Origin of the sequence: Gluconacetobacter liquefaciens, assembly GCF_003350405.1 — a bacterium.
GTDB classification, from domain to species: domain Bacteria; phylum Pseudomonadota; class Alphaproteobacteria; order Acetobacterales; family Acetobacteraceae; genus Gluconacetobacter; species Gluconacetobacter liquefaciens.
Genome location: NZ_QQAW01000015.1, coordinates 1 through 57,671 on the forward strand (window position 1 = coordinate 1; position 57,671 = coordinate 57,671).

50 protein-coding genes, 1 tRNA gene and 2 pseudogenes (1 of these 53 running past the window's edge) are annotated in these 57,671 nt (G+C 61.2%); 20 read left to right on the plus strand and 33 right to left on the minus strand.

The window, feature by feature from the left end:
* The 6 genes and pseudogenes from C7453_RS17060 to C7453_RS17085 all read right to left on the minus strand — a co-directional run.
* Positions 1-362 (minus strand): annotated as a pseudogene (locus C7453_RS17060) (tonB-system energizer ExbB); the annotation flags it as partial.
* Positions 359-595, minus strand: coding sequence for a hypothetical protein (locus C7453_RS17065; protein ID WP_114729248.1), 237 nt, complete (start codon positions 593-595; stop codon positions 359-361). The pseudogene C7453_RS17060 and the gene C7453_RS17065, both read right to left, overlap by 4 nt.
* Positions 592-1,836 (minus strand): PepSY-associated TM helix domain-containing protein, encoded by a 1,245-nt coding sequence (locus C7453_RS17070; RefSeq protein WP_114729250.1) that lies wholly within the window; start codon positions 1,834-1,836, stop codon positions 592-594. The genes C7453_RS17065 and C7453_RS17070 overlap by 4 nt, the downstream gene beginning before the upstream one ends.
* A gap of 352 nt (positions 1,837-2,188) precedes the next feature.
* Positions 2,189-4,828: a TonB-dependent siderophore receptor gene (locus C7453_RS17075; RefSeq protein ID WP_245949127.1), complete on the minus strand. Its 2,640-nt coding sequence runs from the start codon at positions 4,826-4,828 to the stop codon at positions 2,189-2,191.
* A 128-nt stretch (positions 4,829-4,956) separates the two neighbouring features.
* Positions 4,957-5,922, minus strand: a complete 966-nt coding sequence (locus C7453_RS17080) for a FecR family protein (RefSeq protein WP_114729252.1) — start codon at positions 5,920-5,922, stop codon at positions 4,957-4,959.
* Between the two features lie 126 nt (positions 5,923-6,048).
* On the minus strand, positions 6,049-6,558 hold the full coding sequence (locus tag C7453_RS17085) for an RNA polymerase sigma factor (RefSeq protein WP_170143269.1): 510 nt from the start codon (positions 6,556-6,558) through the stop codon (positions 6,049-6,051).
* Between the two features lie 342 nt (positions 6,559-6,900).
* On the opposite strand from C7453_RS17085, the gene C7453_RS17090 reads away from it, so the two are divergent.
* From C7453_RS17090 to C7453_RS17130, 9 genes are all read left to right on the plus strand, one after another.
* On the plus strand, positions 6,901-7,392 hold the full coding sequence (locus C7453_RS17090; protein WP_114729256.1) for an RNA polymerase sigma factor: 492 nt from the start codon (positions 6,901-6,903) through the stop codon (positions 7,390-7,392).
* 82 nt (positions 7,393-7,474) lie between these two features.
* A complete protein-coding gene (locus tag C7453_RS17095) occupies positions 7,475-8,431 on the plus strand; it encodes a FecR family protein (protein WP_114729258.1) in 957 nt (318 codons plus the stop codon).
* 182 nt (positions 8,432-8,613) lie between these two features.
* Positions 8,614-11,094, plus strand: a complete 2,481-nt coding sequence (locus tag C7453_RS17100) for a TonB-dependent siderophore receptor (protein WP_114729260.1) — start codon at positions 8,614-8,616, stop codon at positions 11,092-11,094.
* 190 nt (positions 11,095-11,284) lie between these two features.
* On the plus strand, positions 11,285-11,947 hold the full coding sequence (locus C7453_RS17105) for an NADPH-dependent F420 reductase (protein ID WP_114729262.1): 663 nt from the start codon (positions 11,285-11,287) through the stop codon (positions 11,945-11,947).
* Positions 11,944-12,375, plus strand: a complete 432-nt coding sequence (locus tag C7453_RS17110) for a DOPA 4,5-dioxygenase family protein (RefSeq protein ID WP_114729264.1) — start codon at positions 11,944-11,946, stop codon at positions 12,373-12,375. Before C7453_RS17105 ends, C7453_RS17110 begins: the two co-directional genes overlap by 4 nt.
* A gap of 159 nt (positions 12,376-12,534) precedes the next feature.
* The gene (locus tag C7453_RS17115; RefSeq protein WP_114729266.1) at positions 12,535-14,010 is read left to right on the plus strand and encodes a DUF3375 domain-containing protein; all 1,476 of its coding nucleotides are present in this window, start codon (positions 12,535-12,537) and stop codon (positions 14,008-14,010) included.
* On the plus strand, positions 14,007-14,765 hold the full coding sequence (locus tag C7453_RS17120; RefSeq protein ID WP_114729268.1) for a DUF4194 domain-containing protein: 759 nt from the start codon (positions 14,007-14,009) through the stop codon (positions 14,763-14,765). The genes C7453_RS17115 and C7453_RS17120 overlap by 4 nt, the downstream gene beginning before the upstream one ends.
* On the plus strand, positions 14,758-18,162 hold the full coding sequence (locus tag C7453_RS17125; protein WP_114729270.1) for an ATP-binding protein: 3,405 nt from the start codon (positions 14,758-14,760) through the stop codon (positions 18,160-18,162). The genes C7453_RS17120 and C7453_RS17125 overlap by 8 nt, the downstream gene beginning before the upstream one ends.
* Positions 18,159-19,340: a Wadjet anti-phage system protein JetD domain-containing protein gene (locus C7453_RS17130; RefSeq protein WP_114729272.1), complete on the plus strand. Its 1,182-nt coding sequence runs from the start codon at positions 18,159-18,161 to the stop codon at positions 19,338-19,340. The genes C7453_RS17125 and C7453_RS17130 overlap by 4 nt, the downstream gene beginning before the upstream one ends.
* 148 nt (positions 19,341-19,488) lie before the next feature.
* Here the strand turns inward: C7453_RS17130 and C7453_RS17135 are convergent.
* Positions 19,489-19,715: pseudogene (locus C7453_RS17135) on the minus strand (transposase); the annotation flags it as partial.
* A 274-nt stretch (positions 19,716-19,989) separates the two neighbouring features.
* Positions 19,990-20,064, minus strand: a tRNA-Gly gene (locus tag C7453_RS17140).
* 192 nt (positions 20,065-20,256) lie between these two features.
* Here C7453_RS17140 and C7453_RS17145 point away from each other — a divergent pair.
* The 3 genes from C7453_RS17145 to C7453_RS17155 all read left to right on the plus strand — a co-directional run bounded on the left by C7453_RS17145 (position 20,257) and on the right by C7453_RS17155 (position 22,289).
* Positions 20,257-21,273, plus strand: a complete 1,017-nt coding sequence (locus C7453_RS17145) for a tetratricopeptide repeat protein (protein WP_114729274.1) — start codon at positions 20,257-20,259, stop codon at positions 21,271-21,273.
* A 70-nt stretch (positions 21,274-21,343) separates the two neighbouring features.
* A complete protein-coding gene (locus C7453_RS17150; RefSeq protein WP_114729332.1) occupies positions 21,344-22,030 on the plus strand; it encodes an LON peptidase substrate-binding domain-containing protein in 687 nt (228 codons plus the stop codon).
* 67 nt (positions 22,031-22,097) lie between these two features.
* Positions 22,098-22,289, plus strand: coding sequence for a Trm112 family protein (locus C7453_RS17155; protein ID WP_114729276.1), 192 nt, complete (start codon positions 22,098-22,100; stop codon positions 22,287-22,289).
* 22 nt (positions 22,290-22,311) lie between these two features.
* Here the strand turns inward: C7453_RS17155 and panC are convergent, their stop codons facing one another.
* Entirely contained in the window at positions 22,312-23,193 is an 882-nt protein-coding gene (gene panC / locus C7453_RS17160) for a pantoate--beta-alanine ligase (protein ID WP_114729278.1), read from the minus strand.
* 232 nt (positions 23,194-23,425) lie between these two features.
* Between panC and C7453_RS17165 the strand changes: the two genes are divergently transcribed.
* Entirely contained in the window at positions 23,426-23,575 is a 150-nt protein-coding gene (locus C7453_RS17165; protein WP_245949128.1) for a hypothetical protein, read from the plus strand.
* A 7-nt stretch (positions 23,576-23,582) separates the two neighbouring features.
* Here C7453_RS17165 and C7453_RS17170 read toward each other — a convergent pair whose 3' ends face one another.
* The 10 genes from C7453_RS17170 to C7453_RS17215 form a co-directional block, all read right to left on the minus strand.
* On the minus strand, positions 23,583-24,488 hold the full coding sequence (locus C7453_RS17170; RefSeq protein ID WP_114729281.1) for a transglutaminase family protein: 906 nt from the start codon (positions 24,486-24,488) through the stop codon (positions 23,583-23,585).
* Complete coding sequence (locus C7453_RS17175; protein ID WP_245949129.1) at positions 24,485-26,977, minus strand: circularly permuted type 2 ATP-grasp protein; 2,493 nt, start codon at positions 26,975-26,977, stop codon at positions 24,485-24,487. Before C7453_RS17175 ends, C7453_RS17170 begins: the two co-directional genes overlap by 4 nt.
* 170 nt (positions 26,978-27,147) lie before the next feature.
* The gene (locus tag C7453_RS17180) at positions 27,148-28,218 is read right to left on the minus strand and encodes a zinc-binding metallopeptidase family protein (RefSeq protein WP_114729284.1); all 1,071 of its coding nucleotides are present in this window, start codon (positions 28,216-28,218) and stop codon (positions 27,148-27,150) included.
* 81 nt (positions 28,219-28,299) lie between these two features.
* Positions 28,300-28,866 (minus strand): thioredoxin domain-containing protein, encoded by a 567-nt coding sequence (locus C7453_RS17185; RefSeq protein WP_114729285.1) that lies wholly within the window; start codon positions 28,864-28,866, stop codon positions 28,300-28,302.
* Positions 28,863-29,402 carry a MauE/DoxX family redox-associated membrane protein gene (locus C7453_RS17190; protein ID WP_245949130.1) on the minus strand — a complete coding sequence of 180 codons (540 nt, stop codon included), beginning with the start codon at positions 29,400-29,402 and terminating at the stop codon, positions 28,863-28,865. Before C7453_RS17190 ends, C7453_RS17185 begins: the two co-directional genes overlap by 4 nt.
* Positions 29,403-29,460: 58 nt before the next feature.
* Positions 29,461-29,991: a cytochrome c family protein gene (locus C7453_RS17195; RefSeq protein WP_114729287.1), complete on the minus strand. Its 531-nt coding sequence runs from the start codon at positions 29,989-29,991 to the stop codon at positions 29,461-29,463.
* A 39-nt stretch (positions 29,992-30,030) separates the two neighbouring features.
* Positions 30,031-30,591 carry a methylamine dehydrogenase light chain gene (locus C7453_RS17200; RefSeq protein ID WP_114729288.1) on the minus strand — a complete coding sequence of 187 codons (561 nt, stop codon included), beginning with the start codon at positions 30,589-30,591 and terminating at the stop codon, positions 30,031-30,033.
* Between the two features lie 48 nt (positions 30,592-30,639).
* Positions 30,640-31,254, minus strand: coding sequence for a thioredoxin domain-containing protein (locus tag C7453_RS17205; protein WP_114729289.1), 615 nt, complete (start codon positions 31,252-31,254; stop codon positions 30,640-30,642).
* A complete protein-coding gene (locus tag C7453_RS17210) occupies positions 31,254-32,429 on the minus strand; it encodes an amine dehydrogenase large subunit (protein WP_114729290.1) in 1,176 nt (391 codons plus the stop codon). Before C7453_RS17210 ends, C7453_RS17205 begins: the two co-directional genes overlap by 1 nt.
* Before the next feature lie 67 nt (positions 32,430-32,496).
* A complete protein-coding gene (locus C7453_RS17215) occupies positions 32,497-35,085 on the minus strand; it encodes a TonB-dependent receptor (protein WP_245949131.1) in 2,589 nt (862 codons plus the stop codon).
* A gap of 297 nt (positions 35,086-35,382) precedes the next feature.
* On the opposite strand from C7453_RS17215, the gene C7453_RS17220 reads away from it, so the two are divergent.
* Positions 35,383-36,330, plus strand: coding sequence for a LysR substrate-binding domain-containing protein (locus C7453_RS17220; RefSeq protein WP_114729292.1), 948 nt, complete (start codon positions 35,383-35,385; stop codon positions 36,328-36,330).
* Positions 36,331-36,387: 57 nt separating this feature from the next.
* Here the strand turns inward: C7453_RS17220 and C7453_RS17225 are convergent, their stop codons facing one another.
* Positions 36,388-37,155 carry a sulfotransferase family 2 domain-containing protein gene (locus C7453_RS17225; RefSeq protein ID WP_245949132.1) on the minus strand — a complete coding sequence of 256 codons (768 nt, stop codon included), beginning with the start codon at positions 37,153-37,155 and terminating at the stop codon, positions 36,388-36,390.
* 306 nt (positions 37,156-37,461) lie between these two features.
* Between C7453_RS17225 and C7453_RS17230 the strand changes: the two genes are divergently transcribed.
* The 3 genes from C7453_RS17230 (at position 37,462) to C7453_RS17240 (ending at position 39,641) form a co-directional block, all read left to right on the plus strand.
* A complete protein-coding gene (locus C7453_RS17230) occupies positions 37,462-37,758 on the plus strand; it encodes a transposase (protein WP_114729293.1) in 297 nt (98 codons plus the stop codon).
* Between the two features lie 414 nt (positions 37,759-38,172).
* Positions 38,173-38,907 (plus strand): ABC transporter permease, encoded by a 735-nt coding sequence (locus tag C7453_RS17235; RefSeq protein WP_245949133.1) that lies wholly within the window; start codon positions 38,173-38,175, stop codon positions 38,905-38,907.
* Positions 38,904-39,641: an ABC transporter ATP-binding protein gene (locus C7453_RS17240; RefSeq protein ID WP_114729295.1), complete on the plus strand. Its 738-nt coding sequence runs from the start codon at positions 38,904-38,906 to the stop codon at positions 39,639-39,641. The genes C7453_RS17235 and C7453_RS17240 overlap by 4 nt, the downstream gene beginning before the upstream one ends.
* Positions 39,642-39,850: 209 nt before the next feature.
* Here C7453_RS17240 and C7453_RS17245 read toward each other — a convergent pair whose 3' ends face one another.
* The 12 genes from C7453_RS17245 to C7453_RS17300 all read right to left on the minus strand — a co-directional run bounded on the left by C7453_RS17245 (position 39,851) and on the right by C7453_RS17300 (position 53,421).
* Positions 39,851-40,789, minus strand: a complete 939-nt coding sequence (locus tag C7453_RS17245) for an aliphatic sulfonate ABC transporter substrate-binding protein (protein WP_114729296.1) — start codon at positions 40,787-40,789, stop codon at positions 39,851-39,853.
* Between the two features lie 189 nt (positions 40,790-40,978).
* Entirely contained in the window at positions 40,979-41,437 is a 459-nt protein-coding gene (locus tag C7453_RS17250; protein WP_170143270.1) for a c-type cytochrome, read from the minus strand.
* Positions 41,438-41,567: 130 nt separating this feature from the next.
* Complete coding sequence (soxC, locus tag C7453_RS17255) at positions 41,568-42,791, minus strand: sulfite dehydrogenase (RefSeq protein WP_114729300.1); 1,224 nt, start codon at positions 42,789-42,791, stop codon at positions 41,568-41,570.
* A gap of 96 nt (positions 42,792-42,887) precedes the next feature.
* The gene (locus C7453_RS17260) at positions 42,888-43,898 is read right to left on the minus strand and encodes an aldo/keto reductase (protein WP_114729338.1); all 1,011 of its coding nucleotides are present in this window, start codon (positions 43,896-43,898) and stop codon (positions 42,888-42,890) included.
* Between the two features lie 113 nt (positions 43,899-44,011).
* Positions 44,012-46,723, minus strand: coding sequence for a TonB-dependent receptor (locus tag C7453_RS17265; RefSeq protein WP_245949134.1), 2,712 nt, complete (start codon positions 46,721-46,723; stop codon positions 44,012-44,014).
* 380 nt (positions 46,724-47,103) lie between these two features.
* Complete coding sequence (locus C7453_RS17270; protein ID WP_114729302.1) at positions 47,104-47,553, minus strand: RrF2 family transcriptional regulator; 450 nt, start codon at positions 47,551-47,553, stop codon at positions 47,104-47,106.
* A 108-nt stretch (positions 47,554-47,661) separates the two neighbouring features.
* Positions 47,662-48,666: a TauD/TfdA dioxygenase family protein gene (locus C7453_RS17275; RefSeq protein ID WP_114729304.1), complete on the minus strand. Its 1,005-nt coding sequence runs from the start codon at positions 48,664-48,666 to the stop codon at positions 47,662-47,664.
* A gap of 39 nt (positions 48,667-48,705) precedes the next feature.
* Entirely contained in the window at positions 48,706-50,070 is a 1,365-nt protein-coding gene (locus C7453_RS17280; RefSeq protein ID WP_114729306.1) for an LLM class flavin-dependent oxidoreductase, read from the minus strand.
* Between the two features lie 167 nt (positions 50,071-50,237).
* A complete protein-coding gene (locus tag C7453_RS17285) occupies positions 50,238-50,624 on the minus strand; it encodes a rhodanese-like domain-containing protein (RefSeq protein WP_114729308.1) in 387 nt (128 codons plus the stop codon).
* An 81-nt stretch (positions 50,625-50,705) separates the two neighbouring features.
* The gene (locus tag C7453_RS17290; protein ID WP_114729310.1) at positions 50,706-51,410 is read right to left on the minus strand and encodes an ABC transporter ATP-binding protein; all 705 of its coding nucleotides are present in this window, start codon (positions 51,408-51,410) and stop codon (positions 50,706-50,708) included.
* Positions 51,407-52,189 carry an ABC transporter permease gene (locus C7453_RS17295; protein WP_245949135.1) on the minus strand — a complete coding sequence of 261 codons (783 nt, stop codon included), beginning with the start codon at positions 52,187-52,189 and terminating at the stop codon, positions 51,407-51,409. The genes C7453_RS17290 and C7453_RS17295 overlap by 4 nt, the downstream gene beginning before the upstream one ends.
* A 107-nt stretch (positions 52,190-52,296) precedes the next feature.
* A complete protein-coding gene (locus C7453_RS17300) occupies positions 52,297-53,421 on the minus strand; it encodes an ABC transporter substrate-binding protein (protein WP_220791274.1) in 1,125 nt (374 codons plus the stop codon).
* A 157-nt stretch (positions 53,422-53,578) separates the two neighbouring features.
* Here C7453_RS17300 and C7453_RS17305 point away from each other — a divergent pair, with 157 nt between their 5' ends.
* Together C7453_RS17305 and C7453_RS17310 are read left to right on the plus strand one after the other, a co-directional pair.
* Positions 53,579-54,640 carry an aldo/keto reductase gene (locus C7453_RS17305; protein ID WP_114729344.1) on the plus strand — a complete coding sequence of 354 codons (1,062 nt, stop codon included), beginning with the start codon at positions 53,579-53,581 and terminating at the stop codon, positions 54,638-54,640.
* 136 nt (positions 54,641-54,776) lie between these two features.
* On the plus strand, positions 54,777-55,850 hold the full coding sequence (locus tag C7453_RS17310) for an LLM class flavin-dependent oxidoreductase (protein WP_114729314.1): 1,074 nt from the start codon (positions 54,777-54,779) through the stop codon (positions 55,848-55,850).
* A gap of 80 nt (positions 55,851-55,930) precedes the next feature.
* Here C7453_RS17310 and C7453_RS17315 read toward each other — a convergent pair whose 3' ends face one another.
* On the minus strand, positions 55,931-56,800 hold the full coding sequence (locus tag C7453_RS17315) for an NADPH-dependent oxidoreductase (RefSeq protein ID WP_170143271.1): 870 nt from the start codon (positions 56,798-56,800) through the stop codon (positions 55,931-55,933).
* 417 nt (positions 56,801-57,217) lie between these two features.
* On the opposite strand from C7453_RS17315, the gene C7453_RS17320 reads away from it, so the two are divergent.
* Positions 57,218-57,671, plus strand: partial view of a TonB-dependent receptor gene (locus tag C7453_RS17320; protein WP_114729316.1) — the beginning only. It continues 2,144 nt past the right edge of the window; the window shows 454 of its 2,598 coding nt (coding positions 1-454); its start codon is at positions 57,218-57,220; its stop codon lies off the right edge, out of view.

Sequence of the window (57,671 nt, forward strand, 5' to 3'; positions counted from 1 at the left end):
ATCAACTTGCGGCCCTCGGCGGCTTCCAGCCGCTCCAGATGCAGGACGATCCGCTCCTTCAGCCCGTCATGGTCGTCGGGGATGTCGTGCGAGCGCTGGCGTTCGGTCTCGGCGGCCATGACCAGCGTGTGGGCGATACAGTTTTCGCGGGTGCCCTGCTCGCCGAGATCGAGCGTTCCCGCCGTCTCCAGCGTCTTTTCCGCCTTCGTCAGCGCCATGCGGGTGCGGAACAGTTCGACCGACTTGGCGATGAAGATGGTCCAGGTCAGCAGTGATGCCACCGCCAGCAGGGTCATCACGCAGCGGACCACCGGCCCGGCATTGAGGAACATCTCCCACGGGGAGAACGACAGGTCGATCATGAACGACCTCCTTTGTCAGATGGCCGGCTCCATGCCCGCACCAGGCAGATCACCGTCACGATGAGGGGAAGGGAAAGGACTGCCCACGACAGGGCCAGCCAGATGCCGTGCTGCCCCAGCAGGGCCGAGAGCAGGCCGAAGACGGTCAGCAGCCCCAGCGCGATCGGCCACGGCCAGACCGCGACCGACGGCCGGCGGCCGGAGAGGGCCTGTGCGGGCGGAAAGGCGTTCATCGCGCACCCTCCGCCAGCGCGGAAACGGGGGTGCCGTCTCCGTCATCGAGATCGTAGCCCAGGGCGCGCAGGCGGGCGTCGGTGGCGACCTTGCGCTTGCCTGCCCACAGCACCAGCCCGCTGACCAGGACGACGATGACCATCACATCCAGCAGCGCCCAGAGGATGCGCAGCGGCATGCCGCCATAATCGCCGAAATGCAGCGGACGCGAGATTTCGAGAAAACGCAGATACCACGGCATCGGATAGGCTCCCGTCAGGTTCCCGGTCCGGGCATCGATCAGGACCGGCGTGAACAGGCGGGCCCGCAGCGGCGTGGCCCCGCGCGTCCACAGGACGTAATGGACCGGACTGCCGAAGGAGGCGCCCGGAAAGGAAAGGCCCGTGACCTCGTTGCCGGGAGCGGCCTTGCGCGCCGTATCGAAGGCCGCCTGCACGGAGGACAGATGGTCCTGCGCCGGCACAGGCAGATGGGCATAGGGCTTGAGGATCTGCCGGACATCCGTCACGCGCCACAGGCCGAAGAGCGGGGTCTGGAGTTCGTTGACCAGTCCGGTGAAGCCGACCACCAGCGCCCAGACCAGGGTCGCCGCGCCCAGCAGGTTATGCAGGTCGAGCCAAGCCAGGCGCGCGGCACGATCGCGCCGGACGCTGCCGAAGGGTAGCCGCTTCATGAAACGGCCGTAGAGCACGGTCCCGGAGACCAGGGAGGCCACGAACACGCCGCCCATCGCGCCCATGAACAGGGCACCCGGCAGGCCGGCGAACAGGTTCATATGCAGGCGGGTGCAGGTGCCCAGGATGGCGGCCGTCCAGGTGCGCGGCGCCTTCGGCGCATCGGCCGGCCGGGATTGTTTCAGCACCTTCGCCGTGCGAGCGTCGAATTTGATCCAGTGACCGGAATGGCGGTCGGGAAACGTCTCGTCGTCCTTCAGGGCCTGCCACGAGGGGGCCATGGAGACGAGCACGGCGGGCTCGTCGTCGTCGGGCGCGACGTTGGTGACGATCTGCCCCGGATAGAGCGCGCGGGCCTTGCCCACGATCTCATCAAGGCCGGCATTGGGCGTTCCCGGTGGCAGGACCTCGTATGGCGGGTCGTCGTCGCCGATGAAGGCGTCCCAGATCTGTTCGGAGAACAGCATCGGCAGGCCGGTCACGCACACGATCAGCAGAAACAGCGTGCAGGCCAGGCTCGTCCATTTATGGACGACGAACCAGCGGCGCAGCGTGGCGGTCGTCATGCCTCAGGCCCTGTCCCTGGATGGCGCAGAAGATGCGTCTACGAATGAGTCGCAATGCCCAAATCCACGCATAGTCACGTCTCGCATCCTCTTTCATGCCGCAGGGGGAGCCCTCGCCGAGGGGCGGCTCCGCGGCCCCCATGGAACCGAAACAGGGGCCTCTATTGTCTAAGACGATTCAAACCGGCTTTTCGGTAACGGAAATTCCGAAAAAATCCGTCACCCGGACCGATGGCTGCTCTGCGCGATGCGCCGGAGGCATGGAATTCCGGCGCTTGCGGCGTGAACTCACGAATCCGTCAGGAATGCGCCTGGCACATTCGGCGCATGCGGAACGGCCGGGGCGGCCCGCCTACCAGCGATAGGAGAGGTTGCCGTACACGCGCCGGCCCTGGCCGAGATAGCAGGAATAGGTGCCGCCGCATGAGGTGACGTAATATTTGTTGGTCAGGTTGGAGACCGCCAACTGGCCGCGAAGCCCTTTCAGGAACGGTGCGGCCTGGGCGAAATCGTAATGCGCGCCGATATCGAACAGCACATAGGACGGGACCTTGAAGCTGTTCACGGCATCGGCATAGGTGAAGCCGACATAACGGACGCCGCCATTGAAACCGAAACCTTTCAGGACGCGAACCGGCGGGGTGTAGTCGAGAAAGGCGTTGGCGAGGTTGCGCGGCACGGATTGAATGTATTTTCCCCTCTCCGAGATGACCGCACCGGCGGTACCATCGGGAAAATCCTGCTCGTCGGAGAGATTGGTCTTGGCGTAGGTGGCCGAAATATAGCTGTAGGACGCCATGAAGCGCAGATCGCGGGTGATGTTGGCATGCGCCGAGACTTCGAAGCCTTCCGACCGCACCCGGCCGCCATCTGCCGAATAATTGGTGTGCACAGGATCGTTGACCAGATAATGGTCTTCGTTGATGCGGTAGGCCGCCGCCGTCACCATGACATTGTGGTCCGCTGTTTCATATTTCAGGCCCGCCTCCATCTGGCTACCGGTCAGAGGGGGGAACGGCTTGGCATTCCAGTCAGAGCCGCTTTGCGGGACGAAGGATGTCGAATAGCTGAAATAGGGCGACAGGCCGAAATCGAAATTATAGACGATGCCGGCGCGCCAGGTGAAAGCGTTCTGGGGCCGAGGGACCTGGCTATTGTCTGTATCGGTTATACTATGACTTGCGTTGCGATTGCTCGCGAGGCCACCATGGCCGTGGTAATTGATCCAGTCCTGACGACCACCGAGCGTGACGGAGAGTCTTTTATATTTTATCTGATCCTGGAAATAGACACCTTCCTGAAAATACTGATAGGTGCCGTGGGGATGGGTGACCATGCATGCACTCGACCTTATGTCGATGCAGGGAACGTAATTGCTCTGCGGGTTGTAGATATCCACGACGCTGTAGCCGTCTTCGCCGGGATAACCGTTATGTCCGGGTGTCCAGTCGATATAGTTGCTGGTTGAATATTCGTACTGCCGGAAATCGGAACCGACGATCCAGGTATTGCGGACCGGGCCGAGATTGAATTTTCCCCCTACCCTGCTGTCCAGCCCGATGGTCGTGCTTTCGGAATGCGTCTGCATCGGCATCCTCTCGAGCAGCGTCGGCGAAATCATGCCGCCACCGGTGTTCATGCTGCGGGTCCAGCTTGAGGACTGTTCCCATCGGAACGTCTGGCTGAAATTGATGGCATCGCCGAATTTATGCTGGAACATATATTCGAACATCGCGTCGCGGTTGCCGTCGACATTCCAGTTCGGGTCGCCAAAGAAGCGGCTGCGGGGGATGCGCCCGTTGGGATTGTCCAGCAGCACGGAGGGTGGAAGCTGTGTATTGTTCAGGCCGTTTCCGGGTGTGTAGAGATAGCTGCCCAGCAGGGTCAGCGAGGTCTTGCGGTCGATATCCCACGTGAGCGATGGCAGGACACCCACGCGGTTGTAATCGAGATTGTTCGTCTGGGTGCCCTGGGTCACGCCGATAGCGGCCACGCGGTAGCGCACATTGCCGGACCTCGTAACCTTGTCACTGAGATCGAGCGTGGCCTCGTAGCGGCCCCAATTGCCAAAACCGAGCGTGACTTCGTGCAGCGGCGTATCCGTCGGCTTTTTCAGGCTCATGTCGATCATGCCGCCGGGCGTGGTTTGGCCATACATGACGGAGGCCGGGCCATTGAGCGCTTCGACCCGTTCCAGAAACGCGGTCTCGCCAGCGCTGTAGGAGTAGGAACGGATGCCGTCGACGAACTGCGAGGTACCGAATCCGCGCTGCATGATGTTATTGCTGTTGGCGGCGCCGGACTGGTAGCCGCCCATCGTCTCGGCGTTGATCCCCGGTGTATAGCGCAATGCCTCCATGAGGTTCTGGGGCTGCTGGTCGATCATCTGCTGTTTCGTGATCACGTAAATCGAATTGGGGATTTCCCGCAGCGGTGTGTCGGTCTTGGTGCCCACCACCGTGTTTTCCGCCACGTAGCCGACACCGGGACCGGCTGGATTCTGATGCACGACCATGCCGCCGACACGCACCGGCCCCAGCGTGATGGTGGAGGAAGAGGCCTTGCCGAGCGTGACGCTGTTGGGACCCGTCAATCGATAGGCCAGGCCCGTGCCGGCGAGAATCCGCTCAAGCGCGGTGGACAGGGACATGTCACCGCTGATCGCCGTCGAACGCAGACCCTGGCTGAGTTGGCTGCTGTAGAAAAGCTGGACGCCGGTGACATTGGACAATGCCACCAGCGCCGACGACAGGGCCTGCGCGGGAATATCCAGATGATAGACCCTGGCGGACGCATCAGGGGACGCGCGCGTTGTCTCCGCCGCGCGGACAGGAGAGGAGTTGAGCAGGACCGTACCGACAAGGGTGGCGAAGCCGAGGGAACCTGTCAGGGAAAGAAGGCTGGGAGCGCAAGGATTTTCCCTGCCGTGCCTGTTTGAAGATTTTCGAAGGGGTATCCTGTAACCGACCCTGCCTGTCGCACGCATGTCCATCTTACCGTTCCGTTATCCATCGGCATGGCTCTCGTCCATGCAAATGAGAAAAAATCGCATCCATTAGTGAGGACGAACGGCGACGAGAATGATATGAGTGCCCGAAGCAATTTTTTTGCGAAGGCTGTTCAGCTTATGGGCGAGAGGGTGACCAGCCAGGGCGTGTAATGCCGCACGCGCAGGCGCAGCGACGCCGCGATGGTCGCGATCGCTGCATCGGGGTCCGTCACGCTGACGGCTGCCGTAACCGGCAAGGCCTTCAGGCGCGGGTCCATGATCAGGATACGACCTCGGCGATATCGGGACAGTTCGGTCACGAAATCGGCCAGCGGCATGCCATCCGCCACCAGCCGGTTATCCCGCCATGCAAGAACGAATGCCGGGTCGACGGTCGTCGGCCCGGCCGCGCTACCGTTCGCACAGCGGACCTGCTGGCTTGCGGCCAGCCTGATCCCTCCGACGGGAGGGGTGACCGTCACCTCGTCCCGAATGGCTGTGACCAGGGTACTGTCGGTCAGGTGATTCACGTCGAACAGGGCGGCATCCGTCCGCATGACTGCGCCCCCCGCCGTGACGAGAAACGGCCGATGCGGATCGTATCGGGCATCGAACAGGGCCTGGCCGGCATGAAGCGTCATGTGGCGCATGCGAGGTGACCAGGACACGGACAGGGCGGTGCTCCGTGCCAGTTCGACTGTGGAGCCGTCGGCGAGGGCAATCGTTCGCGACGTATCGATGCCAGTTCGGTAGTCCGCGAAGAACTCCGGATGGGTCGCCACATAGCCGCCGCCCGCCACAATGCCCGTTACGGCGGCCGCCGCAGTGCCCATCCATTGCCGCCGGCTCAAGCGGCGCGGGCCCGGATCATTGGCTATGGGGGGCGCGATGACGCCCGGCCCCCTCTCCGGTGCGAGGGCATCCAGCCGGGACCACAGCATGGTGGCATTAGCCCATGCGCGCTGTTGCGTTTCTCCCTGGGCAAGCCATGCCGCCCATGCCCGCCGGTCGTCTTCACTGGTATCGACATCGTTCAGGATTGCCAGCCAGTGAAGCGCCTCCTGCCGCGCGGGTGCCTGGTCGTCTTCATCCATCATCGTCTTCGCGCGTTGCAGGCGCGCTCCATCATGGCCCGCACGACACCATGGACGTCAACCGCGCGCGACGGATGCCCTCTTGCAGGACCGAGCGCATGAGGATGCGGAAAAAGAGAGAACAAAGTTCTATTTTTCCTGTGCCAGCGCCCGGTCGAGGGCCGCGAGTGCGGTGACCATGTGCGTCACGACCGTATTGCGGCTGATCCCGAGCCTATCCGCGACCCGCTGATAGGAAAGCCCTTCCAATTTCGCAAGAATGAAGACTTCGCGACAACGCGGGGGCAAGGTTTCCACAGCGGCACGCAATCGTTCAAGCTGGTCCCGCTGAATCGCGATCTCTTCGGGAGAGGCGTTGGGTGCGGCGATGGCGCCGGTCTGGCGCTCATCCGCCTGGATCTCGATCTGAAGAGTGTCTCTCCGCAGGTGGTCGAGCGCCAGATTCGATGCAATCCGGTACAGATATTTCGCGGGACTGTCCGGCATCTCGGGATGATGGCGGCGAGCAATACGGACCCACACATCGTGGGTCAGGTCTTCCGCAAGCGCGTGGTTGCCGACTTTCCGGAACAGAAACCGCAGCAGACCCGATCGTTGCTCAGAGAAGATTTCCGGCCAGCTCCGGGAACCGGCGTTCATCGTATCCAACCTCATCCTTGCGGCTCAGGCCATGCCCACGCGGATCACACCTCGGGCCGCGTCTTCCGATCCGGCCGCTGCCCGTCCGGCCTTCCGGCCCTCGGGCCGTTTTCCGCTGCGTCCCATCAGATGACCAGATTAAGAATTGCTGTCAACACCAGCGGTGCCTGCCCCGCTGCCGTCAGGATGGCAGCGGGAAGCGTACAATCCTTTGATAAAAAGACGATTGCGACATACCGGACCAGGTCCGATAACAAAAATACCTCCCATAATTGCGAATAATTATCAACAGTGCTAGGAGGCGGGAAGCGTCATGGAAGTCGGGCGGCATATTTCGTGGACATGAGACGGATCAGCGGGCTCTTTCTGCGCCATCGCCGGGAACTGGCCGATTATGTCAACCGGCGGCTGCATGACCGCGATCTGGCGACCGATTTCGTGCAGGAGACCTTCCTGCGCTTCATCGAGCATGGGGATGCGCTTCCGGCCGGTGCCTGCCGCTCTTTCCTGTACAGCACGGCGCGGAACCTGACGGTGGACCATGTGCGCGCCTTACGCAGACGGCGCACCGCGAGCGTCACGCATGACGACCTCGCCCACATCGCCGACGACCAGCCCTGGCCCGAGGAGGTGGCGGCGGCACGGCAGAAGATCCGCCAGCTTGCTGCCATCCTGGATGAGCTGCCTCGACTGACGCGCCGCATCTTCGTGCTCAACCGGGTTTCCGGCCTTAATTACCGGCAGGTTGCCGCCCGTCTCGATGTCTCGGAAAGCACGGTACAGAAGCACCTCGCGACCGCGCTGCGGCATCTGCTGCGTCGGCTCCCGGCCTGATTCATGCGGTCTTCGTTACTGCTTTCCTGATGCCGGAACGTCTTGACCATATACGCCCCATCACGATTCACGGGCAGGAGACATGACGGACACCGATGACGACCGGCAGGCGGCGACCGAAGCCCAGGCCGCCGACTGGATCATCCGCCTCGGCGGCACGCCGCTCGGGCCGGAGGACCAGCGGAGCCTGAGGGCGTGGCGGGCGGCTTCTCCCGCTCATGAGGCCGCCTTTCGGCGCGCATCCGCCTTATGGTCCGACCTCGACGTGGGCGGCTGGCAAAAAAAGACGCGGCGTCGGCGCCACGCGGCCGCTGCCGCGACGACCGGCGCACTGGGTTGTGCGCTTCTCTTTGCCGGCCTCAGCGCGGGCTGGATCGACGCACCGCACTGGTTCGCCGATTATGCGACCGCGCCTGGCGAAATCCGTACCGTGCGGCTTGCGGACGGCAGTATCGTGGATCTCGATAGCCGGAGCGCGCTTGCGATCCATTACAGTGCGACCGAACGGCGTGTCGCGCTGCTGGACGGTAGCGCCTATTTCAAGGTTGCCCCCATGATCGGCGACGAGCACCGGCCCTTCGTGGTCGCGGCCGCGCGCGGCACCGCGACGGCATTGGGGACACAGTTCATGGTCACCCGCGATGCCGGAGGGGTCGACACCACCGTGACGGAACACAGCGTCCGGGTGGCCACCAGAAATGCCGATAACCTCCCCCGTTCGGTGATCGTGCCCGAGGGGCAGCGTGCGCATTACGACCCCGACGGCACGTTGGGCATGGCGCAGGCCGCACCTGTCGCCGCCCTGACCGCCTGGCGCACGGGGCAGCTTGTGTTCGACGATGCGCCGCTCTCCCGCGTTGTCGCGCATCTCAATCGCTACCGGCGCGGCCGCATCCTGCTCATGGGCCGGGGGCTTGGCGAGCGTCGGGTGAGCGGTGTGTTCTCATGCGCCGATATCGACGGGGCCGTGACGACGATCACCCGCGAACTGGGCGTAAAGACGATCACCCTCACCCGCCTTGCCACCGTGATCTATTAGCGCTGTTTCCGGAACGGGGGAAAACACCTTCAACCAATTGATATTTCGTTTGAAAATAAAAATATTCACTTTTCAGGAATAAAATCTTACCGACTTTCCTCCCCTCGGACGTCCTACCCAATGACGCAAATGCATTGCATTCGCGATCATGAGACCAACCGGCTGGTAGGACAATTGAAGTCATGGATCGGAAGACGGCGCGAGGGTTCAAGAGGCGCGGATACAACAATACTCTGCTTTTTCGCCTGCTGATGTCGGGGAGCGCGCTGGCCTGCGGTGCCCTCGCCCTGTGCCCCGCGATTGCTCTGGCCCAGACGGCCGGCATCACCGCCGGGCAGCAGAAGCTTTCGGTGAATATTCCGGCCGGTGACCTGAACAGTTCCCTGCTTGCCCTCAGCCAGGCGGCGCATCTTCAGATTTTCTATGACATGGGCAAGGTGAAGGGCCTGAAGGCGCATGCCGTCTCGGGAACCATGACGGCGGACCAGGCCCTGGCGACCATCCTGAACGGCAGTGGCTATAGTTTTTCCAGATCGGCGGGGAACCGCGTATCGCTGGTGAAGACATCAGCCAGCACGATTGTGCTTGGCCCGGTCAAGGTGGGCGGCCATGTTTCCGAACCGAATGCGCAGGCCCCCTATGGCCCTGGCGAAGGGTTCGTCGCCACACGTTCGCTGTCCGCGACCAAGACCGACTCGCCGATCCTGACCACGCCCAAATCCATCTATGTCATCACCCGCCAGCAGATGGACGACCTTCAGCCCCTGACCATCGACGAGGCGCTGCGGTACGCTCCGGGCATATCGGACCCGATCGGCGGCAGCGGAACGCCGATGAACAATTCCCACGACATCTACCAGCGCGGCTTTCAGTCCGACACGTTCGTGGACGGGCTGATGACCGGCGTCTCGCCTTCGGTTGTCGAACCGTTCATGCTGGACCGGCTGGAAGCGCTCAGCGGGCCGGCTTCGGTCATGTATGGTCAGGCCGCACCCGGCGGCATCATCAATGTCAGCCTGAAGCGGCCGACCGAGAAGGCCCAGAATCAGGTCAATATCGGCTTCGGAAGCTACGGCCGCTATGAAGGGCAGTTCGACAGCAGCGGTCCGCTGACCAAAGACGGGAGCCTGCTGTATCGCATCGTCGCCATCGGCAACACGCAGGGTGACCAGACGCAATACAAGAAATACGAAAGGTTGGCGATCCAGCCCGCCCTGACCTGGAAAATCGACCGGAAGACGGAACTGACCTTTATCGGCCAATATAATTACACGCCCGCACTCATGTCCAACGCCGGCGGTCCGGCCATGGGGGCCATATTTCCGCAGAAATACCTGAAATACAGTCCGTACACTTTCACCAGCGACCCGGCGTTCCAGAACTCACACCAGAATAGTGGTTTTTTTGAATATATCTTCTCCCACATATTCAACAGCCATCTGAAATTCAGCCAGAATTTCCGCTACGAGCATGTGGACAGCTATTTTGCCCAGTTGTTCAGCCAGGGACTGGTCGCGGGCACTTCGAACATGAGGCGATACGCGCTCGTCAATAGCGACCAGGGTTATTCCGTCCTGCTGGACAACCACCTTCAGGGCGATTTCTCCACCGGCCCCGTCAAACATACCGTCCTGATCGGCGTGGATTACCGATTGCAGAAGGATGTCAATCGCTACGCTTTCGATTTCAGCACGGTCCCGACGCTCAACCTTCTGTCCCCGAGATACCATCAGTACACCTACGCCGATTTCATCAAGGGCAGCGGCAATGAATGGGACGCTGATCATAATTACCTCGAACAGGAAGGGATCTATTTTCAGGACCAGTTCCAGTGGAAGGGCCTGAACATCATGCTCGGCGGCCGGGAGGACTGGAACAACTGGTACGATCAGTTCCAGCGTGCCTTCACCTGGCACGCCGGCGCATCGTACGAACTGCCTTTCGGGCTCGCGCCATATTTCAGCTACGCGACCTCGTTCAACCCGCAATCCGGTGACATTTACGGTGCGGGACAGGCGTCTCCCCTGGTGGGAAAGCAGTGGGAAGTCGGGCTGAAATACCAGCCGCGTCATTCACAGATGCTCTTTACCGCCGCCGCCTATGATCTGCGCGAGAACAATGTTCTGATCAACGATCCGGACCACCAGAATTTCGATCTTCAGGTCGGACAGATCCGGGTGCGCGGCGTCGATCTGTCGGCGAATGCCAATCTTGCCCAGGGGCTGAATCTGAGCGCGACCTACAGCTACATGGAGCCGCAGAACAGCCGCACCAATCTGACGACCACCACCTATACGGGCGAGACCGTCTCCATGAAGGACAAGGCACCGTCGCAGCTTCCACGCCATACGGTCAGCCTGTTCGTGGATTACAAATTTCCCCGCGACATCGCGCCGGGCCTCTCGATCAATGCCGGATTGCGCTATGTCGGTTCGACTTACGGAGACAATGCCAACTCTTTCAAAGTCCCGGCCTATACCGTCTTCGACGGCGGCGCGACCTATGATTTCGGTGCGCTCATGCACAGCCTGAAAGGGCTGAACATGCGCGTCAGCCTGATCAACGCCTTCGACAAGCAATATGTCGTCAGTTGCTCCTCCGGCTCGTCCTGCGCCTGGGGTCAGCTCCGCAGGGTCTATGGTTCGGTCGGCTATCGCTGGTAGCGTGGATTCTTCCTTCGGTTTTGGAGAAAAGAGCCAAAAACGTCTGATCCGTTCGGGAACCTTGGGCCTGCGTGCCCGATGCTCCTGAACGGGAAAGACTTGCCGGCCACTCTTCCGGGGGGTCTTGTCCCGGTCGCCTGTCGTTCATAGCTCAACAGTTGCGAGAGATGCTCAGACACCGGAGACGCATATGAAAATCGGCATTATCGGCGCCGGCCACATTGGCAGTGCCCTGACCAGGCGCCTGACGGCACTGGGACATACCGTTCTGGTGGCCAACTCCCGCAATCCGGCGACCCTGAGCGACCTCGCGGCCGAAACAGGGGCGACTGCGGTCACACCGCAGGAGGCGGTAAAGGACGTCGATCTGATCGTGCTGACGATCCCGGAGAAGAACGTTCCCCATTTGCCCCACGATCTGTTCGCGGACGTTCCCCCAGCCTTGCCGGTCGTCGATACCGGGAACTACTACCCCCAGCAACGGGACGGCCGGATTGCGGCGATCGAGGACGGCCTGCCGGAAAGCCGCTGGGTCGAGCAGACAATCGGCCATCCGGTCATCAAGGTGTTCAACAACATATATTCCCTCCATTTGCAGGAAAACGGCAAACCGCAGGGAACGCACGGGCGCATTGCCCTGCCGGTCGCGGGTGACGACCCCACCGCGAAGGCGATCGTGCTGGATCTGGTGAATGATCTCGGCTTCGATCCGGTCGATGTCGGTGGGCTGGACGAATCCTGGCGGCAGCAGCCCGGCACACCAGTCTATGCGGCCGATCTGGACATGGCGGGCGTGAAAAAGGCACTGTCCGAGGCCCGGCCCGAACGGGCTGCACAATGGAAGGCCACATGACGCCGATGCCCGAACCGATCCGGCTGGTCGAGACGATCGCCAGCTACCACGCCCATGTGTATTTCGAAGGGCCGGACGAGCGGGCGGCCGCCGAATGCCTGCGCGCGGCCATCGCCGACCGCTTTGCCGTGCGCCTCGGCCGCTGGCATGAGGTGCCGGTCGGGCCGCACACCCTGCCCATGTATCAGGTCGCGTTCGACACCACGCTCTTCGCGACGCTCGTGCCCTGGCTGATGCTCAATCATCAGGGGCTCAGCATCCTGATCCATCCGAACACACGCTTCCCGCGCCGGGACCACATGCGCGACGGGGTGTGGCTGGGCCAACGCCGCGCGTTGCTGGCCGAGCGCGTGCCCGAGAGCGCGCCCGAGGCCGATGGCGCCGGCCTTCCGAATACCCGGCCGGGCAGTCAGGAAACCGCTGATTGAGGTTTCCTCCCGCCCACGTCCTGTCGATGAGGCAGCCTGTTCCGTTGCCTTCCTCCGGCACGCCAGACCGCTGAGAACCGCCTCCCTCGCCTCGCAGGGCTGCATCCTGTAACAAGGCCCCCTTGGCATCGGTGGTCGATCGGATATGGACTGGCGCGGATGAAGCTCGATTTCACGACTCTGAACAGCATGCGCCAGCATAATGCCGCCTGGCGCCTGTTATGCTCGGACCATGCGCCCCTTATTCTCAGCTTTCTGCATCAGGCGTTCATCCGCCCCAATGTGCGCAGCCTGGAAGCCGAGAGCATGGCGGAAGCGCTGGAAGACGTGCTGTATGCGCTCCGCCAGCAACTGGATGAGACCGCGTTTCCCAGAACGGCGCGGGAGTATCTGGAAGACTGGGCTTCTCCCGACAAAGGTTGGCTGAGAAAATTCTACCAGCATGGCACGGACAATGCCGTGTTCGACATGACCCCGGCCACCGAGAAAGTCCTGTCATGGCTGGAGCAACTGGCCGAACGCAGCTTTGTGGGCACGGAATCGCGCCTGCGGACGCTGTTCGACCTGCTGCGCCAGATGAATGAGGGCTCTCAGAGCGACCCGGACCAGCGCCTGGCGGACCTGCGCCGGCGTCGCGACGAGATCGACGCGGAAATCGCCCGAATCCAGAGCGGCGACCTCAGCCTGATGGATGATACCGGCATCAAGGAACGGTTCTCGCAATTCACACGCATGGCGCGCGACCTTCTCGCCGATTTTCGTGAGGTGGAGTATAATTTTCGCCGCCTGGACCGCGCCGTGCGAGAACGCGTTGCCTTGTGGGATGGCACCAAGGGCGCCCTGCTGGATGAAATCCTGACCCAGCACGACCTGATCAATGAGTCCGACCAGGGACGCAGTTTTCAGGCCTTCTGGAACTTCCTCATGTCCAATCGCAGGCAGGAGGAACTGTCGCAGCACCTGGAGCGCATTCTCTCCCTGCCGGTTATTGCGAACCTGCACCCGGACCCGCGGCTGCGCCGCATTCATTATGACTGGCTGGAAGCCGGCGAACACACGCAACGCACGGTCGCGCAGCTGTCTCATCGCCTGCGTCAGTTTCTCGATGACCAGAGCCGGCAGGAAAGCAGGCGCATCACGGAGATTCTGTACAACATCGAGGCGCACGCGCTCGCCATGCGTCCCTACCTGTCCGACTGCCCGCCCGACGAGGCCCTGATCGGGCTTGATGCCATGTCGGCCTCCCCAGACCTGCTCATGGAACGGCCGCTTTATACGCCTCCTCTCCCCACGATCCTGACCATCGACCCGCTTCCTGACGATGAAACGGACGATGCCGACCCGACGGCCCTGTACGAACAGGTTATGGTGGATCGGGTGCGCCTGGCCGAAAACATTCAGCAGGCTCTGGCAGAAGTCCCGCAGGTCAGCCTGGCAGCCCTGCTGCGCCGTTATCCCCTGGAACAGGGGTTGTCCGAACTGGTGGCCTATCTTCAACTCAGCAGTGAGCGCTTCGAGAGCCTCATTGATGAAAAGACAAACGACCATGTAAGCTGGGATATCATGACCGCTGACGGATCCATCATAACGCGCGACGCCACCCTTCAACGCGTGATTTTCGTGAGATCGGCATGAGCCAGACGGTCGACGCCCCGGATGACGGGCAGGCTCCGGCTCAATCCCCCGCGTCTCTCTCCACACTCGCCATCGCCCTGCTGAAGGGCGTGATCTACCGGGAGGACGATGAAGGTCAATGGGGGCACCTGCTCCATCTGCAAAATCAGATGCGGGATTATGTATCCGTGCTGGGGCTAGTCCTGATGATCGACCCCGCTGAAGGCTATGCCTATCTGCGCAGCATACCCGAGGCGGAGGAGGATGAGGGCGCAGCGCGCATGCCCCGCCTGGTCGCGCGGCGGCCGCTATCCTTTCATGTCAGTCTGCTTTTAGCCCTGCTCCGCCAGCAATTGGTGCGATTCGATGCCGTGGGGGGCGAAACACGGCTTATCCTCAGCCGGAACGATATCGCCTCCATGCTCCAGACGTTCCTGCCGGAGAGCAGCAATGAAGTCCGGCAGCTCGGGCAGATTGAAACCTACATCCGTCGCGTGACGGAACTCGGCTTTCTGCGCCCCATGGCGCCTGACAGTGCTGACGCAGCCAGCACGGCGCCCCGCTATGAGGTGCGCCGTATCCTCAAGGCCTATATTGATGCCGACTGGCTGGCCACGCTGGACGAACGGCTGGAAGCCTACCTGGCACATGCCCGCAGCCTGGAACAGACCGACGAGCCCCTGGCGGCCGCGCCCGCCACGTCCGAGCAGGCCGCCGAGCCCGACGCCCAGCTTTTTCCAGACTATGCCGATGCAGGACTGATCGACCGTGAGTGATACCCAGCAAGCCCCGCTAGACTTTGCCGTCGATGATCGTCTGGCCGGGTTCCGCCTGCATCGTCTGGAAGTGCTGAACTGGGGCACGTTTGACAAACGCGTCTGGCGCTTTGACCTCAACGGCCGGAACGCGCTGCTTACAGGGAATATCGGCTCTGGCAAATCCACCCTGGTGGATGCCATCACGACCCTGCTCGTGCCCGCACAGCGCATTGTCTATAACAAGGCCGCCGGGGCGGAAACGCGGGAACGCTCGCTCCGCTCATACGTCACCGGCCATTATAAGTCCGAACGCAACGACGCGACTGGCTCCACCAAGTCGGTCAGCCTACGCGATACGCAGAGCTATACGATTATTCTTGGTGTTTTCAAAAACGAAGGCTACCTGCAAACCGTAACGCTGGCGCAGGTTTTCTGGACCAAAAAGCAGCAGGTTCAGCCGGCACGGTTTTTTGTATCCGTAGAAAAAGAACTCTCCATTCAGGAGCATTTTACCGGTTTTGGCACCGACATCCTGCAACTGCGCAAGAATCTGCGCGCGCTGGGGGCGGAAGTCGAAGACAGCTTCAACCGGTATGCCGCATGGTTCCGCCGCCGCTTCGGGATTGAAAACGAGCAGGCACTGGATCTGTTCCTGCAAACCGTCTCCATGAAATCCGTCGACAACATCACGGACTTCGTACGGGAAAATATGCTGGCGCGGTTCGATGCCACTGACCGTATCCATGCCCTGATTTCTCATTTTGAAGATCTGAACGACTCCCATCAGGCTGTTCTGAAGGCCCAGAAACAGATCAGCCTGCTGACGCCCCTGGCCGAAGACCTTGCCACTCACAAAGACAGTGAAGCCCGCAGCGACACACTCAAGACGTTCCGACAGGCTCTGCCGGGCTATTTTGCCAGCCGGAAAGCCACGCTGCTCGAACAGCAGATCGCCAACGAGCAGGAGGTCTCCACAACCAATCAGCAACAATTGGCGGAACAGGATGCTACCCGCATAACCTGCCGGCAAAAGCTGGACGAGATCGGGCAGGCCATCTACGCCAATGGCGGCGACAGGCTGGAGCAACTGGCTTCCGCCATCCAGCAGGCGGAAAAGACCTGCGAGGAGCGTCGCAGGAATGCCGCGCACTACGCCACGCTTGTGGAACAGCTCAACGTCAGGCCAGCCGACTCCCCCGAAGGCTTTCAAGAGCTTACGCTTCACCTCAAAAAGCAGAAAGGCGAGTGGAAGAAGCAGGACACCTGGCTTGCAAAAGACCTGACCGAGCAAAGCATTCTTTTCCACGAGGAAAAGAATCAGCACGCCGAAATCGTCACCGAACTGGACAGCCTACGGAAACGTCAGAGCAATATTGACGAACGGCAGATCCGTATGCGCGCCATGCTCTGTGATGCCTTGGACGTTTCCGCCGAAGACTTACCCTTTGCCGGAGAGCTCATCCGTGTACGCGATGATGCACGAGAATGGGAAGGTGCGGCAGAGCGCCTGTTGCATGGCTTTGCGCTCTCCCTGCTTGTGCCGGATCATCTTTATGCGCAGGTCGTGGACTGGGTTGACCGCACGCACCTGAAAGGCCGCCTGGTCTATTACCATATCCAGCAACATCGCTCGGGCACGCATGCTACGCGCCAGTCGAATACGCTGGCCCAGAAACTGGAGGTCCATCCGGACTCACCCATACGGCTCTGGGTGGAAAACGAACTGGCTCACCGCTTCGGTTTTACATGCTGTGAAACACAGGACCATTTTCGCAATTCCAGCAAGGCCGTAACCCGGTCCGGACAGGTGAAGGAGGCGGGCGGGCGACATGAGAAAGACGATCGTCACCGGATCGATGACCGAAGCCGTTATGTTCTGGGGTGGAACAATGCCATCAAGATTGCGGCCCTGGAAGAGAAACAGCGTGAACAGGAAGCGCTGATACAGAAACATGCCGGTGAGATTGCGCAGGCCGAAAACACCCGCAAGATGCTACAGGAACGGTTTGAGACCCTGACCAGGCTGGAGCGCTATCCCGATTATAGCCAACTGGACTGGCATGGTGCTGCGCAGACAGCAGCCCAGCTCACAGCAGAACGGGAGGCACTGACAGCGACATCCGATGTTCTGCGTGAACTCAAGCAGCAGCAGGATCAGGCGGAACAGGCATGGCGGCAGGCTGAAGCGGATTATATGGTCCTGCTCAAAAAGCAGGCGCGGCTGGACCAGTCCATGGAAACGCTTCAGGCACGCTTGCAATATTGCCGGACAGTGCTGGACGATTATGCGCTCACACCGCAGCATGAGCAGGAACTCGACCAGCTTCAGCGACAGATGAATGGTGTTGAATTAACCAGCCCCGATGCCTGTGATGTTGCGCAAACGCAGCTTCGTGACCTGCTGGATACACAACTCGACCATCTTCAGCGCACGCTGGATAGCCTGCGTGACAGTATTTTGGGCGACATGCGTGAATTCCGGACGACTTACCCTTTAGAAACGCAGGACATCGACTGTCATCTGAAAGCAGGCCCTGAATATTGTGCATTGCTGGCACAACTCCAGAAGGATGACCTGCCCCGCTTTGTCAGTCGCTTCAAGAATCTCATGACTGTCAACACCATCAACGAAATTGCGAATTTCAACGCACATCTGGCGCAGGAACGGGAGATCATCAAGGAGCGCATTTCGGTCATCAACACCTCCCTCACCCAGATTGACTACAATCCGGACCGCTATATCCGCCTTGAAGCGCACCAGACATTGGACCCGGAAATTCGGGATTTTCAGACATCTCTTCGAGCCTGCACGGAAAATTCCGTTTCCGGAGATGATACCGAACAATATTCCGAACGGCGCTTTCATCGGGTCAAAGAGATTATCGAACGTTTCCGGGGGCGAGAGGGTCGGGCGGAACAGGATCTTCGGTGGACCAGAAAAGTGACCGATGTACGCAACTGGTTTTCCTTCGCTGCCAGCGAACGCTGGCGTGCGGATGAGACCGAATTTGACCATTATACAGATTCAGGCGGCAAATCCGGTGGCCAGAAAGAGAAGCTGGCCTACACCATTCTGGCAGCCAGCCTGGCCTATCAATTCGGGCTGGAATGGGGTGAAGTGCGCTCACGCTCATTCCGCTTCGTGGTGATCGACGAGGCTTTTGGCCGTGGGTCTGATGACTCGACCCAATATGGTCTGCGGCTGTTCCAGCAACTGAACATGCAGCTTCTTATCATTACGCCATTGCAGAAAATCCACATTATTGAACCGTTTGTTTCGAGTGTCGGCTTTGTCGACAATCGGGACGGGAATTACTCGCGCCTGCGCGTACTCAGTATCGAGGAGCATTTTACCAACAAGGCGTCTCTGCATGACTCAACGCCAGAACGGCCAAGGCATGAGAGCCTGGCGTGACCTGGACCACGCAGGCGGACCTCAGAGCACATCTTGAGCGCTTGTGGAAAAGGGGCATACTGCCAAATGCCCTTATCATCAGGACCAGCCTGTTTCCGATAGCCTTTCCCCTGCGCACGCCAGGCGCATCCGATATTACGCATCGCCTGCCTGCCGTCAGAGAGTGGGTGGACACACTCAAGTCCATACCGCATGTCAAGCTCATTGCGCACACGGTCAACAACCGGGCACAAGGCGCACAGACACTTCCGCAAACGATCGTTATTGAAACATTGGAAGATGCTCTGGCCATTCTGGGCAAAGAAGACATGGCCCGACAGATCATGGCTCTGCATGACCTTACGCTGCAACAGGCACCTTTCTTGCAGGACTGGCTCTCTCAAAATGCTCTGACGGCCCATCGTCACGCGGCAGAATGGCAGCGACTATTGACGCTGACTCTCTGGATGAAGGAAAACCCTTCTCCCAATATCTATCTGAGACAGGTCGACCTACCGGGAATTCATACCAAATTTATCGAACAACATAAGGCTATTCTTTCCAATCTTTTTCAGCATACCCTCCCCGCGCAAGCTGTTAATGCGTCATATTCAGGCACTGCCCAGTTTGAATCTTGCTACGGCTTTCGCACCAAACCTTTGCGTGTGCGTTTTCGGGTGTTGGATGCCGCACTGTCTCCGGTCCCCGCCTGCGCGCATCCGGACATCACCCTAGACTCTGAAAGCTTCGCAGCCCTCCCTCTTTCAGGCTGTCGCATTTTCATCGTAGAAAACGAAAATTGCTTTCTTGCATTTCCGCTGCTTGAAAATGCGCTGGTCATCTTCGGTGCGGGATACTGCTGGGGTTCCCTGAAGCGCGCCCACTGGCTGCGAGACTGCTCCGTTTATTATTGGGGAGATATCGACACGCACGGATTCGGCGTTCTTGACCAACTCCGGGACATTTTACCACATACCCGCTCTTTTCTAATGGATGAACAGACTTTTCAGACCTACCGCCAATTCTGGGATACGGAACCCACTCCCGTCCGGCGGACGCTTTCACGCCTGACACCATCGGAACAGACTATTTTTACCGCCCTTCAAAGCCATCGCTTCGGCCCCAACCTGCGCCTTGAGCAGGAACGGATTCATTTCTCCGATCTGCAACAGGTGCTGGATCAACTGACCGGCCCATAGCCCCCTTCCTTGCCCGCGACCTTCGGCCGATTTCCTACGGTCTGCTGCCAAAGGGCAGACCCAGAAACCGAGGCTTCAGCGCTGGTTTGACCCATCGGGCAGTACCATCAGCAATGGGCGCGCCTTTTACCCATTGCCGACCGTCATGCTTCGGAATCGCCAGTTCGACCGTGGCCGCCCGCGTGTCCCAACACCGGGCGCGCCAGCCATTACGCTGTGCAGTGCGGGGCGCCGAACGCGCGCCAGGCGACGCACCGGCCCCCCCCCTCCATGTCCCTCATCCGCCCGGCGGAAAATGCCAGCATCTCGCGCACAAAATCGCCATCGGAGGCTTGCTCCACAAGCTCCAGCGACGCCGATCTTCTCATCGGCCATCGTCAGGTCTTTCAGGGTCGTTGTCGCATTCGCACCCTATCAAAGACCGGCGGGGGCCACCTCAGCAGCCAATCCCGCTCCTATACCTCGCCATAGGGCACAACCTTGTATTCGTGTCATACGGAGATTCGCGCTGCGGATAGGGTCCGTGCGGCACACCCTTCCAATGTCTTGCTTCCCAATTCGGTGGTAGCCCGGCGGTAGCCACAGCCAGAAACGACGAAAGCCGCCTTGCGGCGGCCTTCACGTATCCGACTGATTTCTTGGAAAAATCTGGAGCGGGCGATGGGATTCGAACCCACGACCCCAACCTTGGCAAGGTTGTGCTCTACCCCTGAGCTACGCCCGCTCACCGCGTCGGTGAACGGGGGTTTAAGGGAAAGCGGATCGGCTGGCAAGAGGGGAAAATCATCTTCGGTGTTTTTTATGACAAGGGCGCATTGCCGCTTGTGAGACAGGGAGGCGATGACAATGTTAAGGTCAGCATGAGGCCGGGCCAGCCCGGCGGTAGAGCACGATAAAACAGGCAGGATCGGTTTTCATGGAGTACATCATCGGTCAGTCCCGCGCACCGCAACGGCCGGCAGGCGGTCTGGTCGACGCAGCAGGGGCCCCGGCAGTGGGAACCGCAGCCGCTGGCAATGCTGGTCACTCCGCCAATGGTGCGGGGATGATCATCGACGGCACCCAGGACACCTTCATGCAGGACGTGCTGGAAGCCAGTCGCACCATGCCGGTGCTGGTGGATTTCTGGGCCACATGGTGCGGGCCGTGCAAGCAACTGACACCGGTGCTGGAAAAGATCGTCCGTTCGGCGGGTGGTCGGGTCAAGCTGGTCAAGATCGATGTCGACGCCAACCGCGCGCTGGCCCAACAACTCACGCAGGTGGGGCTGCCGCTGCAGTCGATTCCGCTGGTTGCCGCCTTCTGGCAGGGACAGATCCTCGACCTGTTCCAGGGCGCGCAGCCGGAAAGCGAGATCAAGCGCTTCGTCGAGGGCCTGCTTCAGGCCGCAGGCGGGAGTGCCATGCCGGCCGCGGAGCTGATCGCCGCCGCCCGCGCCGCGCTGGATGCCGGCAGCGCCGAGGAGGCGGCGGGGCTGTATTCCCAGACTATCGAGATCGAGCCCGAGAACCCGGCCGCCTGGGGTGGCCTGGCACGCGCCCTGATCGTGATGGGCGACGAGGAAGCCGCCGAGGCCGCCCTGGCCGACGTGCCCGCCAAGATCGCCGATCATGCCGAAATTACCGGCGCCCGCGCGGCCCTGGACCTGAAGCGCGAAGGCCGCAAGGCCGCCGAGGAAGCCGAGGATCTGCGCAAGCGCCTGGCCGCCAACCCGGCCGACCATGAAGCACGCTATGAACTGGCGGCGGCGCTGAACGCGGCCGGCCTGCGGCAGGAAGCCGCTGACGAATTGCTGACCATCATGCGTCAGGATCGTGGCTGGAATGACGATGCCGCGCGGCTGCAATTAATCCGGCTGTTCGAAGCCTGGGGTCATGACGACCCGGCCACCTTGCAGGCGCGGCGCCGCATGTCCTCGCTGCTGTTCTCGTGACGTGCTCCCTCAGGGCTCGCGCGCATTGATCGACGACGACGTGCCGCGTGCCGTCCCGCGCCTGCGGGACATGACACTGGCGGACATGCCGGCCGAACTGGGGTTGTTCCCGCTGCGCGAGGTGTTGCTGTTGCCTCGGGGCAAGCTGCCGCTGAATGTCTTCGAGCCGCGCTATGTCGCGCTGCTGGAGGATGCGCTGGCGGAAAACCGGCTGATCGGGATGATTCAGCCGCGTGACGATGCCATGCAGGGCGAGGACAGCGACGGGGACGGGGACGGGGACGGCGAGAACCCGTTTCCGCCGCTGTACACGATCGGTGCGGTCGGCCGCATTGCCTCGCTGACCGAACGGGCTGATGGCACCTATGCCGTGACGCTGACCGGACTGGCGCGCTTTCGGCTACTGCGGGAGACCGGCCTGCATCGCGGGTATCGGCGGGCCCGGATCGACGTGTCATCCTTCGCCTGCGACCTGACCGACGGTGCCGACCTGTTCTTCGACCGGAGCCGCATGCTGACGGCGCTGCGGCGCTATTGCAGCCTGCGGGGCTTCGGCACGCGCTGGAACGTGATCGACCAGATGGATGATGAGACGCTGCTGATCACGCTGCCGATGATCTGCCCTTTTCCGGCCGCCGAAAAGCAGGCGCTGCTTGAATCCGCCTCGCTGAACGACCGGGCGCAGACATTGCAGACGCTGCTGGAACTGGCTGGACATGAGCCCGGCGACGATGCATCTGACCCATCATCGGCGTGAGGCGCCACCCACAACCACGCTTGATGCCCCGCCTCCGCAACCGGCCATGCGTACAGGAGACCAGCCGATGACCGAAACCGCCCAGCCCCCTCTGGACCCGCGCCTGCTGTCGATCCTGGTCTGTCCCGTGACCAAGGGGCCGCTGATCTATGACCGTGAGGCCGGGGAACTGATCAGCCGGCAAGCCGGCCTCGCCTTCCCGATCCGCGACGGCATTCCCATCATGCTGCCTGACGAAGCCCGCTCGCTCGACGCCTGATTTCCAGAACGTCCTGTTGTCGTTACGCGCCGGCGGCGGGAACCGGCACGTTATCAATCAGCCGGACCCCGGCCAGCCATGCGGCCGCCAGCAGCCGGGCGGGCTGGCCGTTGAAGCCTGCCATCGGTGCCAGATCGGCTTCGCGCCGTAATTCCAGATATTCGACATCGCTGAAACCGGCCGCCAGCAGATGTTCGCGCGTTGCCGCGAGGACCGGGCCGGCGGGCTGCCCCCCCGCAATGGCGCGGGCCGCCTCCGCCAAGGCCTGGGGCAAGGCGCGGGCACGATCGCGGTCACCGGGGCCGGTGAGGCGCCGGTTGCGGGACGACATCGCCAGCCCGTCGGCCTCGCGCCGGGTCGGGCAGGCTTCCACCCGAATGGGAATGTCCAGATCGGCGGCCATCCGGCGGACGACATGCACCTGCTGGAAATCCTTCTCGCCGAAAAAGGCCGCGTCGGCCTGGCTTTGCAGGAACAGCTTGCACACCACGGTCGCCACGCCGTCGAAATGGCCGGGGCGGTGGCCGCCACACAGGCCCTCGGACACGCCGCGCACCGAGATGGTGGTGGCGAAGCCGGCGGGATACATTTCGGCCACCGTGGGGGCGTACAGCACATGCGCACCGGCCTCCGCCAGCAGGCGCGTGTCCTCTTCCATGACGCGCGGATAGGTTTCGAGATCGGCCGGGTTATCGAACTGGGTCGGATTGACGAAGATTGAGACGATCACGCGGTCGGTCGCACGCAAGGCGGTACGAACCAGGCTGAGATGGCCATCATGCAGTGCCCCCATTGTCGGCACCAGCCCGACCGTCAGCCCGTTTCGCTTCCAGCCGCGCACCCTCTGCCGCAGGTCGGCAACGGCATGGAGCGTGCGCATGTCGGTGATAAGAGTGTCCAGCATGGTGCCCTGCTGCCCGTTCCGTGACGTGAAATCGTTGCGTCCGGTTATATCGGCCCGTTTCCCCGCCAAGGAAAGCCCGGCACCATCTCTTCCGCGTGAGCCGGGATGTCTGCTATGAACGGTTTCGGTCCCGGCCATGCCGCAATGCGTGGATGCGTTGCCTGATCGGCAGACGACCGGGACATTCTTTTATCCAGTCTCCGCGCGACGGATATCTGGCAGGAGGCCCCCTTTGTTCCAGACGATGCGGTTTATTGGCCTGGCGGCCCTCGTTCTCTCGGTTGCCGCCTGCGGCGGGGGCAAGCATCGCCCGAAAAACCAGAAGGAAGCCTGGCAGAGCATGGGCTTCGAAGCCGGCCTGAAGACGTCCGGAACCCACTGACCCGGCGTCAGGCGCGATCGGGCGGCGGGTCTTCCCACTCATCGGCCGGCACCAGGTCCACGCCGACCGTCAGGTCGTCATTGCCGCCGCCCAGGATCAGCCCGTGCACCGGGCTGATATCGGCGTAGTCGCGCCCCCAGCCCAGAACGACGTGCTCATCGCGCATCACGATGCCATTGGTGGGGTCGAGGCCGATCCAGCCATGGGCCGGGCCCAACCACGCGCCGACCCAGGCGTGGGACTGGTCGGAACCCAGGCGCCGGGCCTGCCCCGGCGGCGGGCGGGTGCGGATATAGCCGGACATGTAGCGCGCCGGGATGCCGATCCAGCGGAGCGCGCTGATCATGAGATGCGTGAAATCCTGGCAGACGCCCTCGCGCCGGGCCAGGACCTGCTCGACCGGCGTGGAAAGGGTGGTGACGCCGGCACGAAAGCGGAAATCGGTGTAGATGCGCGTGTTCAAATCCAGCAGGGCGGCCAGGATCGACCGGCCGGGGGGGAAGGACAGGGCCGCATAGTCACCCGCCGCCGCATTGGCCGCGCACATCGGGCTGTCGAACAGGAATTCCGCCACCTGCCATGCCGATGCACCACCGGCGCGTGCGAGGGCGACCAGTTCTTCCCACTTCAGGGTGGTTTCCTCGGGTGGCGGGGGGGCGAAGGCAACCTCGACCTCTGATTCCGCCAGCACGTCGAAGCTGCGATGCGGGGCTTCGTGATACAGCCACGCGATCAGGTTGCCGAAATAATCGGTGCCGTCGACGCGGCGCACCGGGGGCGGCGTAACGTCCAGCCGGGTCCAGTGTACGGCCTGCCCCGGCAGGTCACGCGGGGTGACATGTACGATATGGGCCGCCAGATCGACTGGGCTGCCATAGGCGTAATGGGTGAGATGACGCACGCGATAGATCATGATTCGTCCGTTGCCTCGCCCCGATCGACGGCACGCAGGCCGCCGACCGCGCGCGGCGAAGTCAGCACCACGAAATAACGCCGCGCGATCTGCTGCCCGACATCGCGCAGCGCGGCATGGATGTCGCGCAGCCGATCGGGCAGCGCCGCCGCCGCGACATCCTGCTGCGGGGCCGACAGAACGTCGGCCACCACCCCGCGCAGGCGCTCCATGATCAGGCCGGCAGCCCCGGCCAGGCCGGTTCCGTCGCTGGGGTCCAGATCGGCCAGGGCCTCGGCCACCACCGCCATCTGGCTGGCTACGCCGCGGGGATTACCGCCATCCAGCAGCAGCAGGTCCAGCACCGGAGCGGGCTGGAACACGGCGAAATAACGCGACCGGTAGGTGATGGCGCAATCGCTGAGTTCCAGCATCAGCCGGAGCGCGCCCTCCATCCGGCCACGCTGGGAGACGTCCTTCTGGCGCAGGATCAACGCCATCGACACCAGGATCGCGCCGGCCCGTTCGATCCGGCGGCCGAGTTCGAGAAACTGCCGGCCGCCACTGCGCACCATGTTCTCCGCCGTGAGGCCGGAAATGGTCGCGCCGTAGCGCAGCAGGCTGTCGGTGACGCGGCCGATCCGCTCCAGCGTGCGACCGGCATCGCCTGTGACCCGCGCCTCGCGCAACTGGGTGCGCAGCGTGTCGGTGCCGTGGACGATGGTCTCGAAGGTTTCGACCGTCATCCGGTCGCGCAATCCTGCCGATACCCTCGCGATTTCGGACAGCAGGCGCTGGGGCATGCCGGAATCGAGCGTGACGGCGGCCAGCGCCCGCACCTGCGTCGCGAAGCCCGATCCGGCCATACTTTCGTCCTGGAGCAGGCCGATCTGGACCGCGAGACGCAGCACGGTTTCCAGTTCCGCCCGCTCGCGGGGGGAGCCGTCGATCCGGCCGAGCCGGCGGGTCAGCACCCGCAGGACGCGCCCGGCTTCCTCCAACTGTTCCAGGTAGCGGCCCAGCCAGAAGAAATCGTCCGCCGCGCGGCTGGGCAGATCCCCCTGCCCGCGACGGATGGCCAGCACCGGCATGGGCGGGGCGGCGATACCGACCAGATTGCGGCTGTCCTCGACCGTGACCCAGACATCCTTCGTGATGCTGTGGCCACCGCGCGCACGATCCATCGGGCCGCCGGGCGGCAGGTCGGAATCCGGCAGCAGGCGCGCCATGCCGCCGGGCATGACCTGCCAGCCGCTGCCGTCGAACAGGGCGAACAGGCGCAGGACGACCGCGCCGGGCTCGATCCCGCCGGGCAGGATTGCCGGCATGACCGAAGGGGCCAATGCCTCGACCGCCACGAAGCGGTCCGGGGTGCGGCGAAGGGCGGCCAGCACGCTGTCCTTCGCCCGGTCCAGCCGGCAGGACGGGCCACGGGCGCTCGCGCTGTCAAGCAGCCACCAGTTTCTGCGGTCATCGGCCAGCAGGGCTTCGACCCCATATGCCGCAGGCCAGCGCACCGGGACGTCGGGCAACCGCAGGGCTTCGCCGATCAGGCGGCGGGCCAGGGCGGGCATGAAGGCGGCCAAACCCGGCGCTTCGACCAGGCCCGATGCCGGGTGGTTGACCAGATGGACCGCGCCACCCCGCGCCGCGTCCAGCAGGCCGGCGATGCCGGGGGGGCTGCCGCCCTCCAATTCCAGGGGATCGACGGTCCATCCGTCCTGACGCAGCAGCAGCACGTCCACCCGGCGCAGGCCGCGCACGGTCTTGAGCCACAGCGCGCCGTCGCGCACCGCCAGATCCCCGGCTTCGGCCAGGACGCAGCCCAGTTCCCGCGCCAGGATGACATGCTCGGCCCACAGCGTGCCACGTGGTCCCGGCGTGAGCAGCGCCAGCCCGGGATTGCGGTCCGGCAGGTTGGGCAGGCGGTGCAGGCTGTCCTGCCAGGCATCGAAGAAGGGCGAGAGGGGCTGGACCTCGCGGCCGGCAAACAGTTCCGGCAGGGTCCGGGTCATCTGGCGCCGGTTTTCCAGCGCCTGGCCGATGCCGTTGGCGCGCGCCACCCGGTCGGCCGCGACATGCCAGGCGCCATCCGGCCCGCGAATCAGGTCCATGGCGTAGAAATCGAGGAACGCGCCCGACACCGGGCCGCCCATGCGCAGGAAACCCGGCGCGGGATAGACCAGAGAGGGCGGCAATACGCCGTCCGCCAGCAGGGTGCGCGGGCCGTACAGGTCGCGCAGCGTCGCCTCCAGCACGCGGGCACGCTGCACCATTCCTTCGGACAGGCGGGCGAATTCCTGCGCCGTCAGCAGCAGTGGAACCGGATCGCAACCCGCGGCGGCACCCTCGGCGGGGCCGGTCTGGTCGTGCAGGGCACGCGCCATCTGCCTGCCGCGTTCGAGCAGTTCACGATGGCCGAGATCGCTGATCGCGCCAAGGAGACGGCGCCAGTGAGGCCGGACGCCACCGTGACCGTCAACCATCTCGTCAACAGGGATGGGCGCCATGTCCATAATGCATGGTTGTATGGGCGAAGCCGCGCCAACAGTAAACGGTCTTGCACGGGGGATGGCGGCGGCACGGTCGGCGCGCCTGCGCGAACACCGGAACGGAGCGGGCTTGATGCCCGCAAGCACCGAAGCGCGTAAAAGACCCGTCGGATCGCCCTGTCAGGCTCTCAGGCCGGCAGGGTGCCGTGAATCAGATTATGGACATAGGCCAGCTTTTCCAGCGCCGGGGGGGCGAGGACGAACGGGTAGAAATCGATCTGGCCCATCGAACGGTTCAGGCTGTTGATCGCATAGGTCAGCGGGAGCCACGCCTGGGCGATCCGCTCGAACCTGCCGGGGGCGTATGGGTTGAACGCGACCTCGGTCTGCATGGCCGGGTCGTCGGACACATGGATATCGACCGACAGGCCATAGGCCCGCGCGGTTTCCAGCGTGGAGACGATGTGCAGGTAATGCGCCCAGGTCTCGGCGAAATCTTCCCACGGGTGCATGGTCGCGTAGTCGCTGACGAAATTGTCCTGCCAGTTCGGGGGCGCGCCGACCTGATAGTGATGCTGCAACGCCGCCTGATAGTCGGCGCGCTCGTCCCCGAACATGGCGCGGAAATCGTCCAGGTGGCCACCGTCGCGCACCAGCACGTTCCAGTAATAATGGCCGACCTCGTGCCGGAAATGACCCAGCAGGGTGCGATATTGCTCGCCCATTTCCACCCGCATGGCCTCGCGCTGGGCGTCGTCGGCCTCGCGCAGTGCGATGGTGATCAGGCCATCCTGATGGCCGGTCAGCACCTTGCCGCCATCGGGCGGATCGCCCAGGAAATCGAAGGCCAGCCCGCCTTCCGGGTCTTCCTGGCGGGTCACGATCGGCAGGTTCAGGCGCATCAGCGTATAGACCAGCCGGTGCTTCGCCGTTTCCAGCTTCCGCCATTGGTCCAGATGCCGGTCCTCCGAGAGGTCCGGGATCGTGCGGTTCAGTTGGCAGGCCAGGCAGTAGGCATCGCCGCCGGCGGGGACCAGCCAGTTGCAGGCGTTCTGGGCGGCATTGGCGCAGAACCGGTAGGACGGTGCCGTTGCCGCCTTCGAGAGCGGCCGCCATGTGCCGTCCTCGCCTGCTATCTGCTCCAGCGCGCTGAGATCATTCTCCTCGGGCAGGTAGCCCAGGGTGTGACCGCATCGCTCACATGCCGTGTTCTCGAAGAACAGGACCTGATTGCAGGCCTGGCAGGCAAACAGCTTCATGAGAGCGGCTCCGGCAACATTTCATGTGCTTGCACAACGCTGTAACCGGTCGATTGTTCCACTTCGGCAGAACAGGGCCTTTCATGCGGCGGCGGAATGCCCGGTGACGGTGGGCAGCAGGGCCTCGACCTGGCGGCGTGTGTTCACCACGTCGCGGGCCAGAATGGTGCCGTTATCATCCAGTAGCACCAGGGTCGGCAGGCGACTGACCTGCAGGACCAGCCCGAGTTCGACACCCGTGACGAAGGGGACCTCGCCCAGCGCCAGACGGGCGCGCAGGGCCTCCAGTTCGGGCACCGCGCCATCGCCGACCAGAACGGGTTCCAGGCCGCGTTCGTGCGCCACGTCCAGCGCGATCGGCAGCACGCGCTTGCAGACAGGGCAGTCGGCGCCGACGAACGGCAGCATACGGATAGTGCCGGCCGCCAGACGCTCGCCCACCGGGAAGGGCGCGCCTTCGAGCGTGCGCATGGTAATGCGCGGAAGCGCCTGGCCGACTTCGAGCCCGCGCTGGGGCTGCTGCTGGCCGATCGGGGCGATGCGTTCGTGCAGGATGCCGATCTGGCGCGCCAGGGCGAGCACCACCAGCACCAGGGCGACGATGGCGGCGAACAGCAGCACCTGCGACACGATCAGGAGCGTCATCATGCGGATTGTTCCTCCGGGCCGCGCGCGGCCGATATCAGGTGCGACAGCGCCAGGATCAGCGCCAGCAGGCAGGCGCCGGCCGCCAGCGCCTGATAGCGCAGCAGCAGGGATGTGGGCAGGCCGGTCAGGACCGGCAGCAGCGCGGCCGGTGCCAGCAAGGTGCTGCGCGCGACGGCGCTCCAGGACAGGCGGGCGGATTCCATGCCGGGCAGGCAACCGCAGGAGAGATCGGCCCGCCCGCGCAGCAGGTTAATGGTCATCGCCAGCACGAACAGCACGAACAGCAGCGCCGCGCCGATACCGGCCCAGAGGGGGGCTACGCCCACCAGCAGCGCCGCGCCCACGCCGGTTTCCGCGATCGCCAGGGTCCAGGCGGCGGAGTCCAGCAGGAAATCGGGCACCAGCCGATAGGCGGACAGCGTGGTCAGAAACCCGTCATGATCGCGCAGTTTGGCGACGCCGGCGGCCAGCAGCAGCATGCCGATGCCCCCGGCCAGCAATGCACCGGCCAGGGGCAGGATGGCGGGGGCGATCACGCCCAGCCTCGGTGACGGAAAATCTCTGTCATGCTTTCTCCTTTTACCCCTTGCGCCCTCACTGCGCGACACGCGCCGCCTGCGCCACATCGTACCCATGCAACCCCGCCGCCGCCGGGCAGGCCTGGACGACCGCGCGCACCACCTGCTCGCGATAGCCATGCAGGTCGGCCATCCGCAGCGGCCGGGCCCGCAGGGCCGCGATCTCGGCCGTGCTATAGGGGCGGCTGTTGGCCGGCACGCTGGCGCCGCCGAAGGTGAAGACCACGAAATTCATCATGCGGGCCAGATCCTCCGACGACAGGTTGGCGAAGGCCACGTTCGGCAGGCGGACCAGATAATCCCGCCCCTCCGGCGTGCAGAGGAAATACCCTACCTGTCCCGCCAGATCGGGCACCACCTCGCGCCCCGAACGGCCCTGGATGCCATGGCAGCCGCCGCACCCCATCAGATAATGGCCCTGCACCGCCGGAATCACCGGCAGGGCACCGGCTGTAGGGGCCGCGCGAGCCAGGCCCAGCAGGGCGAGAACCGACAGGGCAAGGACCGGCAGGACGGCCAGGGAGAGGATCAGGGACCGATGGCGCATCGTCGTACGGCGCTCTCCTGCCGGCGGCGCCTCCACCCGTCAGCCAGCCTGACCGATGATCGCGGCGGTCGAGCAATGATAGGCCGTGGAGGCCGTGCCGAAACACCAGATGATGTCATTGCTGGCCTGCGGACGGTAGATCGGCATTTCACGATCGGCCGTGTTGCAGTCGCAGGATTTCGGGGCGGCACAGATATTGCGGCCGCAGCAGTCGCGATAGGCAATGACGTAGGAGCGGCCGTCGTCGGGGTTGCGGCAGGTGCCGATCCACGACACGGGCGATGGCTGGGTGCCGGGCGGGCAGGTATGGATGCCGCCGCCGCAGCAGCCGCACAGCACGCCGTCGATCGCACAATGGCGCCAGTAATTGCACTTGGTCGGGTCGGTGCTCTGCGCCCGCCGTTCGAAATCCGTCAGGGTCGCGATCGGGTTGGCGGCGGGGGCCGGCGCGGCCTCGGCGCGGCGCACCGGCAGCAGCGGGAAGGCAGGCGCCACCGCCATGGCAGCGCCCATCCGCCCCAGCACGCCGCGCCGCGAGGATCGGGCCGCCAGCCGGCGCGTCACGGCTTCGCCCAGCGTATCGAGGAAAGAAACCGGCATTGGCGCGTTACTCCTGAAGGTTGCACAGGCCGGGGCGAACCGGCGCGATCATGCCGCGCGAGGCCGCGCGTCCAGATAGGATTGGACCGAGACGTGGCCGGTTTCCCCAGCCACAACCAGGCTTTCGAGATGCTCACGATTATTGACCAAGCCCTTGGCCACGATCCTGCCCGACGCATCGAGCAGCAGGGCGAAGGGCAGCTTGTCGATGCCGAGCACGCGGCCGATCTCGGGGTCGTTGACGAAACGGGACGGCGAGAGGCCGAAGCGTGCCACCAGATCGCGCTGCATGGCATCGGTATCGTCGCCCAGGCACAGCAGGTCGATGGCCTCGCGGCGCACGAAATCCTGTGCGATCGGCAGCATCTTGCGCGAAATCGGGCAGGTGCCGGAGACGAACAGCAGCAGCGTGCGCGTGCCCTCGGGCTGCGCCCCGCCTACGGTAAGCGCCGTGCCGTCCAACGCGCGCAGGGGGTGTGCTGCCAGCATCTGGCCGGGGGCCGGGCCACCGGACGTCATCAACGCGCCCACCGGTGCCACCTTGGTAAACAGATGCCGCATCCGGCGGAACAGCAGCACCAGCACCGGCGCCAGCGCCAGCAGCAGCAGCCAGTCCAGCGCCTGGGCCCAGGCCAGGACGGTCATCGACGAAGCGGAGTCCATTATCCGTTATGACCCGGCAGGAGATCCGGCGCCATGATCATGGCTTCCGAATGGGCATCGACGGTGCGGCGGACGGTGCCGGTCCGCGCGTCGATCACCGCCATGTTGCCGTCGGCCGAAGTGGCATAGAGCAGGGGGGCGGCGTCACCGCTGACGGCGATGCCGCGTGCGGGCTGCGGCAGGTCGATGCGCCGGACCAGCGTGTGGTGGGCGGGATCGAACTCCCACACCTCGGTGCCGTCGGTCTTGTGCGTCCAGTGCGGGCCGACATGCATCAGCACGAACAGGTGCCCGCTGGCGCGGTTCCACGCGAAAGGCTGCTTCCCGCCGGGGCGCCAGGCCTGCTCCTGCACGCCGGTGCCGGCCACGGGCTGGCCGGCGGCCACCTGGATCGACCAGGGCGCGGCGATCTGGGGCTTCGCGCCCAGCATCACGTCATAGACCTTGCCGGTATAGGAGACGAACAGCGCGTGGCCGGTCGCGCGATCGACCAGCCCCTGCTCGAAGATCGGGTCGTTATTGGCATCGAAGAACGGGGCCGTGTGGGTCACGGTCGGCTTGTCGCCCGCATAGCCCACATTGGTCAGCGACCCGTCGCCGCACAGGCTGGAAAATCCGTCCTGCTTCCAGGGAAAGACAAGGGCGCAGCCGGGGATATCGACCGTGCGCGCCACCGCGCCCTTCGCCAGATCAACGATCGTGACCGAGGTTGCCGGGCTCATGTCGAAGACGTAGCCCCATCTGCCATCGGGGCTGACATCGAAATCCTGCCCCTTGTAGACCGCCAGCGCCCGCGGCGGCAGCGTGATCTCGCGCCGCAGGGCCAGGGTGTGGGCATCATATTCCTGGATCAGGTCCTGCCGCGTGCCGTGATCGACGCGCGACCAGATCGTGTCTGCGACATAGAAGGTCCGCCGGTCGGGTGAGAGTGCGATATTGCCCAGAATGCTGGCCGGCACGGTGCCGAGGATCTTGCCGGCATCGGCATCATAGATCGTGTAGGAGTCCCGGTCGGTCGCGGGCAGGACCCAGTGCGCGCCGACCGGCGGCAGGGTCGCGACATCGCTCTGCTCGGCTTGCAGGACCGGCGACGCGGCCAGGGCGGCGCCGGCCGGGGCGGCCAGCAAGGCGGCCAGCGCCGCGCGGTACGCGGTCTTCATGTTCCAACCCACCATCGCGGCTTTCCTGCCCCCTGTTGAACGTGAGGTGTCCGGGCGATATGGCTCGGACACGTGCCCTTGATCAGTATTCGGCGCTGATCGTGCCGAAATATTCGCGCACCGCGCCACGCTCCAGCGACTGGTAGTCGCCGCCATCGCCGGACTGACCACCGATCGGGAAGCCGTTTTCACCCATCATCGCGACATATTTCTGGTTGAAGAGGTTATAGACCTCGAACGCCAGGGTGACGTTCTTCAGCACGCTGAGATTGCCGAAGCGGTATTTGGCGCCCAGATTGGCCATCCAGTACGGCGCGATGTGTGTGTCGTTCATATACGAGAAATAGCGCTTGCCGTAATAGTTTACGTCGAAATGCGCGGATGCGCCCTTGTACTCATACGACAGGCTGGTCTTGTACATCACCTGCGGATAGGCGAGCATCTTGGTGCCCTTGATGTCGCAATCGCCCTGGAGCGGGCAGATATTGACGTGATCGGCATAGGTAAAATGGTTGTAGCTGATCGAGTTGGTCCAGGCGAGGCCGCGTGCCAGCCCTTCGAAGGGTTGCAGGGTCAGCGCGGCGTCCATGCCCCACATGACCGCGTGCTTCGAATTGACCACCGAGGTGATCGGGTTGTTCAGCGAACCGACCGATGCCGAGATCAGGCGATTGTAGACATCGGAATGATAGCCGTCGATCGACGCCTGGATCTTGCGCGAAGTGTAGCGGTAGCCGACAACGTAGGTGAAATCGCGCTCGTTGGGCAGATTATGCTGAAGGTCCTTGAACGCATCCTGCGAGGACACCGCCCAGGGAGATACCGACCCGCCCGATGGCGCCACCATGAACGGACGCATGTTCTCGGCGAAATCGAAATAGACCTCGTGGCCACGTCCGAAATGATAATCGAGATTGACGGCCGGCAGGAACGCGGCCGCCGAGGTCATGGAGCCGCTGGGCAGACCCGAATCCACCCCGACACCCGTGCCGTAACCGGCATCGACGTTGCCGTAGTCAGCGCCGCCCGCAGTCGTCTGCAACATGGAACGGAAACCATACGTTACTGTCAGGCCCTCAACCGGGCGCCAGGCATCCATGACGTGGAACTGGAAGGTGTTGGTGTTCCATGTGAATCCGTACCCCTGCTGGAACGCGGGGCCATAGGTGGTGTAGGGGCCGACCGTCTTCAGCGGGGCGCCCTGGCCGTAGACCGGCTCGTTGTACCAGAACAAGCCCGAACGCTGGGAATTATTCTCGTACCAGCCACCGACATTGATGGTGTGATGCCCGACATGCCAGGTAAAGGCACTGGTAAAGCCGAAGCGGCGATAAGAATTTTTCCACACTTCTTCCGACAGAGGCGCACCGGTACCCAGCGACTGGGTCCAGGGATCACCATAGGTGGCGTTACCGTCGAACGCGCCGGCATAGAACACGGTGTTCCAACGCAGGGAATTGGTCAGCGCCAGATCGGCATTGATGCTGCCGAGATAATCGCGCGTGGACTGCCCCGCATCGTAATAGGCGGTGCCGGCGCCTTCGTTCGTGTTCTTCCACGAATCCGGAATGGTCGGGCTGGTGCCCTCGGGCAGGATCAGCGGCGTGCCGCTGCCGACATCGTACGAACCGGGGCCGGTATAGGCCAGGCCGTTATCATTGACCCAGGCATAAGCCGAGGCATTATAGGCCCCCAGATAGTTGGGCGCCCAGGATTCGGTCCGCCAGCCGGCGTTCTTGAGGATACTGAGCGACTTGTCAGCGTACCCCCAGACTTCAGCATCGTTCCAGTTGAACAGTGCGGTGATGCGGCTGTCATGGCCGATCGGCTGGACGAATTTGCCGTTGACCGTCTGCATGAAGCCCGGCGTGTCGGCATCGTATTTCCGCTCATCGGAGCGCGAATAGGCGGCGTAGAATTTCGTGCCGGTCTGGTTCAGCGCGCCGCTGTCCACGCGCGCATAGGTACGCAGCGTGCCGTAGCTGCCGAACACCTGCGAGACCTTGGCGCCCGCCTTGTCCTTGGGGTCGGACGTGTGAAAACGCATCGTGCCGCCGAGGCTGGAATTGCCCGGCAGGTCCACGCCGCCCGCGCCCTGCGAGGTCTCGACGCCCTGGATGTCGTCGGAGATCCAGGCATCGGCGATGTTGACACCGTTGACGCTGGTATAGGTCTGGTCGTTCAGGGGGATGCCGTCCAGCGTCATCCCGATCGAATCCTGGAAGAAACCGCGCACATAGACACTGGTGCCCCAGGTATCGATGCCGAGCGGATCGCTGGAACTGAAGCTGACGCCCGGCAACTGGCCGACCGCTTTCAGGATGTTGGTGCCTGCGACCTGTGATTCCAGCATCGCGCGGCTGATGCTGGTTTCCGCGCCATGCGAGGTATGGTGGCTGGCCACGACATCGACCGCCTCTTCGGCGGCGCGAGGGGCCACGATCGGGCGGGCGGACACATGCGTAGCCGTCACCGGTGTGGCGGCCCTGGCGGCGGCGCCCGGATGGGCGGCCCGGCCCGCGCCGTGACGGGCGGACGCATGGGCCGGTTTCTTCGCGGAGGGCGTCGATGCGGTGGCGGAGTCCGATGCCGTCTGGGCAAAGGCCGGTGCGCCGATCACGCTGCCGATGACGCCGCCCAGGACTGCCGTTCCGAGAAGTCGCGTACGCAAGAATCGTCCGTTTCGCACCCAAACCCGTCCTGATCGCATGTGCCGTTTTTCCCCACGCCGCGTCGCGCGTTCGCAATACTGGTCGTCCGCCTGGACCCAGTCTCGAAACAAGGCGGTTTCGTTGACAAGATCTTTTGTTGCGGCACGCCTACTTTCTTCAAAAGAGATGCACCCTCGACACACACGTTAGTCCATCGAAATAATTTGCGAAAGTTGCCTTCGTTGCCATTGTGGTGACAAAAAGGCACCACTATCCTGTTTCTCGCAATCGCTCGTTTCTTCCATTTCCGGCATTCCATGGCAGACAGACGCTCTTTTCCGCCCTTCGGACCGCTCCGTGCCTTCGATGCGTTCGGCCGCACACGTGGCATTCGCCGCGCGGCGGAATGGTTGCAGATTGATCATGCCGTCGTCAGTCGCCATCTGCGCGCGCTGGAAAAATGGGCCGGCGTGCCCCTGCTGGACCGCGCGGGCGGCGGACTGACCGAAGCAGGCCGGATCTATCATGACCGGATCGCCAACGCGCTGGACGAGATCGCGCGCGCGACGGAGGCCCTGCGCGCCGGCGACCTGCCGCAACTGAGCGTGTGGTGCGTGCCGGGATTCGCCTTTCACTGGCTGGTACGCCGACTGGGCAACTTCCGCACCGAATTTCCGGACATTGACCTGTTGCTGCGGCCGACCGATGCGCGCGCCCGGTTCTGGTCCGATGGCGTCGATGCCGATATCCGCTACCAACTGGACGGCCGGCCCCACGAACCGCAGCCGGGCATCCGCCAGGCGGAACTGGCCCGGCCGCCGGTCTTTCCGGTCGCCAGCCCGGATTTCCTGCGTCGCGCCGGGCCGATCCGCACGGTGGGCGACCTGCTGTCGCAACCGCTGCTGGCCGAGGAAGACAGTCATGAATGGCAGACCTGGCTGGCCCGGCAGGGGGTGGCGGCGCCATCCATGATCCCGGCGGCCCGGCTGTGGCATGCCCATCTGGTGCTGGCCTCGGCGCGTGAGGGCCAGGGCGTGGCATTGGCCAACCCGTTCCTGCTGGAAGACGATCTGCGCAACGGTACGCTGGTGCGGGTCGGGTCGCCGGAAGCGCCGTTCGACGGTGTCGCGATCGGCGCCTATACGCTGTTAATTCCCGAAAATAGCTGGGAACGCCCGGCCCTGGTGCGCCTGCGCTCGTGGCTGATACATGTCGCTGGCGCGTTTCAGCCCGGTGCCGGAGCACATGCCGCCAGGGCCTCCTGAGAGGCTGACCGGACATATGGACTGGCGAACGAGAGCGGCCTTGATGGCCGCCCGGCGTCAGGCGGCGGCGATACGGTCGAACAATGCGATGTCCTGATGATAGGCCGCCAGGATGCGCGCCCGCTGCCGCTCGGTCGGGGCCAGACCGTGCGGCCGGCCCTCGTTCAGGCGCGGCAGGCGCACGCCCCCCAGTTCCGGCATCAGTTCCGGCAGGTGCGCCACATCCTCGATGCGCAGCAGGTGCCGCACCGCCTGCCGCCCGGCCCGGTCGGTGACGTACCAGGATTGCGGGCGGAAGATATGGTCCATCGCGTAGATCGAGCGGGCCTGCTCGACATGGTCCAACGCATCGTCAAGCGACCGGAAGCCCATATAGAGATCACGAAATCCGGGCGCCACCGTGCGATCCCGTGTGCCGCCGTCCCGGGCGTAGCTGTAGGCCGACAGGAAGCGCTCCACCGGATCGCGCAGGATGGCGAAGCTGGGCAGGTCGCGCGCCAGGTCCGGCATCACGTCCTGATAATAGCGGATGGATTGGTGCGAGAGCGTGCGACCATACAACGCGGTGGCGATCGAAGTGCCGGCATTCTTGGGCACATGGATGAACAGGACGCCGCGCCTGGCGACCAGCGCCATGCGCTCGCGCCGCTTCCGGCCCATCGGCAGATGGATACCGCGGCGTGCCGCCCATTCATGGATATCCGTCGGCAGGCGGAAACCCATGAGGCGCGTGAGACACGCGAAAGCCTGGGCGGACAACGACGCGGAGGGAGGATTTTCCATGACCGCCTGCAACGGCATGATCGTCTTCTGTGGGGCAAGCACGGTCGTTCCTCCGCTCGCAATCGCAATAGGTGGAGACAATCTAGCAGCAGAAAAAATCACGGAAACCCGCGAGAGCCCCCTCGTTACAATTGGAAATTATTTGAAAGATAGGAAATAATTATTTCAAAATCGGCTATTCTTTCTCCACCTCCCTGATAGGGCGAACATATTATTGTCGATTTCCACTGATCCGGCGGAACGGGCGCACCACTCATTGACCCTGCCCCGTGGAATACCCTCGATTTGAAGTGGCCTGCTGCCGGTTTCGTGGACACGAAGATAAGAGCGTGACGAAGGAACTGGAGAGTGGATGTGACGAGACGGAGGTTCAGCCGTGAGTTCAAGATCAAGGCCGCAAGACTGGTGACGGATCGTGGTGTGACGATGGCGCAGGCCACACGGGACCTCGACGTTGCACAGAGCATGTTGCGCCGCTGGATACGGGAACTGACCGCTACCCCGACTGTGGCGTTTCCGGGGAATGGCCAGATAGGGGCCGATCTAGCCGAGATTGCAGCCTTGAAGAAAGAGGTCGCCTGGCTCCGGGCGGAGCGTGACATCCTGAAGAAAGCGGCGGCTTTTTTCGCGCGCGAGGCAATGTGAAGTTCGCTTTCATTGCCAATAGCACAACGTCATGAATAGGCCGGTCGGCCGCCATCGCGATCACCGGATTGACCTGAACCCCGGAACTCCATGTCGGCGGACTATTGACGAGGATCGCAATCCGAGGGCGCTCGACCTCCTCATTTTCTGTTTCAAAATAGGTGCATAGAGGAAATGCACAGTCATGGTGAAAAAACCGTAACATATCACATATATACGCTTCTATATTGTCTTTCTAAAATCCACCCAACAGGATGGAAAACAACAAAACCACAGCGCAAGACGATATTTAAGGAACAAGCCGCGACCATGTCAGGCACTCTCATCCGGTCCTCATCCCCTACGAGGGACAAGGGGCTCATACGGCACGCACCTCTATCGCGTTTTGGCCTACTGAAGCGCTATGTCTCCCCGATGCTGCTCGTCCTGCTGTGGCAGGTGGCCTGCTCGACCGGCCTGCTGTCCACTCATGTCGTGGCCTCCCCTTTCCAGATCGCTCTCACGGGCTGGACACTTGTGAAAGATGGTACCCTGCAGACTAACCTGTTGGTGTCGCTCGCTCGTGCGGGCGTGGGGCTAGGCATTGCATTCGTCGCGGGTGTCGGTCTGGCCCTGATCGCCGGCCTGTCGCGCCTGGGTGAGGATATCGTAGATGCGCCCGTGCAGATCCTCCGCACTTTGCCAGCGCTGGCACTAGTACCGCTATTCATCCTCTGGTTCGGGATCGGGGAAACCCCCAAGATTGCACTTGTGGCGCTCGGAGCCAGCTTTCCGATCTACCTTAACCTGCACAAAGGCATCCGGTCCATCGATCCGAAGTTGCTGGAAATGGCACGCACCCTTGGTCTCACTCGCACCAGCACGATCCGGGACGTCATTCTTCCCGGCGCACTGCCAGACCTTTTGATCGGCCTTCGCTTTGCTGTGGGTATCTCCTGGTTGATGTTGGTCGTTGCCGAACAGGTCAATGCGGAAAGTGGCATCGGCCATATGATGATGGATGCCGAGGATTTTCTGCGCACAGACATCATTCTCGTCGGTCTGGTCATTTATGGCCTTTTGGGTCTCATATCTGACCAGATCGTGCGTTTTTTTGAAACCATTCTGTTGTCCTGGCGCCCCTCACATCGTGCAGCGAGGTCGGCATGAACGCCGTCTCTCAAGTGGTCGCCTTGTCACAGCGCAACGAAGCCATCGTGGTGGATGGCCTGACCCGTCGTTTCGGAAATGGTCCAGCCGTACTCGACCAGTTGAATCTGGCCATCGCACCCGGCGAGTTTGTCGCACTGCTAGGCCGCAGCGGGTCGGGTAAATCAACTCTGCTCCGTACACTCGCGGGGTTGGATCCGGTGACCGAAGGATCGGTGATACGCCCACGCGACGTTTCGGTTGTCTTTCAGGAAAGCCGCTTGCTTCCCTGGAAACGGGTCTGGCAAAATACGGTACTGGGTCTGCCCGGAGCAAACCAGCGCGCCCATGCGCTGAGTGTGCTGGAAGAGGTCGGGCTCGGCCATCGGGTTGACGCATGGCCGCTGACGTTATCCGGTGGCGAGGCTCAGCGGGCAGCGTTGGCGCGCGCTCTGGTCCGCGAACCCGCATTCCTGATGTTAGACGAACCGTTTGCCGCCCTCGACGCGCTAACTCGCCTGAAAATGCAGAAACTGATCTCCGAATTATGGGGTCGGCACCGCTGCTCAGTCCTTCTGGTAACGCACGATGTCGATGAAGCATTGATGCTGGCAGATCGGGCCGTGGTTATGGAACACGGTCAAATTCATACAGACCTCCCCATCCCGATGGACCGCCCCCGCCGTCACACCGACCCGCGATTCGAGCACCTTCGCCGCGTCTTGCTCGAATCACTGGGCGTATATGACGACTAACCTACATCCACTCGATTATATGTGTTCTTGACATTCGATAAGATGAAAAATCTCTTCAATTACATCCCCTTGATTTCGATCCATCGACAACCCCGCTTTGTATAGGGCACCGGCATCGGACGTTACCGTTCCATGTGAACCCGACGACTTCAGACTTGGCGGCGTCAGGTGCGGACAGCACCCGTTACCCCACCGATCCGCGCAGGTTCTCAGATTGTCGGCGCAGCCTGTGCAATATCCGGCACGCTCGGCAGCAGCCCGGCATCGACGACCGCTTGGGCGATTCGCTTCTGGCTCTGCACCATCGACGGTGAATTGTTGTGAAAGGCGTAATCGATTCTGGCCACGGATGCCGTGACGACCGTAATATCCAGACCGGTACTTCTGGCCAGGATGGCAGCCACTTCGGCCTTGTTACCGCTGGCCCATTGATCGCATTGCTCAATGGCACTGATTACCAGATGCAAAAGATCGCGATTTTCGGTAACGAACTCTCTTCGAGCCAGATAGAATTCCGTACCGCCCCCCACATCTTCGCCCGTAGCCAGAACACGCACGTTCTGTCCCGCTCCCGTCAGATAAGGGTTCCAGATCGCCCAGGCATCGACAGTCCCCGCCTCGAAGGCCGGACGACCCGCCGCGGGCAGAAGATACGATACCGCAATATCCTGCCACGTCAGCCCATTCCGGAGCAGGGCACCGAGCAGAAGCCAATGAGCATCCGAACCATGCGTCACGGCGACACGCTTGCCTTTCAGCTCCCGAACCGACCGGATTGGACTGTTTTCAGGCACGATAATGGCCTCGCTCGATCCATTGCGCGTCTCATGCCCGAAATAGACGAAACTGTCAGGCATCGTTGCCTGCGCAAAGATAGGTGGCAGGTCACCTGTCTGGCCAATATCCACCGCCCCGCTCGCCATGGCCTGAAGCATTGGCGGCCCGGCAGGGAATTGCGCCCAGTGAACGGAAATCCCTTTTGGTGTCAGAATCCGCTCGAGAAAGCCCTTTTCCTTCATAAGGACGAGCGTACCATATTTCTGATAGCCGATCCTGACGCTTGACGCCTGTGCCCGCGCGACAGATCCGAGCGACGAAACCAGCGAACCGGACAGCGCCAAGGCCCCGAGACGGCGTCGTGAAATCATGTTCGTTACTCCTTTTTATATAGAATACAGACCGTCAGAAAATATGAACAGCGAAATGCCTGATCAGAAATCGAGAGAGTTATCGTCCTGGTCGCCCTTCTCAACACCGAATGCCATCATGAAACGGCTTATGATGTCGAAGCATCTCCGAACTTCACTCCGCTCATACCTTCATCATCGATGATGACCTCATTTTCTGCCTCCCGCCTTGGACCGACAGTCCATCAATCGATTTTCTCCCGCTGTTCCCGCAACGGTAGGCCGCTCCCTTCCTTCACCTGTCTCGATAAATCCTTTTCTATTCGGCATCTCGATCCCGGCAATCGTTTTGCTATCGAGAACGAAATCTTTGGAGACTATGTGGTTAATATAAAAGAGATACGAGACGACGGCATACAGGTCGTCATTGCTCAAGGATTGCGGTGAATCCAGTGGCATGGCGCGTCTGACATAATCAAGAACGCTCTCCGGATAGGGCCAGAAACTGCCGATCGTTCGCAAGGGTTTCCTGCTTGTCAGACTCCCGATCCCGCCACGTAAGGCAGGATAGATACCCGATACTCCATCAGCCGTCGGACCATGGCAGTTGCTGCATTTCTCCTGATAAATTTTCTCTCCCGCCAACGGCGTTCCCTGACCATCGGGCAACGGACCATTCCGCGATATATCTATATTCCAAGGGGCTATATCCTTCTCGGATATCGGGGTTCCCGGGCACTGTGCAGCAAGGGCAACCTTCGCGAAGAACAGGAAAAAAATAATCGAGCTGCACGTTATATTATATGAAGACATTTGAAACGTCTCCGGATTCAGAAACAGACCAGGATTGAATAGCATTGTTGTGGTAGTAAAGGTTATCTCCATAGCGATTATGAAGAGTCTGTCGTGTTTCCTGGATGTTCCCCGAGTCATCAAAAGCCCGACTCTGAAGAATACTGCTTTCTCCATTCCAGACCCAAGGCAGCGTAAATTTTGTCAGGCACTTTCGCAGCACCATGCCGTCCAGGCGCGCGTTCGTCCACGTCCTTCCGCCATCCGTCGAAACGTCGACCCTGGTGATCTTTCCATGTCCGCTCCACGCCAGACCGTTGATTTCCAGCAATCCGCGCGAGGACAGTTTCATCCCGCCAGAAGGGCGTACGATCACGGACTTTACCCCCATGGTCAGGCTGAAGGCGCGCGCCTTTCCATCCGGCATCAGATCGGTATATTTTGAGGTCTCTTCGCGGGTATAAAATGGATAACGCCCTAACTTCAGGCGCCTTAGCCATTTGATGTGCGTATTGCCTTCGTAGCCGGGACAGATCAGCCGCAGCGGATAACCCTGCTCGGGGCGTATGGCCTCGCCGTTTTGGGCATAGGCAACGATCACGTCATCGAGCGCCTTTGCCAGCGGAATACTGCGTGACATCGCCGCGCCATCGGCACCTTCTGCCAGAATCCAGCGTGCATCGCGTGCAAAGCCCGTTTCCGCAAGAAGAATGGACAGGGGCACACCTGTCCATTCGGAACAGGAGAGCAGACCATGCGTGCCCTGCACATCCGTCCGGGTAGCCTTCGTCCATTCAGATCCTGTATTGCCGGAACATTCGATGAAATGAATCCGCGAGACCGATGGGAGTCGATGCAGGTCATCTAGCGAAAACTGCATCGACCGATCCACCAGCCCATGGACCATCAAACTGTGCCGGGTGGGATCGATATCCGGAACTCCGCCGTGATGCCGTTCAAAATGAAGACCACCAGGCGTTATGATACCGCGTAAGGACGCCAGCGGCGTCAGCGTCGACCCCTGCCCCGAACGTAATTGCGTCGCTGTCCGCCGCACCACCTTCTTCTCAAAGGCGGAGGGCTGTCCATAAGGATGAGTCAGAATCGGCGCCCCGGGTTTCTTCGTCCAGTCCGGCACGGATAGTTCCGATGCTGCCGATTCTCGCATATTCTGTGCCGATGCAGCCAGAAAGGCAGCACCAGTCAGGATATTTCTCCGCCGCAGTGTCATGTCATACGCCCCGGTTCCATCGACAGGCCCGAGGCCCCTGTTCCTGCCAGACGTACCATTGCATGGCAGGTGAGTTCATACTGGACATGCGCAACCTCATGAACGAATCACTCTTCCCTCTACCGGATGACCCGGATCGCTGAAACCAGGTGTCGACGCATGACCCGGTGCCACCAGTGAATCGATGAATTCCTCGTCTTCCTTTGTCAAAACCACGTTCCGTGCCGCCAGATAACTCGCCCACTGGCTCTCCGTACGGGGGCCCGCGATGGTCGAGGTCACCAGCCGATTTCCCAGCACCCATGCGACCGCAAAATCCGTAATGGAAATCCCCCTTTCTTGAACATGAGATAGAATTTTTTCTGCCACTTCGATGGATTGCGGGCGCCACTCTGTCTCCAGCAAGCGTTTATCCGCGCGCCCTGCTCGGCTGTCAGCCTCAGGAACTCCGTCAGCGCGATATTTCCCCGTCAAGACACCCCGGGCCAGAGGACTGTATGAAATGACACCCAGGCCGTAATGGGCAGCAGCAGGCAACTCCTCGGACTCGGCCTGCCGTGTTACGATATTATAAAGGGGCTGGCTCGCGATCGGACGATCCATTCCCAGAATGTCGGCGATGCGGCATGTTTCCGCGATACGCCAACCGCGAAAATTCGAAATACCGAAATAGCGGATCTTACCCTGGCGGATCAGGTCGCCGACCGCCCTTACCGGCTCCTCCAGCCGCACGCCAAAGATTGCACGGTGAAAATAGAGAATATCGATATAATCGGTTCCAAGGCGCCGAAGGCTATGGTCGACCTGCTCGATGATCCATTTCCGAGACAGACCACCCTGATTGGCACCACTCCCAACCTTGTTCGCAAGTTTTGTCGCAAGAACCCAATAATCTCTCTGCGCCTTTATCGCCTTGCCGACGACTGTCTCCGACAGGCCGCCATTATAGACGTCTGCCGTATCGATGGAGTTGATGCCATTATCACGTGCGCTATCGATAATGCGCCGGGACACGGCCTCGTCCGTTACGCCGCCGAACATCATTGTTCCCAATGTCAGCGGCGAAATTTTCAGCGCACTGTGTCCCAAATAGCGATAGTCACTCACGGACATTTTCCTTCCATTTCAGAAAAATTTTCTCTTTTCGTGTATAGGCAGGGATCGGAAAAGAGAGGCGCTACCAACCTCTCTCCCGCATTGTCCATGACTGTCAGAACCTCTCAGAACGCTGCATGCAGCGTTCCACCAAAATAGCGCGGTCCCTGCTGGGTCAGATCCACCGATTCAGGCGAACTGGAACTTCCCGGACTGTACCCCGTCCAGGGACGAGCATCCAACAGGTTCTTCGCCCACAACGTGATGCTGAAATTCTGATCATCGGTTCGCAGGCCGATACCCGCGTTTACGATGGAATAGGCAGACTGATAGAACTGCCGGGCAGCCAGAGGGTCCGTCAGGCGGTTTCTGCTCCACCAGGCTTCATTGACATAACCGAATGCGGTGAAGGAACGCTGCAACCACGAATGCCATCCACCTGACGAACGGGAGAGGTTGCGGAAAATGGCACCGACCGGGTGATGGTAGTCCGCACCGATATTGAATGTGAAGCTTGGAATACCTGGAAGGCTGCGACCGGATTCATCGACTGTTGCCGGGCCGCCCGAGTAAGCGTCACTCGTCGGGGGAGGCGCCGAGGCATATTTTACATATTTGACCTGCTGCCACGCACCGCTACCATGAATCTCGAGGCCCGGAATGAAATCGGGATTCAAGCTTTCCGAAAGTTCCACACCATAAAGACGGGCATGCGGCGCGTTGCCCATATAACTGACATTGGCGAGATCGCCATTGGACAGGTGATAATTATAAACTTGATTGGTCTGATAATTATACAAATCGTTCCAGTACAGATTGATGTTTGACGTAAGCTGCCCATTGAAATTCATCGTCTTGGCACCGACTTCATAGTCCCACGACGTGGTAGGCTTTGAAAAATACGGTGACCACGCATAAAAGGAATATTGCTTGGTTGTCGAATTATAAACGTTGATCGGGTTCGCATTGCCGTTAGCGGAAACTGTCTTGTCCCCGTGACCGATCAGCAGATAAATCTGGGTGTTATCATTGATCTGATATTTCGGATTGATAATCGCCGTCACCCCGTCGTGGTCGTTGCGCTGCACCCCGGTGCGCGCATCGCCGCCACCACCTGCAGCCATCAGCGCCTGACGCTGCTGCTCGTAGGAATAGGGCGTGCCGGGCACATATCCCACCTCGAACTTATTGTTGAATTTCTGAATATCATAGCTGTTCCGCACGCCAAGTGTCAGGGACAGCTTGTTATCGATATGAATGGTCGTCTGAGCAAAGATCGCAAATTGAAGGTTGGTGTTGTAGTTCTTTTCCCACTGGGTCAATCCGGTCACAGCCGCCGGCCTTGAATACCATGCCGCGGCATCGCTTCCGAAGCTCGTATGGTGCATGCGATTCCAGGCCGAATTGTCGACCCCGTAAAGACCAACCGTCCAGGCAATCCTGTCCTCCTGAGGCGAAGACAACCTCAGTTCCTGCGAGCCCTGGACACCATAATCGTCCATCTCGCCACCGGTGCCGATCCAGACGTTCTGGTTATCGGTAGTGCCGCTATTAACGCCGGCGAAATGACCGACGGCGGTAATCGAGGTCAGCGTATTTCGACCCAGATGATAATTCAGCTCATTGGAAAGCGTGAACACATTGCTCCGCTCCTTACCCGGATTGGCCAGAGCCGGCCGATAGGGATTGTACGTCAAAACAGGCTTCTGCAGACGCGACCATAGGGTCGCAGCGTAACTACCGGCATACTTCCCATTGCCATATACCAGCACCGAATCACCGATCGGAGCGCTGGCTCCGCCCGTACCGGCGGATGCGCCATATTGGGTATATTCATTCGCTTCGTTGTACGAAAAAATGAAGCGATCGGTATAATGCTCGCCAACACCAAGCAACTGCGCGCGAACACCGCCGCGATTGATGTTCTGATACCGCTTTCCATTCAAAAGATCATGAACCCAGCCATCGGCATTGTCATAATAACCGGAGATACGATAGGCGAGATGACCTGGTATGATTGAACCCGTGGTATCGAGCTTTTCGATCGTATGACCATAGTTACCAACAGTCTGCTCGTAGTCGGTCTTACGTTTGAAGGAAGGAAGGGCAGTCATGATGCTGATCGCACCGACCTCGGAATTATGGCCGCCAGCAGTACCCGCCGGGCCATATCCGATTTCAAAGGAACTGATATTGCTCCAGTCCCCCCACTGATAATCCGGCTGGATCCAGGCGACATTGTCGACCACGAAGGCCGTTTCCGACTGATAGCCGATTCCAGCCGCGCCTGACATGGGTTGACCAAGACCGCGAATCGACATGCGGGAGTAATGCGGCGTAGTGATATTCGGACGGAATCCAGGAACCTTGTAAGAATAGTCGTTAAGAGTCGTGAATTGCTGCTCTTTCGCCTGCTTGCCCGTGACGACATCGCCAAACCGCGACGTCGTCATCATGACGTCCTCCATCCGTCGTTCGCCCGGGTCTGCCGACGCGGTAACCACGACATCCTCTGCCTCCACGCCCCCCGAGATCGGCGCCTTCTGCCGGGCAGCATCTTTTACATTGCTCCCTTTTCCACGTTTCTCTGAAGATCTTTCAGAGGCCGCGTTCCCAGCCATATGGTGGTGAACATGCGCCGAACGCGCCCTGTGCGCATCAGAAGGCATGGGCATCTTCATCTCCTCGGCCTGCACTTTACCAGTGGCACCGAGGAAGAAAGTCAGTGTCAGAGATACCGGAACAACGCCCAGCGACCGCCCACCCCTGGAAAAATTCAAGGTTCGACTGAACTCTATCAACATGAAAAAGGTGCTTTCGTACTTGGCGCACGCCATCGGACAGTGAAACCCTTCCGCGCGAAGGCGGGGTACATCAAGTCAGTCTCGATTATAGACGATGCGTTACAGTGGAATTATCTTTCATACATTTTTACGGTATATATCGTATCAAAACATATCAAGGGTGTTTTGATCGCAAAATCATATAATCGGAAAAATCATATGCAGACTGGCTTACAACTCTCGGCGTGCGGGCTACACACCCCTACGACGCCGAATAACAGCCGTTCATTTCAATGATTTTCGACATCCGGCAGACGGGAGCGACCAATTCGGATTCGTGCGTCGAAATCCGTGATACCCAGCGAATGATGCCTCCATGGAGAGCAACCGCCTGGATCAGAGCTCTTTACCGATTTGTTGCCAGATTCAAATATTTACAGAGAAACCTCGGATGACGTCGCCTTTTCAGGCAACTCCAACAACAGGGCATCCGCCAGAGAGCGGTGTTCCAGAATATCCGTCACAGCCGTACGCACCTCTGCAAACACCTTTCGTAAGGCACACGCTTCCTCGCTACTACAATCTTCGCATCGCTCGTAGAAATTCCGGCTGACGCAGGGCAGCATGGAAATCGGCCCATCCGTCACACGAATGATGTCTGCAAAGGTGATCAGATCGGCAGGCCGCGCCAGCCTGTAACCGCCAAGACTCCCGCGCTGGCTGGTCACAAGCCCGGCGCGGCGCAAATCGCTCATGATGGTTTCCAGGAATTTGCGCGGAATATTCTCCTGATCCGCAATATTGCTTACCTGTTGTGACGACCGATCAGATCTCGCAAGATTCAGGAGCGCCTTGAGCGCATAACGTGCACGCTGCGAGAGCATCGTCGGGCCTTTCCCTGGAGATTATCCGTAATCCTGGTCGGGGTGATATTATATGGTCATGCGCGCGACCTGAGAAGCGGCCACATGAAACAGAATGCACCTTCCGCCTCAGCGATACGCATAAAACGACTCTCCAAGGATCTGACGCGACTGGAACCCATCCGGACCGAGCGCCAGATCGGGATCGACGGTGGTACGGCGGACAATACGTTCATTCGAAAAATAGGGATCATCGACCGGCCCCCAATGAGCCGTCGCACGATTATCCCACACGGCAAGGGAATGCGCTGTCCAGTGGAAGCGCGCCTGCAGATCGATCCGTCCGGCAAGTTCTTCGATGAGGAAGGATAGAAGCGTGTCACTTTCACCCGGACGCAAGGTCGGGATATAGCGGATAAAGCCCGGACTGAGAAAAAGCGACCTGCGGCCCGTTTCCGGATGGATGCGCACCAGAGGGTGCTCGGCGAGGAAAGCACCATTATACCGCCCATCCTGGCGCGGCGGGTGTGGAAAACCGATCCGGGCATCATCGCGGCCATGTATAGCGGTCAGCCCATCGAGGAAAACCCGAAGCGGCTCTGACAGGCTCTCATACAAGGCCTCCAGATCGACCCACGCCGTATCCCCCCCGAATGCAGGGGTCTCGATCCCGCGCAGGAAGGAAATCGACGTCGGATTCGCCACGAATGTGATGTCAGTATGCCAGCCGCGGCTGCGAAAATGTCGGCTGTTCGCGCGAAGCTGCTGCTGCTCGACCTCATTCAGGACGTTCTGGCGTAAAGGGCCAAGCGACTTGACGTTCTCCATAATCTCCGGTTGCTCAGAGAGGCCGTTCTTGATCGGATGCGCCGGCGTGATCTGGCCGAAATAGCGCGAGAAACGGACCTGTTCGGCATCAGTGAGCGGCTGGTCGTGAAAGAACAGGACCTTATGGCGAAGCAGTGCCTGACGCAGGCCCTCGATAGTTGGGCCATCAAGCGTGTCCCGCAGGTCGATCCCACGCACCTCGGCACCGATCACAGGGCCCGTCGGGGTAATGATGACACCCTCGCTCTCACGAACAGGCGACGGCTCCGAAGACTCGTGGGCACGGGCAAGAATAGTCTGGGACATGATATACACTCCGTGTCGTACGATCACGACGATCGGGGATCAGGCGCTACGCGCCAGCCCCTCCCCGCTGATGGAAAACTGGTTCGTCGGCCGTGTCAGGCCGAGATTTTCGCGCAGATTGCGTCCTTCATATTCATGACGAAACAGCCCGCGACGACGCAGGATCGGCACGACTTCATCAATGAAGTCGGTCAAGCCCGTGGGCAGGATAGGCGGCATGATATTGAAACCATCAGCCGCCCCCTGTTCGAACCAGAGCTGGATCGCATCGGCCACCTGCTCGGGCGTTCCGACGACGACCTGATGGCCGCGGGCCGTCGCGAGCGTGCGATACAGCGCACGCAATGTCGGCTGCTCACGCAGGATCAGGTCGTGCACCAGTTTCAGGCGGCTCTGATTTCCATTCGTCGTGGCGGCAGGGGGCGGTGCGATATCGTCGAGCGTATAGGATGACAGATCCACGCCCCGGTAATACTGGCGCAGGATAGCCCACGCCGTTTCCGGATCGATCAGAGACTGGAGATACTCATAGTTGTCTCGCGCCTCCCGCTCCGTTCCTCCGAGAACCGGAAAGATGCCCGGCATGATCAGAAGCTGATCCGCCGTCCGGCCGTGACGCCCAAGACGATTTTTGAGATCCGCGTAAAACGCCTGCGCATCCTCCAGAGTCAGATTGGCGGTAAAGATCACCTCCGCCGTTCTGGCAGCAAGCTCGCGGCCTGGCTCCGACGCTCCAGCCTGAACGATGACCGGATGACCTTGCGGTGGCCGCCCGACATTGAGCGGGCCACGAACCTGAAAGAATCTGCCGTGATGATCCAGCCGGTGAACTTTGGACGCAGAGAGATAGACGCCACTCTCACGGTCGCGCAGAAAAGCATCGTCCTCGTGACTGTCCCACAACCCCTTGACAACGTCGATGAATTCCTCTGCCCGGGCATAGCGATCGTCATGGACGGGATGTGCCGAGAGGCTGAAATTCGCCGAGGCATCCACACCGGTCGTAACGACATTCCAGGCGGCCCTCCCCTGTGAAATCCAGTCCAGAGAAGCAAATTTCCGCGCAGTGGTATAAGGGTCCTCATAAGTCGTGGTTGACGTTGCCACAAAACCTACATGCTCTGTCACCTGGGATAGCGCGGACCATAGCGTCAATGGCTCGAAATGCGCATTCTTTGCATTGCGGGCCAGCGCGGCGGGCGTGACCTCACCTGAGGTCGCGGGTGAATCGGCCAGAAAAATCAGGTCGAGCTTTCCACGCTCTGCCGTTTTCGCAAGTTCTCTGTAGTGGGCAATATTATGTCCCGCATCTGCCTGCGCAGCCGGATGGCGCCATGCGGCGACATGATGGCCCGTAGCCTGCAGGAACGCACCGAGTCTGAGCTGTCGAACCGAATCAGGCATGTGAAAACCCCGTTTTCCATCGATAGGATATTAAACACACCAGATAAGTATGATTAGTCAATATTCTTCTTCCCTGTATTCGTTCCCCATCGATCAAGACGTTGAATTTCAAAACAGGCGGCCCATCCGGCCGATGGAGCAGCGGATATCCCCGCCGCTCCAGCCCCTCAATGCTCGGACAGGAGGGGCTCTATCCAGGTTTGCCCTGCCTCGACACGCCAGGCATGCAGGCCCCCGCGCAGATTGTAGACCTGGCTATAGCCAAGGCGCCGCAGGCTATCCGCTGCCAACGCGCCGCGATTTCCCCCCGCGCAATACAGGATCAATGGCGAATCGCGATCACTGACCGCATCACCGATCAGAAATTCCAGCCGTCCCCGGCTGAACTGCAAAGCCCCGGGAAGCGGCCGATTGCGGCGGATTTCCTCTTCATCCCGTACATCAACGACCAGTGCCCCCTGCGCGATTCGGACGCGCGCTTCCTCTGGGCTGATTTCCACGATGCGCGACCGTGCCTCGGCAGCCAGCTTCCGAATGTCGTCATAACGAGACATCGCGCGTTTCTCCCTTATGGTTTCTGTTCCATGCGAAACCGCATGCCTGAATGCCGACGCGATACCGGTGGACAGCGACCGTCATGATGTGGTCTCCACGCCAAGCTGGACGAGCAGCTTCTTTCTGATCTCCAGACTTCTGACGGCGCGCTCCTCCCCATCATCGGGCAGAATGATCCTTTCCTCATGCGCCACCTTCCCGTGATCGAGAACAATCACCCGTCCCGCCAGGGCAATCGCCTCCTCGACATCATGGGTAACGAGCAGAACGGCCGGTCGGTGAATGGCCGACAGGTGGCGCAGGAGCGTATGCATCCTGATTTTTGTCAGTGCATCAAGTGCTCCAAACGGTTCATCCGCAAGAAGCAGACGAGGCTCCCGCACCAGCGCACGCGCCAGGGCGACTCTCTGCTGTTCCCCACCCGACAATTCGTAGGGCCATGACGCTTCGCGCCCGTTCAACTCGACTTCCGCCAGCGCAGTACGGGCACGCGTCGCAGCATCTGGACCGTCGAGTCCGAAAACGACGTTATCCAGAACAGTCTTCCAGGGCAGCAGACGGGCGTCCTGAAAAACGACCGCCAGATCATCCGGCACCTCGATCAGTCCGCTGCCGCGCGCTTCATGGTCGAGGCCCGCAAGCGCACGCAGAAGCGTCGATTTACCCGAACCGCTGCGCCCGAGCAGGGCAACGAACTCACCTTCCGCGATATCGAGATCGACGCCGTTCAGCACGCCTTTCCGTGTAAAGTGCCGTTCGAGATTCCGGACACGCACGACGCTCATGCCACGAGGGTCCGCCGCCAGGACAGAACCTTTCTTTCGATCCTCAGCAATGTCTGATCCGCAATCACGCCGATGACGACGTACGTCACCAGGCCGACCAGCATGATATCCGACTGCGCATATGTACGGGCCAGATCGATCATGTAGCCGATACCGCTTGTCGCGTTCACTTCCTCGACCACCACCAGACCCAACAAAGCTGCCATGACGCCAAAGCGCAGACCCAGCATCATCCCAGGCAACGCGCCGGGGAGAACGATATGCCGAACGAACCGCCAGTATCCGATACGCAGGGTTTCAGCCAGTTCGACATAGCGAATGTCGATCGCACGCAGCGCCGTGTGGGTATGGAGATAGACCGGCGTAAAGGCGCCGATGGCTATGACCATGATTTTCATCCCTTCATCCACGCCGAACCAGAGGATGAAAAACGGAATCAACGCCACCGCAGGTACGGCACGTTTGACCTGCGCAATGCCATCGACGAAATAGTCCCCGGCCCGGCTGAGACCGGACAACAGCGCAAGGGCAATTCCAACGACAGCTCCGAGCACAAAACCTTCCGCCGCCCGCAGCAGGGAAATCAGAAGATTGATGGGCAGCCGTCCGTCACGGACCAGATCGGCTCCTGTACTGATCGCAACCCAGGGGGACGGCAGTATCCGATTGTCGATCAGGCCGACAGCCGACGCAGCCGCCCAGTAAGCAAGAAGAAAGAGCGGCCCGGCCAGCCAGCCGTAACGCAGGGCCGGAGGGGGCGACAGGCGTTGCGCGGTCATTCTCCTGTGCCTCTTACCGTCTCGGGCTGCGCTGCCCTGCGGGGCATCACGCTTTGGCCAGGCGAAGAGGGTCGCCAGAGATGGCGCCACCATTGGTTTTCCATTCATCACAAGGCTCCATTTTCTTTGTGATCAGGATGGCTTTTTTCCTGCGCGGCCCATGTCGCGTAATCAGCAAGCCCGTCGATCGCGACAGATTCGAAGCGACGATCGAACAGATGCGCTGCATCGAAGGATTGGCGGCCCGTTTCCTTCGCCAGCAAATCGATCGTTTCCTGCTGGTAGCCCACCATCCAGGACCAGTCACTCGGGATGTCGGCATGCCCCGCGCGTTCCACTTCCGCACGGGCAGCATCGGGCGACAGTCCGAGGAATTTCACATAATAGAGCGTTGCCCATTCATCAGGATGCGCATCCTTCCAGGCTGCAACCCGCGCCCACATGCGAACATAAGCCCGCAACGCCGCCGCCTTCGCCGGGTCCTGCAGGATTTCTGTACGCACATAGAGAACGTCGGGATCATCACGAAAGTCGCCATGATCGATGACCGTCCCGCCCGAACGACCCCAATCGGCCAGATATCGTGCCGCCAGTGCTCCCGAGGCGATGGGCGCAACATCGACGATGCCCGCCCCCAGGGCGCCATTATAATTGTTGATCCGCGTCGTCGGCAGATCCACCAGCGTCACATCGGCAGGCGTCAGGCCGCCGGCCCGCAGGGCGCGCAGCACGACCAGGCCCTGGGCCTGGCCGGGGCTGAATGCAATCTTCTTTCCACGCAGGTCGGACAGCGTCTTCACACCGGCTTTCGGCGAAACACCCAATACGTAAATCGGATGTGAAAGCGGTTGCTGGCGCAGGCGGACGGCGATGATCCTGACCGGAATGCCAACCCAGATTGCCCTGATCGGCGGAATGTTCGCGCCGGTACCGACATCAATGGCGCGCGCATGAAAAGCCTCGGTCGTCGCCGGACCGCCCGTAATATTGGCCCAGCGGATCGAGAAGGGCAATTCACGCCCCCAGCCAGTGTAGTCCAGAACCTGCTGGGTCATGGGATCACCGATTGCCAGCGTCACGCCAGGCGGCACCTGCTCGGGAAGACGATCGGACAGCGCCAACCCTTCACGCACGGCGGACGCCCCCCTGACGACGTGCAGCGCCAGAGGCGCAATGGCAAGCGTCAGCAGGATGGCCACGACGATCGCGCCTATGCGGTCTCCCTTTGTCATCCGCCAGTATCACCATTTTTAATCGTTATTAATCCATATAGCTTTACACCTACGTTTAACTCATGCAATACAAATTCATACCTACAGAATAGGATATGCGATCAAATGTCGTGCAATCTTGTCGGAAAGATTCCCGGCCGCGAAGGGCATGCGCCACATGGTTGAGTATCGCCCCCTGGGCCGCACGGATATCCGCCTCTACCCTCTCGCCCTTGGTACAATGACCTGGGGACAGCAGAACACGGAGCAGGAAGCGCACGCTCAACTCGATTACGCCGTAGAGCGCGGCGTGAACCTGATCGATACGGCGGAAATCTATTCCATTCCGCCGCGCGCCGAGACCCAGGGATCAACCGAACGCATCATCGGAAACTGGCTGGGGTCCCGCGGGAAGCGGGACAGGATTGTACTGGCGACGAAGGTGACCGGACGCAGCAATGCAGACTGGCTGAGACCCGGCGGCGAAACGCCGCAGCTTGATCGCAAGAACATCACCTACGCACTGGAACAGTCCCTCAAGCGCCTCCAGACCGACTATATCGATCTGTACCAGCTTCATTCACCCGATCGCTCCCTGCCTCTCTTCGCGGCCAGCACCACCACCTGGCCAGCCAGAAACCACAGCGACGCCCCTGAGATCCCGATCGAGGAAACGCTTCACGTCCTGGGCGACCTCGTCCGGCAGGGCAAGATACGCCACGTCGGGGTTTCGAACGAGACCGCATGGGGAGCCGGCCGTTTCCTGTTCGAAGCTGAGCGCAACCCCGAACGCCCGCGCATCGTCTCGATCCAGAATGCCTATAACCTCCTGAATCGCACGTTCGAAATCGGGCTGGCGGAAACTGCCGTGCGGGAAGATGTGGGGCTGCTGGCCTATTCACCCCTCGCACAAGGCTTTCTGACCGGCAAATATCAGAACGGCGCCCGCCCGCCCAACGCCCGCCTGACACTATTCGATCGGGGCCAACGCTATCAGAAGCCCGGCGTTCACGAAGCGGTCGAAGCCTATCTGGCTCTGGCCCGCGAATTCGGCCTTGATGCGGCTCAATTAGCCCTTGCCTTCGTGACGTCACGGCCCTTCGTCACGGCAAATATCCTCGGTGCGACATCCCTGGCCCAACTCACGGCCGATCTCGATTCACTCGATGTAACGATCACACCTGAACTGGAAGCCCGCATCAACGCCATTCATCAACGCTTCAGCAACCCGGCGCCCTGATCGGCCCAGAGCACTTCACACTTTCGGTCATGAGCCGTAGTGCGCCACAAATCCTATTATTTCGATAGGTATAATATAACTATTCTCCGGTGCCCGGATACACCATCCGCCTCCGGAGCATCCGGAGTAAGAAAACATGTCGAACAGCACCAAGGAATTTCTCTGGTACATCCCCAACCAGATCACGCCGGGTCATCGTGGAGATCCGACGCAGGAGAATCACAACAGCCTCGACACCCTGACCGAACATGCCCGTGCGGTCGAGGCACATGGATGGACAGGCGCACTGATCGGCACAGGATGGGGGCGCCCGGATACATTCACCCTGGCAACGGCCCTGGCCGCCCGCACGTCCACGTTCGAACCGCTGATCGCCATTCGACCCGGCTACTGGCAGCCAGCCCATCTCGCCTCCGCCACCGCAACACTGGATCACCTGACATCCGGGCGGGTCCGTATCAACATCGTTTCAGGCAAGGACGATCTGGCCGCCTATGGCGACAGCGAGGAAACCCAGGACAAACGCTACGACCGCACGCGCGAATTCATGCACGCCCTCCGCCGCCTGTGGACCGAAGACAATGTCACGTTCGAAGGAAAGCATTTCCGTCTTACCAATTCCACGGTGACCCCCCGGATCGTGGAACGCAATGGCCGCCGTCATCCGAAGCTCTATTTCGGCGGAGCCTCGGAAGCCGCGGAAAACGTATCCGCGACCGAGGCAGACGTGCAGTTGTTCTGGGGCGAGCCGCTGGCCGACCTGGCGGCGCGGATCGATCGCCTGAAGACCCTCAGCACCGCCCTCGACCGTAACCTGCCTCCCCTGGAATTCGGGTTACGCATCACCACCCTGATCCGCGACACGACCGAGGAAGCATGGAGAGATGCCGAAGCAAAAGTCCAGGAAATGGCCCGCTTCCAGGGACAGGGCTGGCACGATCATCGCGGCGCACCCGCCGTCGGACAGAAACGGCTGCTTGATCTGCAGGAACGGGGCGAGGTTCTGGATGAGAACCTTTATACCACTCCGGGGCGGTATGGTGGCGGCGGCGCCGGTACGACCTGGCTGGTCGGTTCGGCCGCGGATGTTGCCCGTTCGTTGAAAAAATACGCAGCATTGGGCATTTCGCAGTTTGTCCTGTCGGACACGCCCTATCTTCCGGAAATTGCCCGCCAGGGACGCACACTCCTTCCCCTGCTACGGGACTGACCCTCCCCGGCGCAGACGCCGAAATACACAATGGAGCCGAACCGATCGGTTCGGCTCCAGGAAGATGTCGGGGACGTCCGTTATTTCAGTCCAAAACCCAACCCGCGCAGCACCTCTGCCAGACGGTCACGGCCATGAAGGGAGGCAGCATGACGCAGGCGCTGCGCCACCGTTTCCGTCCAATCACGCTGCGGTATATTTTGCCCCGCCTGGAAATGTCTCAGACGCAGATTATACTCATTGAAGGGCACGTTTGCCCTTTCCGTCGCATAGGTTTCGCGGAATAGAACCGCATCCTGTGGCAGGCGCGGCTTTACCGCAGTGGCAACCGCTGGATCCGGATAGCCGACAGCCAGCCCAAACAGGGCAAATACATGAGGCGGCAACGCGATTTCCTTCGCCACCTTTTCGGGATTGTTGCGGATTGCACCGATATACACCGCGCCCAGACCAAGGGACTCCAGCGCGACCACGGCATTCTGCGCGGCCAGCGCCGCATCCACCGCCCCCAGCAGGAAACTCTCCAGATATTGCAATCCTTCGGATGGCGAGGATTCAAGCCGGCCGATTGTTTCCAGGCGGTGAAGATCGACCAGCCAGACCAGAAAAAGCGGTGCCTGGATAATCTGTTTCTGCTCTCCGGCCAATGCGGCCAGACGCGCCTTGCGCTCCGGATCTTCGACGGCGACGACGCTCCAGGCCTGAAGGTTGGAAGAACTCGCAGCGGATTGTCCCGCAGCCACAAGCAGCTCCAGCGTACCGTCAGGCAGAGGGTCCGGACGATAATCGCGGACAGACCGATGCCCCAGCACTGTATGGAGTGTTTCATTCCATACCCCCAGGTCCGGCACCGCAGTGCCATAGCGTGCCGACAGCAAGGCAGCGAGCCGACTGTCATCCACGCCTGACAGAACCCGCGTCCCCCCGGCATTGGTCAGATTATCTGTCATACCAAACTCCCTCCTTGCATATTGACACAGTAGAATTGCGATTAATCGCTAACATGACTGAAAAAGTCACAACGTGAAATCACACGGCATATATCATATATATCACACTGACATGATATGATTTATTGACACACACCATCTTCCGCATATAAAATTAAATACTGTTAATTATCGTGAATTTTGCCTGCATCGCTCATGCCAGGCAACAGGCGTTACGGACTTACCATGAAGGTGATGAAAGATGCGTTTCTGTCGTAGCTGCTGATCAGAGCACCGTTTCTCGCACGTCGGACTTTCTTTGCCCCCTCCCGTTTCAAACGACATTCCGGTCAGGCGCGCGTGTGAAGAGGTCCAGCGATTTGACATTCGTGAATGGGCAGGTGGTGACGCCACCGCGCTCAATAGAAAGTTCTGACCATGCATCACGTTAATCCACGAATTCTTCAGCCGATTATCATATCGCGCCGCTACGGGACCGGCCACGTCCTGGCCGTAAAGGTGGCTGTCGCCTTCGGAACCATGGCTGCCACGTCGCTCTATGCGATGGAAAAACCCGCGATAGCCGCCACGACGCTTCTGGAAAAGAAGAAACCGGTTCGTTCCTCCAAGGCAGCCACCCGTAGCACCACCCTGCAACAGGGTAAGAGCGTAGCTCGGTCGCAACCCATCCCGACACCTCCAGCACATGCCGGCAAGCCCTACCGGGCGGCAGACGCCGAAACGATCAGCGTTCTGTCCGCCAGCCGCAGCCATCGGCAGGCAACCGCCCGCCAGTCCGATCCAGTCGCGGTGACCACCCTGACAAGTCATGACATTACCGAACATCAGATTGCCAACCTTCAGTCCGCGGTCAAATACATTCCCGCGGTGA

What these genes read in the sequence shown, in the direction of transcription:
- C7453_RS17065 (WP_114729248.1), bottom strand. Translation starts at nt 595, where the DNA reads ATGAACGCCTTTCCGCCCGCACAGGCCCTCTCCGGCCGCCGGCCGTCG.
- C7453_RS17070 (WP_114729250.1), bottom strand. Translation starts at nt 1,836, where the DNA reads ATGACGACCGCCACGCTGCGCCGCTGGTTCGTCGTCCATAAATGGACG.
- C7453_RS17075 (WP_245949127.1), bottom strand. Translation starts at nt 4,828, where the DNA reads ATGGACATGCGTGCGACAGGCAGGGTCGGTTACAGGATACCCCTTCGA.
- C7453_RS17080 (WP_114729252.1), bottom strand. Translation starts at nt 5,922, where the DNA reads ATGATGGATGAAGACGACCAGGCACCCGCGCGGCAGGAGGCGCTTCAC.
- C7453_RS17085 (WP_170143269.1), bottom strand. Translation starts at nt 6,558, where the DNA reads ATGAACGCCGGTTCCCGGAGCTGGCCGGAAATCTTCTCTGAGCAACGA.
- C7453_RS17090 (WP_114729256.1), top strand. Translation starts at nt 6,901, where the DNA reads ATGAGACGGATCAGCGGGCTCTTTCTGCGCCATCGCCGGGAACTGGCC.
- C7453_RS17095 (WP_114729258.1), top strand. Translation starts at nt 7,475, where the DNA reads ATGACGGACACCGATGACGACCGGCAGGCGGCGACCGAAGCCCAGGCC.
- C7453_RS17100 (WP_114729260.1), top strand. Translation starts at nt 8,614, where the DNA reads ATGGATCGGAAGACGGCGCGAGGGTTCAAGAGGCGCGGATACAACAAT.
- C7453_RS17105 (WP_114729262.1), top strand. Translation starts at nt 11,285, where the DNA reads ATGAAAATCGGCATTATCGGCGCCGGCCACATTGGCAGTGCCCTGACC.
- C7453_RS17110 (WP_114729264.1), top strand. Translation starts at nt 11,944, where the DNA reads ATGACGCCGATGCCCGAACCGATCCGGCTGGTCGAGACGATCGCCAGC.
- C7453_RS17115 (WP_114729266.1), top strand. Translation starts at nt 12,535, where the DNA reads ATGAAGCTCGATTTCACGACTCTGAACAGCATGCGCCAGCATAATGCC.
- C7453_RS17120 (WP_114729268.1), top strand. Translation starts at nt 14,007, where the DNA reads ATGAGCCAGACGGTCGACGCCCCGGATGACGGGCAGGCTCCGGCTCAA.
- C7453_RS17145 (WP_114729274.1), top strand. Translation starts at nt 20,257, where the DNA reads ATGGAGTACATCATCGGTCAGTCCCGCGCACCGCAACGGCCGGCAGGC.
- C7453_RS17150 (WP_114729332.1), top strand. Translation starts at nt 21,344, where the DNA reads ATGACACTGGCGGACATGCCGGCCGAACTGGGGTTGTTCCCGCTGCGC.
- C7453_RS17155 (WP_114729276.1), top strand. Translation starts at nt 22,098, where the DNA reads ATGACCGAAACCGCCCAGCCCCCTCTGGACCCGCGCCTGCTGTCGATC.
- panC (WP_114729278.1), bottom strand. Translation starts at nt 23,193, where the DNA reads ATGCTGGACACTCTTATCACCGACATGCGCACGCTCCATGCCGTTGCC.
- C7453_RS17170 (WP_114729281.1), bottom strand. Translation starts at nt 24,488, where the DNA reads ATGATCTATCGCGTGCGTCATCTCACCCATTACGCCTATGGCAGCCCA.
- C7453_RS17175 (WP_245949129.1), bottom strand. Translation starts at nt 26,977, where the DNA reads ATGGCGCCCATCCCTGTTGACGAGATGGTTGACGGTCACGGTGGCGTC.
- C7453_RS17180 (WP_114729284.1), bottom strand. Translation starts at nt 28,218, where the DNA reads ATGAAGCTGTTTGCCTGCCAGGCCTGCAATCAGGTCCTGTTCTTCGAG.
- C7453_RS17185 (WP_114729285.1), bottom strand. Translation starts at nt 28,866, where the DNA reads ATGATGACGCTCCTGATCGTGTCGCAGGTGCTGCTGTTCGCCGCCATC.
- C7453_RS17195 (WP_114729287.1), bottom strand. Translation starts at nt 29,991, where the DNA reads ATGCGCCATCGGTCCCTGATCCTCTCCCTGGCCGTCCTGCCGGTCCTT.
- C7453_RS17200 (WP_114729288.1), bottom strand. Translation starts at nt 30,591, where the DNA reads ATGCCGGTTTCTTTCCTCGATACGCTGGGCGAAGCCGTGACGCGCCGG.
- C7453_RS17205 (WP_114729289.1), bottom strand. Translation starts at nt 31,254, where the DNA reads ATGGACTCCGCTTCGTCGATGACCGTCCTGGCCTGGGCCCAGGCGCTG.
- C7453_RS17210 (WP_114729290.1), bottom strand. Translation starts at nt 32,429, where the DNA reads ATGGTGGGTTGGAACATGAAGACCGCGTACCGCGCGGCGCTGGCCGCC.
- C7453_RS17220 (WP_114729292.1), top strand. Translation starts at nt 35,383, where the DNA reads ATGGCAGACAGACGCTCTTTTCCGCCCTTCGGACCGCTCCGTGCCTTC.
- C7453_RS17235 (WP_245949133.1), top strand. Translation starts at nt 38,173, where the DNA reads ATGCTGCTCGTCCTGCTGTGGCAGGTGGCCTGCTCGACCGGCCTGCTG.
- C7453_RS17240 (WP_114729295.1), top strand. Translation starts at nt 38,904, where the DNA reads ATGAACGCCGTCTCTCAAGTGGTCGCCTTGTCACAGCGCAACGAAGCC.
- C7453_RS17245 (WP_114729296.1), bottom strand. Translation starts at nt 40,789, where the DNA reads ATGATTTCACGACGCCGTCTCGGGGCCTTGGCGCTGTCCGGTTCGCTG.
- soxC (WP_114729300.1), bottom strand. Translation starts at nt 42,791, where the DNA reads ATGACACTGCGGCGGAGAAATATCCTGACTGGTGCTGCCTTTCTGGCT.
- C7453_RS17265 (WP_245949134.1), bottom strand. Translation starts at nt 46,723, where the DNA reads ATGGCGTGCGCCAAGTACGAAAGCACCTTTTTCATGTTGATAGAGTTC.
- C7453_RS17270 (WP_114729302.1), bottom strand. Translation starts at nt 47,553, where the DNA reads ATGCTCTCGCAGCGTGCACGTTATGCGCTCAAGGCGCTCCTGAATCTT.
- C7453_RS17275 (WP_114729304.1), bottom strand. Translation starts at nt 48,666, where the DNA reads ATGTCCCAGACTATTCTTGCCCGTGCCCACGAGTCTTCGGAGCCGTCG.
- C7453_RS17280 (WP_114729306.1), bottom strand. Translation starts at nt 50,070, where the DNA reads ATGCCTGATTCGGTTCGACAGCTCAGACTCGGTGCGTTCCTGCAGGCT.
- C7453_RS17285 (WP_114729308.1), bottom strand. Translation starts at nt 50,624, where the DNA reads ATGTCTCGTTATGACGACATTCGGAAGCTGGCTGCCGAGGCACGGTCG.
- C7453_RS17290 (WP_114729310.1), bottom strand. Translation starts at nt 51,410, where the DNA reads ATGAGCGTCGTGCGTGTCCGGAATCTCGAACGGCACTTTACACGGAAA.
- C7453_RS17295 (WP_245949135.1), bottom strand. Translation starts at nt 52,189, where the DNA reads ATGACCGCGCAACGCCTGTCGCCCCCTCCGGCCCTGCGTTACGGCTGG.
- C7453_RS17300 (WP_220791274.1), bottom strand. Translation starts at nt 53,421, where the DNA reads ATGACAAAGGGAGACCGCATAGGCGCGATCGTCGTGGCCATCCTGCTG.
- C7453_RS17305 (WP_114729344.1), top strand. Translation starts at nt 53,579, where the DNA reads ATGGTTGAGTATCGCCCCCTGGGCCGCACGGATATCCGCCTCTACCCT.
- C7453_RS17310 (WP_114729314.1), top strand. Translation starts at nt 54,777, where the DNA reads ATGTCGAACAGCACCAAGGAATTTCTCTGGTACATCCCCAACCAGATC.
- C7453_RS17315 (WP_170143271.1), bottom strand. Translation starts at nt 56,800, where the DNA reads ATGACAGATAATCTGACCAATGCCGGGGGGACGCGGGTTCTGTCAGGC.